Annotated in this window: 27 protein-coding genes and 2 pseudogenes (2 of these 29 cut by a window edge); 20 read left to right on the top strand and 9 right to left on the bottom strand. The window is 72.9% G+C overall.

Annotated features, from left to right (window positions below):
• The 4 genes from atpD to EIZ62_RS09645 form a co-directional block, all read left to right on the top strand.
• Positions 1–511: the 3' portion of a F0F1 ATP synthase subunit beta gene (atpD, locus tag EIZ62_RS09660; RefSeq protein WP_156692298.1), read on the top strand. It extends 944 nt beyond the left edge of the window; the window shows 511 of its 1,455 coding nt (coding positions 945–1,455); its start codon lies beyond the left edge, outside the window; the stop codon is at positions 509–511.
• A gap of 152 nt (positions 512–663) precedes the next feature.
• Complete coding sequence (locus EIZ62_RS09655; RefSeq protein WP_156692297.1) at positions 664–1,038, top strand: F0F1 ATP synthase subunit epsilon; 375 nt, start codon at positions 664–666, stop codon at positions 1,036–1,038.
• Positions 1,039–1,160: 122 nt separating this feature from the next.
• Positions 1,161–1,640 (top strand): DUF2550 domain-containing protein, encoded by a 480-nt coding sequence (locus EIZ62_RS09650; protein WP_156692296.1) that lies wholly within the window; start codon positions 1,161–1,163, stop codon positions 1,638–1,640.
• 62 nt (positions 1,641–1,702) lie between these two features.
• Positions 1,703–2,467 (top strand): 4'-phosphopantetheinyl transferase family protein, encoded by a 765-nt coding sequence (locus EIZ62_RS09645; protein ID WP_208827847.1) that lies wholly within the window; start codon positions 1,703–1,705, stop codon positions 2,465–2,467.
• Here the strand turns inward: EIZ62_RS09645 and EIZ62_RS09640 are convergent, their stop codons facing one another.
• From EIZ62_RS09640 to EIZ62_RS09630, 3 genes are all read right to left on the bottom strand, one after another.
• Complete coding sequence (locus tag EIZ62_RS09640; RefSeq protein ID WP_156692294.1) at positions 2,468–4,327, bottom strand: glycoside hydrolase family 18 chitinase; 1,860 nt, start codon at positions 4,325–4,327, stop codon at positions 2,468–2,470. It lies immediately after the preceding gene.
• A 134-nt stretch (positions 4,328–4,461) separates the two neighbouring features.
• Positions 4,462–5,127, bottom strand: a complete 666-nt coding sequence (locus EIZ62_RS09635) for a response regulator (protein WP_156692293.1) — start codon at positions 5,125–5,127, stop codon at positions 4,462–4,464.
• The gene (locus EIZ62_RS09630; RefSeq protein WP_156692292.1) at positions 5,124–6,335 is read right to left on the bottom strand and encodes a sensor histidine kinase; all 1,212 of its coding nucleotides are present in this window, start codon (positions 6,333–6,335) and stop codon (positions 5,124–5,126) included. Before EIZ62_RS09630 ends, EIZ62_RS09635 begins: the two co-directional genes overlap by 4 nt.
• Before the next feature lie 151 nt (positions 6,336–6,486).
• Here EIZ62_RS09630 and EIZ62_RS09625 point away from each other — a divergent pair, with 151 nt between their 5' ends.
• Positions 6,487–7,059 (top strand): hypothetical protein, encoded by a 573-nt coding sequence (locus EIZ62_RS09625; RefSeq protein ID WP_156692291.1) that lies wholly within the window; start codon positions 6,487–6,489, stop codon positions 7,057–7,059.
• A gap of 374 nt (positions 7,060–7,433) precedes the next feature.
• On the opposite strand, the gene EIZ62_RS09620 is transcribed toward EIZ62_RS09625, so the two are convergent.
• The 3 genes from EIZ62_RS09620 to EIZ62_RS09610 are packed head-to-tail and all read right to left on the bottom strand — an operon-like array spanning position 7,434 to position 9,560.
• Positions 7,434–8,006, bottom strand: a complete 573-nt coding sequence (locus EIZ62_RS09620) for a cob(I)yrinic acid a,c-diamide adenosyltransferase (RefSeq protein ID WP_156692290.1) — start codon at positions 8,004–8,006, stop codon at positions 7,434–7,436.
• Positions 8,007–8,019: 13 nt separating this feature from the next.
• On the bottom strand, positions 8,020–8,769 hold the full coding sequence (locus EIZ62_RS09615) for an ABC transporter permease (protein ID WP_156692289.1): 750 nt from the start codon (positions 8,767–8,769) through the stop codon (positions 8,020–8,022).
• Positions 8,770–8,777: 8 nt separating this feature from the next.
• Positions 8,778–9,560: an ABC transporter ATP-binding protein gene (locus EIZ62_RS09610; protein ID WP_156692288.1), complete on the bottom strand. Its 783-nt coding sequence runs from the start codon at positions 9,558–9,560 to the stop codon at positions 8,778–8,780.
• 84 nt (positions 9,561–9,644) lie between these two features.
• Between EIZ62_RS09610 and EIZ62_RS09605 the strand changes: the two genes are divergently transcribed.
• The 4 genes from EIZ62_RS09605 to EIZ62_RS09590 all read left to right on the top strand — a co-directional run bounded on the left by EIZ62_RS09605 (position 9,645) and on the right by EIZ62_RS09590 (position 14,817).
• Positions 9,645–10,286: a TetR/AcrR family transcriptional regulator gene (locus EIZ62_RS09605; RefSeq protein WP_156696303.1), complete on the top strand. Its 642-nt coding sequence runs from the start codon at positions 9,645–9,647 to the stop codon at positions 10,284–10,286.
• 155 nt (positions 10,287–10,441) lie between these two features.
• Entirely contained in the window at positions 10,442–11,290 is an 849-nt protein-coding gene (locus EIZ62_RS09600; protein ID WP_156692287.1) for a 3-hydroxyacyl-CoA dehydrogenase family protein, read from the top strand.
• 151 nt (positions 11,291–11,441) lie between these two features.
• The gene (locus EIZ62_RS09595; protein ID WP_031073773.1) at positions 11,442–11,765 is read left to right on the top strand and encodes an STAS domain-containing protein; all 324 of its coding nucleotides are present in this window, start codon (positions 11,442–11,444) and stop codon (positions 11,763–11,765) included.
• A gap of 229 nt (positions 11,766–11,994) precedes the next feature.
• Entirely contained in the window at positions 11,995–14,817 is a 2,823-nt protein-coding gene (locus EIZ62_RS09590; protein ID WP_156692286.1) for an ATP-binding protein, read from the top strand.
• A 61-nt stretch (positions 14,818–14,878) separates the two neighbouring features.
• On the opposite strand, the gene nucS is transcribed toward EIZ62_RS09590, so the two are convergent.
• On the bottom strand, positions 14,879–15,541 hold the full coding sequence (gene nucS, locus EIZ62_RS09585; RefSeq protein WP_208827845.1) for an endonuclease NucS: 663 nt from the start codon (positions 15,539–15,541) through the stop codon (positions 14,879–14,881).
• 221 nt (positions 15,542–15,762) lie between these two features.
• Here nucS and EIZ62_RS09580 point away from each other — a divergent pair, with 221 nt between their 5' ends.
• Positions 15,763–16,155 (top strand): SCO5389 family protein, encoded by a 393-nt coding sequence (locus tag EIZ62_RS09580; protein ID WP_156692284.1) that lies wholly within the window; start codon positions 15,763–15,765, stop codon positions 16,153–16,155.
• A 152-nt stretch (positions 16,156–16,307) separates the two neighbouring features.
• Here the strand turns inward: EIZ62_RS09580 and EIZ62_RS09575 are convergent, their stop codons facing one another.
• Positions 16,308–17,342, bottom strand: coding sequence for an LLM class flavin-dependent oxidoreductase (locus tag EIZ62_RS09575; protein WP_156692283.1), 1,035 nt, complete (start codon positions 17,340–17,342; stop codon positions 16,308–16,310).
• 207 nt (positions 17,343–17,549) lie between these two features.
• Here EIZ62_RS09575 and EIZ62_RS09570 point away from each other — a divergent pair, with 207 nt between their 5' ends.
• From EIZ62_RS09570 to EIZ62_RS09560, 3 genes are all read left to right on the top strand, one after another.
• Positions 17,550–17,879 carry an ATP/GTP-binding protein gene (locus EIZ62_RS09570; protein ID WP_156692282.1) on the top strand — a complete coding sequence of 110 codons (330 nt, stop codon included), beginning with the start codon at positions 17,550–17,552 and terminating at the stop codon, positions 17,877–17,879.
• Between the two features lie 184 nt (positions 17,880–18,063).
• Positions 18,064–19,323 carry a cysteine desulfurase-like protein gene (locus tag EIZ62_RS09565; protein ID WP_156692281.1) on the top strand — a complete coding sequence of 420 codons (1,260 nt, stop codon included), beginning with the start codon at positions 18,064–18,066 and terminating at the stop codon, positions 19,321–19,323.
• 55 nt (positions 19,324–19,378) lie between these two features.
• The gene (locus EIZ62_RS09560) at positions 19,379–20,134 is read left to right on the top strand and encodes a thioesterase II family protein (protein WP_156692280.1); all 756 of its coding nucleotides are present in this window, start codon (positions 19,379–19,381) and stop codon (positions 20,132–20,134) included.
• A 164-nt stretch (positions 20,135–20,298) separates the two neighbouring features.
• Here EIZ62_RS09560 and EIZ62_RS09555 read toward each other — a convergent pair whose 3' ends face one another.
• Positions 20,299–21,492: an aromatic ring-hydroxylating oxygenase subunit alpha gene (locus EIZ62_RS09555; RefSeq protein WP_156692279.1), complete on the bottom strand. Its 1,194-nt coding sequence runs from the start codon at positions 21,490–21,492 to the stop codon at positions 20,299–20,301.
• Positions 21,493–21,819: 327 nt separating this feature from the next.
• Between EIZ62_RS09555 and EIZ62_RS09550 the strand changes: the two genes are divergently transcribed.
• The 7 genes and pseudogenes from EIZ62_RS09550 to EIZ62_RS09520 form a co-directional block, all read left to right on the top strand.
• Positions 21,820–27,519, top strand: coding sequence for a type I polyketide synthase (locus EIZ62_RS09550; RefSeq protein WP_244375586.1), 5,700 nt, complete (start codon positions 21,820–21,822; stop codon positions 27,517–27,519).
• Between the two features lie 77 nt (positions 27,520–27,596).
• A pseudogene (locus EIZ62_RS09545) lies at positions 27,597–35,342 on the top strand (amino acid adenylation domain-containing protein); the annotation flags it as partial.
• A gap of 161 nt (positions 35,343–35,503) precedes the next feature.
• Positions 35,504–35,830, top strand: a complete 327-nt coding sequence (locus EIZ62_RS09540) for a helix-turn-helix domain-containing protein (RefSeq protein WP_208827843.1) — start codon at positions 35,504–35,506, stop codon at positions 35,828–35,830.
• Positions 35,831–36,036: 206 nt separating this feature from the next.
• The gene (locus EIZ62_RS09535; RefSeq protein ID WP_156692276.1) at positions 36,037–41,499 is read left to right on the top strand and encodes a type I polyketide synthase; all 5,463 of its coding nucleotides are present in this window, start codon (positions 36,037–36,039) and stop codon (positions 41,497–41,499) included.
• A gap of 71 nt (positions 41,500–41,570) precedes the next feature.
• Positions 41,571–43,769 carry an FkbO/Hyg5 family chorismatase gene (locus tag EIZ62_RS32400; protein ID WP_244375582.1) on the top strand — a complete coding sequence of 733 codons (2,199 nt, stop codon included), beginning with the start codon at positions 41,571–41,573 and terminating at the stop codon, positions 43,767–43,769.
• Between the two features lie 31 nt (positions 43,770–43,800).
• Positions 43,801–57,411 carry a type I polyketide synthase gene (locus EIZ62_RS09525; RefSeq protein ID WP_156692275.1) on the top strand — a complete coding sequence of 4,537 codons (13,611 nt, stop codon included), beginning with the start codon at positions 43,801–43,803 and terminating at the stop codon, positions 57,409–57,411.
• 26 nt (positions 57,412–57,437) lie between these two features.
• Positions 57,438–57,671: pseudogene (locus EIZ62_RS09520) on the top strand (type I polyketide synthase); its annotated part runs 5,325 nt beyond the window's last position; the annotation flags it as partial.

The following is a 57,671-nucleotide window of genomic DNA, read 5'->3' as shown; positions in this document are numbered from 1 at the left end:
GCAGGCGATCTACGTCCCCGCGGACGACCTGACCGACCCGGCCCCGGCCACCACCTTCGCCCACCTCGACGCGACGACGGTTCTCTCCCGTCCGATCTCCGAGAAGGGCATCTACCCGGCCGTGGACCCGCTGGACTCCACGTCCCGGATCCTGGACCCGCGCTACATCTCCGAGGACCACTACGCCGCGGCCACCCGCGTCAAGGGGATCCTGCAGAAGTACAAGGACCTCCAGGACATCATCGCGATCCTCGGTATCGACGAGCTGGGCGAGGAGGACAAGCTCGTTGTCCACCGTGCCCGTCGCGTCGAGCGCTTCCTGTCGCAGAACACCCACGCCGCCAAGCAGTTCACCGGCGTGGACGGTTCGGACGTGCCGCTCGACGAGTCGATCTCCGCGTTCAACGCGATCTGCGACGGTGAGTACGACCACTTCCCCGAGCAGGCCTTCTTCATGTGCGGTGGTCTCGAGGACCTCAAGAAGAACGCCAAGGAGCTCGGCGTCTCCTGAGTCCCGTGACTCGTGAAGGGGGGCGGGTCTCGTCCCGCCCCCCTTCGTACGCCCTGCTTGACCAAGGGGCCCGGCGTTCGTGCGCCGGGCGTCCTACTAGACTTATGACCCAACACCCGGCACACGCCGGGTGGTGACCCGAGGAGCCACCCTTGGCTGCTGAGCTGCACGTCGAGCTGGTCGCCGCGGACCGGAGTGTCTGGTCCGGCGGGGCCACCCTGGTCATCGCGCGCACCACGTCCGGCGACATCGGCGTCATGCCCGGCCACCAGCCGCTGCTGGGTGTGCTGGAGTCGGGCCCGGTGACCATCCGTACGAGTGAGGGCGGGACCGTCGTCGCCGCCGTGCACGGCGGTTTCATCACGTTCGCGGACGACAAGCTGTCGCTGCTCGCCGAGATCGCCGAGCTGGCGGACGAGATCGACCCCCAGCGCGCCGAGCGTGCGCTGGAGCGCGCCAAGGCCGAGTCGGACGCCGCCGCCGAGCGGCGCGCCGATGTCCGGCTGCGCGCGGTGGCGGTGCGATAGCACCGCCCCGACAGTTGTGCCCTCAGCCGCGGCCCGGTCTGGAATCATCCAGACCGTGCCGCGGCTGAGGTCGATGCAGGTGCAGGGTGTTATTTCGTTGAACGAACGATGCGAGGAGGTCGGTGGAGATGTTCCTCGCTCTGCTGGTGAGCGCCCTGGTCGTCGCCCTGGTGGTGATCGGGCTCTTCGTGTTCGGACTGCGCCGGCGGCTGATCCAGCGCTCCGGCGGCACCTTCGACTGCAGCCTGCGCTGGACCGTCCCCGAGGAGGGTGACGCCGCCTCCCGGACCACCGCCGGGGCCCCCTCGGGCAAGGGATGGGTGTACGGCGTCGCCCGCTACAGCGGCGACCGGGTCGCCTGGTTCCGCGTCTTCTCGTACGCGCCGCGGCCGCGCCGCATCCTGGAGCGCTCCGGCATCGAGGTGCTCGCCCGCCGGATGCCCGAGGGCGAGGAGGAGCTGGCGCTGCTGTCCGACTCGGTGGTGCTGGGCTGTCTGCACCACGGGCGCCGGGTGGAGCTCGCGATGAGCGAGGACGCGCTCACCGGCTTCCTCGCCTGGCTGGAGGCGGCGCCTCCCGGCCAGCGGGTCAATGTCGCATGAATAAAGGCGCCCCGCTGGATGGGGGTACCCCCGGGCGAAGCCTGGGGGAGGGTCAACGTGGCGTGAGCACCGGCATACCGCGCGTGGGAGCGGGGGAGTGCCACGTCTGGTTCGCCGAAGCGGTCGGCGCCGTCCGCGTACCCGGGCTGCTTGAGCTGCTCGACGACCGGGAGCTGGCCCGCCACGACGCCTTCGCCCGGGAACAGGACCGCGCCCTGTACCTGACCGCGCACGCGCTGGCCCGCGAGGTCGTCGCCGAGCAGCTGGGCATGGGTCCGCGCGAGGTGCGGTTCGTCCTGGAGTGCCGCCACTGCGACCGGCCCGAGCCGCACGGGAAGCCGGGGCTCGCCGGATCGCCGCTGGAACTGTCGCTGTCGCACTCGGGGAGCCGGGTGGCGGTCGCGCTGTCGCTCGCCGGCCCGGTCGGTGTGGACCTGGAGGAGATCGCCGCGGGCGACCGGGCGGCGGAGCTGGCGCCGGCGGTGCTGTCCACCGCGGAGCGCGCCGCGCTGGAGCGGCTGCCGGAGGCCGAGCGGGCGGCCGGGTTCACCCGCTACTGGGCGCGTAAGGAAGCCGTGCTCAAGGCGACCGGTGACGGGCTGATGGTGGAGCCGGCCCGGCTGACGGTGAGCGCCCCGGAGGAGCCCGCCGCGCTGCTGGCCTGGGACGACCGGAAGGAGCCGCACCTGCCGGTGCGGCTCCAGGACGTCGACCCGGGCACCGGCTACCGGGCGGCGGTCGCCGTCCTGGGAGCCGAGTGCACCGTGGTGCGCCACGATGCGGCGTACGGCGGGGACGGCACGCTGTACCGCCCCCGCCCTCAGTGACTACTTCAGGCCGTTGCTGATCGCGCCGACCAGTTCGCCGTTGGCGGTGTCACCGCTGAACTCCCAGAAGAACGCGCCGCCCAGGCCCTGGCTCTTCGCCCAGCCCATCTTGGACGTGACCGTCGCCGGGGTGTCGTAGCTCCACCAGTTGGTGCCGCAGTGCGCGTACGCGGTGCCCGCGACCGTCCCGTTGGCGGGGCAGGAGTTCTTGAGCACCTTGTAGTCCTCGATGCCCTGCTCGTAGGTGCCCTGCGCCGGACCCGTCGCGGTGCCGCCCGGCTCCTTCTGCGTGACCCCGGTCCAGCCCCGGCCGTAGAAGCCGATGCCGAGCAGCAGCTTGGCGGACGGCACGCCCTTGGCCTTGAACTTGGCGATCGCCTCGGCGGAGTTGAAGCCCGCCTGCGGGATGCCCGGGTAGGAGGTGAGCGGGGAGTGCGGGGCCGTCGGGCCCTTCGCCGCCCAGGCGCCGAAGAAGTCGTACGTCATCACGTTGTACCAGTCGATGTACTGTGCGGCGCCGCCGTAGTCGGCCGCGTCGATCTTGCCGCCGGGGGAGGCGTCGGCCGTGACGGCGGCGGTGACCAGGTTGTTGGCACCGAACTTGGCGCGCATGGCCTTCATCATGTTCGTGAAGGCCGCCGGGCCGCTGGTGTCACAGGACAGACCGCAGGCGTTGGGGTACTCCCAGTCCAGGTCGATGCCGTCGAAGACGTCGGCCCAGCGCGGGTCCTCGACCAGGTCGTAGCACGACTGGGCGAAGGCGGCCGGGTTCTGCACGGCCTGGCCGAAGCCGCCGGACCAGGTCCAGCCGCCGAACGACCACAGCACCTTGATGTGCGGGTACTGCGCCTTCAGCTTGCGCAGCTGGTTGAAGTTGCCGCGCAGCGGCTGGTCCCAGGTGTCGGCCTTGCCGTCGACGGACTGGTCGGCGGTGTACGCCTTGTCGTAGTCGGCGAACGCGTCACCGATGGTGCACTTGCCGTTCTGGACGTTGCCGAAGGCGTAGTTGATGTGGGTGATCTTCTGTGCCGACCCCGACGTCACCAGGTTCTTGACGTGGTAGTTGCGGCCGTAGACGCCCCAGTTGGTGAAGTAGCCCAGGTTCACCTTGCTGCCGGGGCCGGGGCCCGGGCCCGGGTCGGTGCCGCCGCCGGTGGTGCGCACCTTCACCGAGGCGCTGGCCGGGCCGGTCTGGTCGGCCGTGTCGCGGGCCTGCACGCTGTACGAGTAGTCGGTGCCGGCGGTCAGGGCGGTGTCGGTGTACGTCGTGCCGGTCACCGTGGCGACCTTGGCGCCGTCGCGCAGCACGTCGTAGTTCTTGATGCCCTTGTCGTCGGTGGCGGCGCTCCAGGTGAGCTTCACCGAGGTGTCGGTGATGCCGGACGCGACGGGGGCGCCGGGCGCGGAGGGCGCGTCGTCCCCGGGGACGCTGCCGCCGTCGCAGGAGCCGCCGTTGAGCTTGCAGTTGGCGGGGCTGCCGGGGCCGGAGCCGTTGAAGCCGAAGGAGACGGAGGCGCCGGGGGCGAGGGTGCCGTTCCAGCCGACGTTCTTCGCGGTCCAGTGGTCGCCGTTGTTGGTGACGGTGGCGTCCCAGGCGGAGGTGACCTTGGTCCCGGCGGGGAAGTCCCACTCGACCGTCCAGGAGGACAGCGCGGTGGTGCCGGTGTTCTTGACCGTCCAGGATCCGCCGAAGCCGGAGCCCCAGTCGGAGGTCTTGGTGTACGTGGCGGTCGCCGAGGAGGCGGCCTGGGCCGGGGAGGCGAGGCCGACCATGGCGGCCAGCGGGAGCAGAAGGGCGGTGAGTCCGGCCGTGGCTCTGGCGCGGACTCCCGTTCTGCGCGGTGGTGCTTGAGTGCTCAAGGGGTGCTCCTCAAGTAGCGGACGGACACGGTGGGGGTCGGGCGTCCGTGACTCCGTGAAAGGTGCGCGCGCCGTGAGCGTAGGAAGGTCTGGACCAATCGTCAATAGGTCCAGACCATAGGTGGGAGGTTCGTTCAGACGCCCAACTCCTGTGCCAGCACCGCCGCCTGCACCCTGCTGCGCAGCTCAAGCTTCCCCAGCAGCCGGCTCACATGGGTCTTCACCGTCGCCTCCGCCATCTCCAGACGCACCGCGATCTCCGCGTTCGACAATCCCTCACCCACGCACGACAACACCTCCCGCTCCCGCCGCGTCAGCACGTCCAGCACCGACGGATCCGGCGCGCCCGCCCCGCGCACCGGCCCCGGCGGCGCGGCGAACTCGGCGATCAGCCGGCGCGTCACCGCCGGGGCGATCAGCCCCTCACCGCGCGCCACCGTCCGCACCGCCTCGATCAGGTCCTTCGCCTCCGTGTTCTTCAGCAGGAACCCGGCCGCCCCGGCGCGCAGCGCCCCGAACACGTACTCGTCCAGGTCGAACGTCGTCAGCACCAGGACGTCCGCGAGCTGCTCGCCCACCACCAGCCGGGTCGCCGACACCCCGTCCAGCCGGGGCATCTGGATGTCCATCAGCACCACGTCCGGCCGCAGCTCCCGCGCCAGCCGCACCGCCTCCTCGCCGTCCCCGGCCTCGCCGACCACCTCGACGTCGGGCGCGCTGCCCAGGATCAGCACCAGCCCGGCGCGCACCGCGCCCTGGTCCTCTGCCACGAGTACGCGCACACGTGGGGTTCCGGTCATGCCGACGGCTCCTTGTCGTCCTCCGCCACGGGCAGCTCCGCCCGTACCCGCCAGATCTTCTCCGGCCCGCCCGGCGGCCCCGGCGCCGGACCCGCCTCGAACACGCCGCCCAGCAGCGCGATCCGCTCCCGCATCCCCACCAGACCCGCCCCCGACCCCGGCGCGCGGGGCCCCGGCCGGACACCGAAGGGGCTCGTCACCTCGACGGTCAGTCCGTGCCCGGCCGACCGCAGCGTCACCGTCACCCCGCCCGGGTCCGCGTGCTTGAGCGTGTTCGTCAGCGACTCCTGCACGATCCGGTACGCGGCCAGCTCCACGGGTGCGGGCAGCGAGGCGTCCGCCGCCCGCTCGTCGGCCAGCCGGAAGGTCAGACCGCTGGCCGAACCGTTCATCCCGGCCTGCCGCACCAGGGCGTCCAGACCGTCGAGCGTCGGCGCCGCGGCCGGTTCGTCGTGGCCGCTGCTGTCCCGCAGCAGGCCGATCAGCCGGCGCATCTCGGCCAGCCCGTCCACACTGTTCTCGCGGATCACGCCCAGCGCCTCGCGCGAGGTCTTCGCGTCGTCGAGGGAGAGCGCGGCGGTCGAGTGGATCGCGATCGCCGACAGGTGGTTGGCCACCATGTCGTGCAGCTCGCGCGCCATCCGCGACCGTTCCGCGATCACCGCCTGCCGGCGGTCCATCTCCGCCAGCAGCGCCGTCTGCTCCGCCCGCAGCCGGGCCGTGTCGGCGGCCTGACGGTGATTGCGGACCACCGCGCCCGTGATCGCGGGGAAGAACGTGATCAGTGCCGTCACCACACCGATCAGCAGCGCCTCCGGCTCCCGGAACCAGGCCAGGAACCCGAGCGTCACCGCGATCGTGATCAGCCCCGTCGTCACCGGGATCCGGCGGGCCGAGGCGGGCGGCCCGTACACCACGGCGGCGTACACGATGTCCGCGAACATCACCACCGTCATGATGTTGCCCCGGGTGAGCTGGTCCGCGACGACCGCGAGCGTGCCGACGACCAGCGCCGTGCGCGGCATCGTCCGGCGCACCAGCGCCAGCGCGGTCACCACGAACAGCGGTACGAGCACCACCGGTCCGTCCAGCGGCACCTCGCCGCCCGGCCCCCGCGCGTGGAGCCCGAACGACCACAGCAGCAGGCCGCAGGCCAGCCCGGCGGCGGCGATCAGCACGTCGTCGCGATACGTACGGGGAAGTCTCACCCGTCCATCCAACACGCTGGGTGCCGCCCCGACCTCCCCGTGCGGGCGGAACGCCGACTACATCGAAAGATGCAGTACGGATTCGTCAGCGGCGACGACGCACCGGCGCCCGGCGGCCGGGAGCCTGGAGGAGCAACGAAAGGAGAGTGCCGTGGTCGTCGCGCTCATCGTGATCTGCGAAGTGGGGTTCTGGGTGCTGCTGGCCGCCGGCCTCGCCACCCGCTACCTGCTGAGAATGCCCCGCACCGGCGCCGCGCTGCTGCTGTGCGAGCCGCTGCTGGAGGTCGTCCTGCTGGTCGTCACGGCGATCGACCTCAAGAACGGCGCCGACCCGAGCTGGAAGCACGGACTGGCCGCGCTGTACATCGGCTACACCGTCGGCCACGGGCACCGGACCGTGAAGTGGCTCGACGGCCACGCCGCGCACCGCTTCGGCGGCGCCCCCCGGCCGGTCCCGCCGCCCCGCTACGGCATGGCGCGCGCCCGGCACGAGGGCCGGATCTGGCTGGGCACGCTGCTGGGCGCGGGCGTCGCGACGCTCCTGCTGTGGCTCGCGATCCTGTACGTCGGCGACGCGGGCAGCACGGGCTCGCTGGAGAGCTGGATCGGCACGGCGTGGCGGGCGGCCGGCATCCACGGCGTGATCGCGGCGTCGTACGCGATCTGGCCCCGCAGGGCCCCGGCCCCGGACCCCCGCGAACCGGTCACGGCCGACCGCCACTGAGCACCGCCGTGCCCCCACCCACCGCCCCGCACCCGGCGACGTACCCGGGGTGGGGCCGTGCAGGGTCGCCCCCGCAGGGGTTGGCGGCGTTACCGGGGCTCCCTATCCCCGTAACCCGAGGCCGCCGGCCCCGAGGAGGCGAGCCCGGAGGGGCCACGCCCCACCCCCCACGCACCGCCCCGGAGCGAACCGAGAACAGGCACCCGCCCGGTCCCGTTGTGCCCACCCTCCCCCAAGCTCTCGGCTTCGCTCGAGCAGGGGGGACCCCCATCGCCCTGCGGGACGATTGCCCACAACGGGGGGTGGGAGTTCCGGGACGATTGCCCACAACGAGACCGGCGGGGGCGATTGCCCACAACACGACCAGCGTGGCGTCAGCGTTCGCCGCCCGGGACCCACAGGATGTCGCCGACTTCCTTGTTGGCCGTGCGGGCCAGGATGAAGAGCAGGTCGGACAGCCGGTTGAGGTACGTCGCCGTGAGGGCGTTCATCGTCTCGCCGTGCACTTCCAGCGCCGCCCACGTCGAGCGCTCGGCGCGCCGGACGACCGTGCACGCCTGGTGCAGCAGGGCCGCGCCCGGGGTGCCGCCCGGGAGGATGAAGGAGCGGAGCTTCTCCAGCTCCTCCAGGAACCTGTCGCAGTCCGCCTCCAGCTTGTCGACGTAACCCTGCTCCACCCGCAGCGGCGGGTACTTCGGGTCCTCGACCACCGGCGTCGACAGGTCCGCGCCCACGTCGAACAGGTCGTTCTGGACGCGGACGAGGACCTTGACGACCTCCGGGTGGAGGTCGCCCAGCGCGATCGCGGTGCCGATGACCGCGTTGGCCTCGTTGGCGTCGGCGTACGCCGCGATCCGCAGGTCCGTCTTGGCCGTGCGGCTCATGTCGCCGAGTGCCGTCGTGCCTTTGTCGCCGGTGCGGGTGTAGATGCGCGTCAGGTTGACCATGGGGTCAGCCTAGTTACGCCCCGGCCCTCCGGAACACTCGTGTGCCCACCGTCACGGCCAGTGCGGCGAAACCGGCGGAGACGAGCACTCCGTACAGCATCGTGGGGCCGGCGTACTCGCCCACGTACGCCGCGCGCACCGCGTCGACCATGTAGCGGAAGGGCATGAGGTGCGACAGCACGTCGAGCCAGAACGGCGCCAGGGCCATGGGCAGCATAAGGCCGGACAGGAGCATCGCCGGCATGCTCACGGCGTTGATGACCGGCCCGAACTCCTGCGGCTTGGAGATCTTCAGGGCTATCGCGTAGGACAGGGACGCCATCGCGACCGTGAGGGCGGCGGCGAACGCGAAACCGATCAGAATGCCGGCCAGCGGGGCGCGCAGCCCCATGACCACGGCGGCGAGCACGAGCAGCACGGCCTGGACGATGAAGACCGCGGTGTCGCGCAGGACCCGGCCGAGCAGCAGCGCGAGCCGGCTGACGGGGGTGACGCGCATCCGCTCGACGACCCCCATCTCGTTCTCGATGATGATCCCGAATCCGGCGAACGACGCGCTGAAGAGACCGAGCTGGAGGAGGAGGCCGGGAACGAGGATCTGCCAGGAGTCGCCTTCGGCGCCGAGCGGTAGGTCGGTCAGCAGCGGGCCGAAGAACACCAGGTAGAGCAGGGGCATCAGGAGGCCGAAGAGCCACTGCAGCTTGGAGCGGACGGTCTGGCGGGCGTACCGCCCGAAGACCAGCGCGGTGTCGTGGAACAGCACGGGAGCTCCTAGATGGCCACGGGGGCCGCGTCGACGGGCGCGGGTCCGCGTCCGGTGATGGCGAGGAAGGTGTCCTGGAGGGACGCGGCGGCCGATCCGGCGTACCGCTCCTTGAGCGCGGTCGGGGTGCCTTCGGCGACGACCGCGCCCTTGTCGACGACCACGAGCCGGTCCGACAGTTCGTCGGCCTCGTCGAGGTAGTGGGTGGTGAGGAAGACGGTCATGCCGTGGGTGTCGCGCAGCCGGCGCACCAGCTGCCACAGGTCGGCGCGGCTGCCGGGGTCCAGGCCGGTGGTGGGTTCGTCGAGGAAGAGGATCTCGGGGCGGTGCGTGAGTCCCATGGCGATGTCCAGGCGTCGCCGCTGGCCGCCGGAGAGCGCCGCACAGGGGCGGTCCAGCAGGGCGTGGAGGTCGAGTTCGCGGGCCAGCTCGTCGGCCCGGGCGGCCGCTTCGGCCTTGGACAGGCGGTAGAAGCGGCCCTGGGTGACCAGTTCCTCGCGTACGGAGATGCTGAAGTCGACGCCGCCGGACTGGGCGACGTATCCGATGCGCTGCCGGACGCCTACAGGGTCGGCGGCCAGGTCGCAGCCCGCTACGGTGGCGGTGCCGCCGGTCGGCGGGAGGAGGGTGGTGAGCATGCGCAGGGTGGTGGTCTTGCCCGCTCCGTTGGGGCCGAGGAAGCCGAGGATCTCGCCCGCTTCGACGGCCAGGTCGATGCCGCGGACGGCTTCGACGGGGCCGCCGCGGGTGCGGAAGGTGTGGGCCAGTCCGGCCGTTTCGATGATGGGCATGCCAGTAGGAAAACAGAGTCACTGAAACTTTGCAACGACTCCAAGTTTTAAGCGTCTCCAGAAAGCTAGGATGAAGGCATGGCGGTGACCGAAGGCCTGAGGGAGCGCAAGAAGCGGCAGACCAGGCAGCACATCTCCGACGTGGCCACGGGGCTGTTCCTGGAGCGCGGGTTCGACGCCGTGACGATCGCGGAGATCGCCAAGGCGGCCGACGTCTCCGTCAACACGGTGTACAACTACTTCCCCGCCAAGGAGGACCTCTTCCTCGACCGCGTCGAGGACGTCATCGACCGGCTCTCCCGGTATGTACGCGGCCGCCGGTCCGGTGAATCCGCCGCCGCCGCGGTCCTGCGTGAACTGCGTGCGGCCGTCGTGGGCCAGTCGCCCGCGATCGGCCTCTTCGCCGGCTGGGCCGACTTCATGCGGGTCATCACCGACGCCCACGCGCTGCGCTCCCGCCTCTGGGCGATCCAGCACGAGGTCCTCGCGGACCTCACCACCACGCTCGCGCAGGAGACCGGCGCCACGGACGGCGACCCGATGCCCACCCTCGTCGCCGGGCAGCTCTCCTGGATCCACGGCACGCTCATGGGCTGGATCGGCACCGAGATGGTCAAGCGGCGGGACGTCGCCGAGGTCGCCCGCGAAGCGCTCGGTCTGCTCGACGAGATGGAGGAGCTGATGGGGCGCAAGGTGCTGGAGTACGCCGTGAGGCCGGCCGAGTGACCCGGCTCACGGGCGGCCGGCTCACCCCGCGGCCCGTATCGATGTGATGTCCGTCATCTGAGACGTGACGCGCATCTCTTCGGCGCCACAGTGCCGTGCGCGCCCGCTAACCTCCGCGAAGAGCCGAATTGTAAACGGGTGTTAAGGGGAAGATCGTGGCCAGGAAGCTCGCCGTCATCGGGGCCGGACTCATGGGGTCCGGCATCGCGCAGGTCTCCGCCCAGGCGGGCTGGGAGGTCGTGCTGCGCGACGTCACCGACGCCGCCCTGACCCGCGGCACCGACGGCATCAAGGCCTCGTACGACAGGTTCGTCGCCAAGGGCAAGCTCGAAGCCGCGGACGCCGAGGCCGCCTTGGCCCGCATCACCACGACCACCGACATGGAGGCCGTCGCCGACGCCGACGTCGTGGTCGAGGCCGTCTTCGAGAAGCTCGAGGTCAAGCACGAGATCTTCCGTACGCTCGACAAGCTCGTACGCGACGACGCCGTCCTCGCCTCCAACACCTCCGCCATCCCGATCACCAAGATCGCCGCCGTGACGGAGCGCCCGGAGCGCGTGGTGGGCACCCACTTCTTCTCGCCCGTGCCGATGATGCAGCTGTGCGAGCTGGTACGCGGCTACAAGACCAGCGACGAAACCCTCGCCACCGCCCGCGAGTTCGCCGAGTCGGTCGGCAAGACCTGCATCGTCGTCAACCGCGACGTCGCCGGCTTCGTGACGACCCGTCTCATCAGCGCCCTGGTCGTCGAGGCCGCGAAGCTGTACGAATCGGGCGTCGCCTCCGCCGAGGACATCGACATCGCCTGCAAGCTGGGCTTCGGCCACGCCATGGGCCCGCTCGCGACCGCCGACCTCACCGGCGTGGACATCCTGCTCCACGCCACCGGCAACATCTACACCGAGTCCCAGGACGAGAAGTTCGCACCGCCGGAGCTGATGCGCCGGATGGTGGACGCGGGTGACATCGGTCGCAAGAGCGGGCAGGGCTTCTACAAGCACTGAGCCGTCTCGACCCCCTCACCATCACCCCTCGGGGTGAATTCGGTATCGGTTCGCTTACAAGGCGCAACTGGTCCGGCGGTGAGGCAGTCAGTTGTTGCATAGAAGTACGTGACGACGAAAGACGCAGACGACGCACTCTCGGGGAGCGCATATGCACATCAGGGGCGACCACGCCGAGCTGGTCGTCGGGGGCCGCCTCGACGTCCGCAGCGCGGCGGACGCCCGTACGGTCCTGCACTCGGCCGTCGACGACGGAGCCGGCGACCTGGTGCTCGACCTGACCGGCCTCGACTCCTGGGACGCCACGGGCCTCGGGGTCATCATGGGCGCCCACCGGCGAGCGGGCCGCTGCGGCCGCCGGCTGGTGCTGCGGGGCGTACCGCCCCAGATGCAGCGCCTGCTGGTGGCCACCCGGCTGCACCGCATCCTCGCCATCGAGGGCGGCATCGCCGCCGAAACGTTGCCCCGGGTGTAACGGAAAGAGCACGGCCCACCGCAGCATCAAGCGCGTAATCCTCACAAGAAGGTGACGTCTTGGGCGCCGTGCCACCCCGGCTCTTCATTCATACTGAGCGAACGTCTAGGGTTCGGTCGCCTGCCGAATGACGGACCCACCCGGCGGGCACCGGACCAGAAGCGACAGCGGGCGTGCGACAAGGCCGGGAGGGGCTTTTCCGCGCACCACGCTTTTGGGGGCTTTCACCATGGACCCGATCAACCGGGGACCGGAAGACTTCGGCCACGACGACGGCCGCCCGCGCACCCCGCGCGACGGCGGCCCCGCGCACGCGTTCGGGCAGGGCGGCACCCCGCCGGGCCCCGCCCGCACCACCCAACTCGTCTCCGGCGACCTCCTGCTCACCGTCAACCCGATAGACGGCAGCGAGATCGAACCGTGCCCGCCCGGACGCCTGCCCGAACCGCCCGGCCGCCGCACCCCCGAGGAGCGCGCCGAGCTGTCCCGCACGTCCGGCCCGCCCGTACCGCCCGGCCCCGCCGCTCCGCCACTGCCGCTCCTGGAGCGCCAGGAGGAACGCGAGCGGCTCGTCCGGCTGCTGTCCCGGGGCCGCTCCGTACGCCTCACCGGCCCGGCCGGCTCCGGGCGCACCGCGCTGCTCGACGCCGTCGCCGCCGACTGCGCCGACCTCGCCCCCGACGGTGTGGTCCGCCTCTCCGGCCACCACCGCACCCCCACCGAGCTGCTGTACGAACTGTTCGCCACCGTGCACCGCTCACCGGCCCACCGCCCCGACCGCGCCGGGCTCCAGGCCGCCGTCCGGGGCATCGGCGCCGTCGTCGTCCTGGACGACCTGGAGTTCGGCGGCGCCGCGCTGGACGAGCTGCTCGACGCCACCCCCGAGTGCGCGTTCCTGCTCGCCGCCACGCCCGACGTCGCCGCGCCCACCGCCGACTGCCCCCTCGAAGAGGTCTTCCTCCCCGGGCTGGAGCGCGGCTCCGCGCTGGAGCTGCTGGAGCGCGGTGTCGACCGCGCCCTGACCGACGACGAGGCGAACTGGGCCGGCGACCTCTGGTTCGAGTCCGAGGGCCTGCCGCTGCGCTTCGTCCAGGCCGGCGCCCTGCTGCGGCAGCGCGACGAACTGCGCGCCGGCCCGTCCGGCGACGACGACGAGGACAGCGTCTTCACCGACGTCCGCGAGGCACCGCTGCCGACCCTCGGCGACGGCGCGGCGCCCGCCCCGGTGCTGGCGTCCCGGCTCTCCGAGGCCGCCCGCGAGACCCTGCGCTTCGCGGTCGCGCTCGGCGGGGAGGTGCCGCACCAGGCGCACCTGCCGGCGCTCGTCAACGACACCCACGCGGACGCCGCGCTCGGCGAGCTGCTGCGCTGCGGGCTGCTGACCCCGGTCGGCACCCGCTACCGGCTCGCCCCGGGGGTCATGGCCCAGCTCGTGGCCAAGGGCTACGACGAGGGCGCCGCCGGCCGCGCCCACACTGCCGCCCACCACTACGCCTGGTGGGTCGGCCACCCGTCGGTCGGCACCGAGCGGGTGGCCGTCGAGGCGGACGCCGTACTGGCCGCGCTGACGGCGCTCGTGCAGGCCGCCGCGGACGCCGGCGGGCCGGGCCAGGGCGGGTCCGGTGCGGGAGCGGCCGGGGCGGCGGACGTCTTCGGCGGGCCGGCCGCCGACGCCGCGGACGACGAAGACCCCTCCCGCGGCGGGGGCGACGCGGAGGACGAGGAGGAGTACGCCGCCACCGCGGTCGCCCTCGCCCGCAGCGCGGCGCCCGCGTTCGCGGCCGGGTTGCAGTGGGGCGCCTGGGAGCGGGCGCTGCGGACCGGCGCGGAGGCCGCGCGGCACGCGGGCGAGGTGGCCGAGGAGGCCTACTTCCACCACGAGTTGGGTGTGCTCGCGCTGTGCGCCGGCAACCTGGACCGGGCCCGCGCCGAGCTGGAGGCGTCCATCGCCATGCGCGGTGCGCTCGCCGACAAGCGCGGCACGGTCGCCGGCCGGCGCGCCCTGGCGCTGGTCGCGGACCGGGAGCGCGGGGCGCTGCCGGGCGGCCGGACGGCGTCGGGCGAGGAGGTGCCCGCGGCGCGGTACGAGGAGTCGGCGTCCCCGCCCGGTGGTGTACCGGCGGGCGTGCCGCTCCAGAAGGCCGCGGGCCTGCCGGGGATCGGCGGCGGGGCGGCCGAGACGCTCGTCGCCCACCAGGAGCCGCCCGCCCCGGAGGCCCGGCCCGCGGCGCGGCGCACCATCCTGTCCGGCGCCCGGCGCAACCTGGTCGCCGCGGGCGCGGGCGCCGTACTCGCGGCGGTCCTGGGCACGATGGTGACCCTGGGAGCGACCTCCGGCGGCGGCGAGAACGGCAAGGACGGCACGGGCCGGGTCACGTCCGACCAGCCGGCCGGCGGGGACAGCGGGAGCGGTGGCGCCGACGCGGACGAGCCCGGGCAGGGCTCCACGCGGGACCCGGGCGACGGGGGTGGCGACAGCGGCGGCACGGGCGGCTCCGGTCCGGGTTCCGGCACCTCCGGCGCGCCCGGTTCGGCCGATCCCGGCGAGACGGGCACGGGCACCCCGTCCACCCCCTCGGGCGACCCCTCCGCCGCCACGGGCGGGACGACCACGGGCGGCGGTTCCCCGACCACGACGGGCGGCAGCTCGTCGCCGGCCACGGGCGGCAGCGGCTCGCCGACCACGGGCGGCAGTTCGTCCCCCACGACGGGCGGCAGCTCGTCCCCGACCACGGGTGGCAGCAGCTCGCCGACCACGGGCGGCAGCTCGTCGCCCACGACGGGCGGCAGCTCGTCGCCGACCACGGGCGGCACGGACCCGACGGGCGGTTCGACCACCGGTGACCCGAGCGGCGGGTCCACCACGGGCGACCCCACGGGCGGTTCGACCACGGGCGACACCACCGGTGGCTCCACCACGGGTGATCCCACGGGCGGCGGCGCCGGGGGCGGCACGAGCAGCGGCGGCACCGAGACCGGCGGGGCCGGCGGGGCCACCCAGAGCGCACCCGCCACGAGCAGCGGCCCGTCGCCGAGCGGGACGGACGCCTGACCCCTCGCACGGACGGCGGCCCCGGAGGAGACCGGGGCCGCCGTCCGCGGAGGAAAAAGGCTCAGAAGAGCCGCAGCTTGTCGTCCTCGATGCCGCGCATCGCGTCGTAGTCCAGCACCAGGCATCCGATGCCCCGGTCCGTCGCGAGCACGCGCGCCTGGGGCTTGATCTCCTGCGCGGCGAAGACGCCCTTCACCGGCGCCAGGTGGGGATCGCGGTTCAGCAGCTCCAGATAGCGGGTCAGCTGCTCCACGCCGTCGATCTCGCCGCGCCGCTTGATCTCCACGGCCACGGTCGTGCCGTCCGCGTCGCGGCAGAGGATGTCGACCGGCCCGATGGCGGTCGGGTACTCACGGCGGATCAGCGTGTACCCGTCGCCGAGTGTCTCGATCCGGTCGGCGAGCAGCTCCTGGAGGTGTGCTTCCACGCCGTCCTTGATGAGGCCGGGGTCGACGCCCAGCTCGTGCGACGAGTCATGGAGGATTTCCTCCATCGTGATGATCAGTTTCTCGCCCGCTTTGTTCACGACCGTCCAAACACGGTCGTCGCCCTCCTTGAGGGTGCACGGCGGCGACATCCAATTGAGCGGTTTGTACGCCCGGTCGTCGGCATGGATGGACACGCTGCCGTCAGCCTTGACCAGGATCAGACGGGGTGCGGAGGGCAGGTGGGCGGTGAGCCGGCCCGCGTAGTCCACGGAGCAGCGGGCGATGACGAGACGCATGGTCGGCAACGCTACAAGACGCACGCTCTTCCGCGCGATTCGGTCCTAAACTCCCCAACTCCCATGGCCGGTTGTACACCCAATCTCCTGGTGCGCTCCGGACAGCGCGCTTACCGTGGAAGCGGGAGGTTGTCGCTCGTGCACGCAGCGTGTCGTGCGGGGGGCGTCCTCCCTCCCTGCCCGTAAGGCCCCGGGGTCCCGGGGTCGCGAGAGGAGAACCCATGTCGCTCGACGTCTCACCGGCGCTGTTGGAACAGGCCGAGCGAGGCGAGGTCGACGAAGCCGACTTCGTCGACTGCGTCCGGACCTCCCTGCCCTACGCATGGGAGATGATCAGCTCTCTGGTGGCCCAGCTGAAGGTGGACGGTGGTGCGTTCGCCGACAACCAGACGCCGCCGCCGGACGAGCAGGCGCGCGGCCAGCTGCTGCGCGCACTGGCGAGTGACGCGATCCGGGGTGCGCTCCAGCGGCACTTCGGCGTCCGTCTGGCGTTCCAGAACTGCCACCGCGTGGCGGTGTTCCCGCTGGACTCCACGGTCGACGAGCGGCTCGCCCGCTTCACCTCCGTACGAGCCCAACTGCTGAACCAGTCGCCGACCCTGCGCGACTGCTGACGCCCGGGCGTGTCTTTTGGATCAGCCCGGCACGGTCCGAAAGACAGGCCCTGGGGGAGTGTCCGGAACCTCGCGCTTCGCGACACGACCTGGTGCTGCCGCTCCGTATCGCGGGAGGCGCGACCGGTGCAGGGGCGGCAGCATGGTGGCCGTCAGTCCAGCCGGGGGGCCACCTCCGCGCCCAGCCGCCGGACGTTCTCCTCCGTGGCCGCGACGTCCCCGGAGCCCTCGACGAGCAGAGCGAAGCGCGTGATGCCCGTACGCTCCGAGGTCGCCGCCAGCCGGTCCGCCGCCACCCGGGGCGAACCCACCGGGTGCAGCCGGCACAGCAGTTCGGTGTACGCGACGGGGTCACGCATCGTGCGGTGCCTGCCGTCGACGGTGACATGGGCGTCCAGCCCCTGTTTCAGCCAGCCCGGCATCGCCTTGAGCAGCGTCTCCGCCGCGTCCTCGGTGCGGTCGGCGATCTGCGCCACACCCGCCGACACGTGCCCCGCCGCGGCCGACGCGACCGCGTCCTGGGTGTGGCCGGCGGCCAGCGCCTCGCGCCGCCACAGGGCCACCACCTCGGCCTTCTCCTCGTCCCCGCAGTGCATCCCGAGCAGCATCGGCAGGCACCGCTCCGCCGCGAGCCGCACGCTCCGCGGGGAGGTGCAGGCCACCACCGTCTCCAGGGCGGCGTCCCCGTCGAGCAGCTCCTGCGGCCTGGGTACGACGGCGACCTCGCGGAACCGGTGGCGCGGCCCGTCCCCCGAGACGCGCGGCTCGCGCAGCCAGCGCAGCAGCAGGTCCAGCGATTCGGGGAAGCCCGACTCGTACGCCTCCAGGCCCGCGCCGAACACCTCCAGGTCCACCCACGGCCCGCCCCGGCCCACGCCCAGCGTGAACCGGCCGCCGGAGGTGACGTGCAGCAGCGCGGCCTGCTCGGCGAGCGCCACCGGATGGGCCGTCGGCAGCACGCTCACGGCCGTCCCCACCCGGATGCGGCGCGTCCGGCCCAGCAGCAGCGCGGCGAGCGTCACGGCGGACGGACACACGCCGTACGGCACGAAGTGGTGCTCGGCCAGCCATACCGAGTCCAGTCCGGCCTCCTCGGCCACCTCCGCCGACCGCACCGCCCGGTGCAGCGCCTCCCCCTGGCCCTGGCCGGGAAACTGGGCCGCCAGTACAAAAGTTCCCACACGCATCGCCTTATGCCTCCTTGACCGGCCGACGCGGCTCCCCTCACCGGCATCAACGTCTGGCAGGTGCCAAAGGCAACGGCCCGGCGGCAAGTTGTTGCGATTTTCCGGTAACTCGTACCGCTCACCCCCGCCGGACCGCACGACCACCCACCGTCGCGGGTCTTAGGCTGGACGGGCACATGTCCGCGCTCCGCCCCAGTGAGGTGTTCCGTGTCCCCGCGCCGCAACCGCCCCCGTGGCGGCGAGAAGCCGAACGAGAACAGCGGCGAGTCGGGCGACCGGTACGGGGGGTTCCAGCGCACCGAGTCCTGGCAGGGCGAGGAGTGGTCGGTCCGGCAGGTGGCGGGCGCCGCCGCCGGCGGCAAGCGGTACCGCTGCCCGGGCTGCGACCAGGAGATCCCGTCCGGCGTGCCGCACGTGGTGGCCTGGCCCGACTACGGCGGCGTGGACGACCGGCGGCACTGGCACAAGGCGTGCTGGAACGCGAAGGACCGCCGCACCACGAAGGTGCAGCGGTCCCGCAACGCGCCCCGCCACTGAGCGGCGGCGCGGGGCGCGTCCGGCTTGATTTCTCCATCTGTTCTGCCTGTACCGGACTCGAGGACCGGTGGATCATCGAGGTGAAACGGTCGGCGACAGGGACCGGCAGTGACGCCACCGGCGGGGGACGACGACGTCCGACTGGCGGGATGACGTCATCTTCCGCAGCGTAAACGGAGCGCCCGTGACGAACCTTCAGCCCTATGACATCGATGCCGTCCGCGCGCAGTTCCCCGCCCTCAAGGCCGGGTCCGCGCACTTCGACGGCCCGGGCGGCACCCAGATACCGCAGCCCGTGATCGACGCGATGGTGGACGCCCTCTCCGACCCGCTGTGCAACCGGGGGAGCAGTACCGCGGGCGAGCGCAACGCGGAGGCGATCGTCGTGTCGGCGCGCCGGGCGCTCGGGGACTTCCTCGGCGCCGACCCGGGCGGCATCGTCTTCGGGCGCAGCTCCACCCAGCTCCTCTACGACTTCTCCCGCACGCTGGCCAAGACCTGGCGGCCGGGCGACGAGGTGGTCGTCAGCCGCCTCGACCACGAGGCCAACATCCGGCCCTGGGAGCAGGCCGCCCAGGCCGCCGGGGTCACCGTCCGGTGGGCCGACTTCGATCCGGCGACCGGCGAACTCACCCCCGACCACCTGCGCCAGGTGCTCTCCGAGCGCACCCGTCTGGTCGCGGTCACCGCCGCGTCCAACCTGATCGGCACACGCCCCGACATCCGGGCGATCTCCGAGCTTGCCCACGGCGTGGGCGCCCTGCTGCACGTCGACGCGGCCCAGCTGAGCGCGCACGCCCGCGTCGACCTCGACGCGCTCGGCGCGGACTCCCTCAGCTGCTCCGCGTACAAGTTCCTCGGACCGCACCTCGGGGTCCTCGCGGCCCGTACGGCGCTGCTGGAGACGCTCAGCCCCGACAAGCTGCTCGCCTCGACCGACGCCGTTCCCGAGCGGTTCGAGCTCGGCATCCTGCCCTACGGCGTGCTCGCCGGCGTCCGTGCGACGGTGGACTTCTGGGCGGGGCTCAGCGGTCTGCGGCCCGCCGACGCCCCCCGGGCCGACCGTCTGACGGCGGCGCTGACGGCGGTGGAGGAGCACGAGGACCGGCTCCGAGTGCGGCTCGAAGGGGGCCTGGCCGCCCTCGGGGGCGTCACGGTGCACTCGCGGGCCGCCTTGCGGGCGCCCACCCTGCTGCTCACCTTCCCGGGCCACGACCCGCGCGAGGTGCACCGCCATCTGGCCGCCCGGGGTGTCGACACCGGGGTCGGGACCTTCTACTCGGCGGACGCCGCCCGGCGCCTCGGTCTGAACGAGGAGGGCGGGGTGCGGGTGGGCCTGGCGCCCTACACCTCCGAGGAGGACGTCGACCGGCTGCTGGAAGGGCTCGCCGCGCTGCCCGGGCTCGAGTCCGGCGCCGGCCGGCGGCTCGCCGGGCACCTGTGATCCCCGGCCGGCGAGGAAATTCCGCCGTGCCGATCCCCAAGGAACGGAAACCTCAATGAGCGAGATCGTGCTGGACGACGTCTGGATTCGTCAATTCGTGCCCGCGCCCACGGGTGCGACGCCGCTGGTGTGTTTTCCGCACGCCGGCGGATCGGCGAGTTATTTCCGTCCGCTTTCCCAGTCCCTGAAAAACAGGGCCCGGGTTCTCGCCGTGCAGTACCCCGGCCGGCAGGACAGGATCAGCCACCCTTTTCTGACGACGATCAGTGAATTCGCCGACGCCGCGTACACCGCGCTCGAACCACTGCTGAAAGAGCCCGTCGCCTTCTTCGGTCACAGCATGGGCGCGGCCATCGCCTTCGAAGTGACGAACAGGATGCGGGAGCGGCTCGGCACGGCGCCTTCGACGCTCTTCGTGTCCGGCCGGCGGGCGCCGTCCAGGGACCGGGAGAGCCGTATCCATCTGCTCGACGACCAGGGCCTGGTGGAGGTGCTGCGCAGTCAGAGCGGTACGGACGCGCGCATCCTGGAGGACCGGGACGTGCTGCGCATGATCCTGCCGCCGCTGCGCGCCGACTACACCGCCATTGAGACCTACCGGTACGACCCGGCGCGTCCGAAGCTGGACTGCCCCGTCGTCGCCCTGGCGGGTGTGGACGACGAGACCCTGACCGCCGAGGAGGCGGGGGCGTGGGCGGAGCACACGACCGGGCCGTTCACCCTGGAGACGTTCACCGGCGGGCACTTCTACCTGGCGGAGCACATCGACGAGGTCGCCGGCGTCGTGGACCGCGAGCTGCCGCGCCGGTAGCCGGGCGCGCACGCCACAGGGCGTACCGGAGGATTCGGTCCTCCGGTACGCCCGTGGTCGTGCTGCGCGTCGTGCGGGCCCGGCCCCCCACGGGCGGTCGCCCGTGGGGGGCCGGTGGCCGTCCCGCGCGGCGGGCGGGGACGGCCACCGGCCCCGGGGTCCGCTCAGCCGGTGGGCGCGTCCGCCCCGTCCTCGGCCGGAGCGGGCTCCAGGCCGAGGCCGTCGCCGCCGGCGAGCATGTCCTCGATGACGCGGTGGAAGTGCGCGATGATGCACTCCCGCTTGCTGAGGATGTTCGTCCGGTACGCGGAGGAGTGCGTGGTGGCGGCGACGTCGGTCCACTCGTCGATGTCCTGCTGGACGACCGCCTTGTAGATCTCCCAGAAGAAGTCGACCTGCCGCAGGTACTCGGGGTCGTCGTTCTCGTCCGTCTCGTAGCGCAGTTCCCACGCCTCGAACCGGGTCTTGGTGACGCCCAGCGGCACGGCCCGGAAGACCTGGGTGTGCAGGGCCTGGCAGTTGGCCACGGCGGTGGGGAAGAGCTGGTAGTTGCAGATCGCGTAGCGCGTGTGGTCCAGGGTCCGCAGGAGGTCCTCCAGCACGCCGAGGAAGGGGACGAAGTACATGCCGTTGCGGCCGTGCACGTGCATCGTCGAGTGGCGGGCGTCCTTGGCCTCCTTGCCGCCCATGCCGTGCAGCGCCTGTGCGTGGTAGTACTCGCTGAAGGCGTCGATGGCGACCTTCCAGTTGACGTCGACCTCCCACTCGACCTTCTCGACGAGCTTCATGTCCTCCATGCGGAAGGCCGCCAGGTCGTCCCGCACCTCGGGGGCTATCCAGTCCTTCAGCGGGCCGGCCACCCCGGGGCCGGCCAGGACCGCCCACACCCAGCCGCCCCACTCGTCGACGTCGACGGCCGGGGAGCAGAGGCCCGCCAGCATGGTGGCGTCGAAGTCGGGCCGGTCCGGGACGCCGGTGACCCTGCCCTCGGTGTCGTACGCCCAGTTGTGCCACTTGCAGGTGAAGCGGCGGGCTTTGGTGCCGCTCTCGGCGACGATCCGGGCACCCCGGTGCGCGCAGACGTTGTGGAAGCCGTCGAGGCCCCCGTCCTCGCGCCGGGTGATGACGATGCTCTCGCCGTGGCCCTCCCAGACGTGGTGGTCGCCCGGCTCGGCCACCTGCTCGGACCGGCAGATGATCTGCCAGCTGCGATTGAGGACCTTGATCCGCTCCTGCTCGTAGCGCTCGGGGTCGCGGTAGACCTCGGCGTCGAGAGTCGTGGGGCCGATGGCCGGAACGCCGGGGACGCCGGGGCCGAAGCGGGCGGGCAGGTTTCCTCGAGTGGGCTGGAATACCACGGTCGACCTCCGTCGGGTCAGTGCAATTTCCGGGTGTGTGTTCCGCGTCGGCGGGAAAGGACGGGAAGCAGGGCGGAGGTGCGCACAGAGCGATACGCGAATTTCCCCCGACGGGCAGGCTAGCCCTGGCTGTCAAGATAACTCAAGTGGCATCCGGATCGGTGGTCCCGAAGTGGTGGCGACGGGCTGACGGAACACAAATGGAATTCACTGTTCCGGATTTCTGTGGTTTCGCCGCCGGTTCTGCCTGTTCCGGCACTTCCCCGGCGTGGAGGCTTATGGACAAGGATTCCTTGCCATGCGGTCACCACGGGGGACGAGGTTTTGGTGAGCACAGAGGACAAACTCCGCGGCTATCTCAAGCGAGTCACCGCGGAGCTGCTGGAGACCCGCGAGCGTCTGGAGGCCGTCGAGAGCGGTGAACCCGTCGCGATCGTCGGGATGGCCTGCCGCTTCCCGGGCGGGATACGGACCCCCGAAGACCTCTGGCGGCTGCTGACCGCCGGCGGGAACGTGGTGTCCGGCACCCCGGACGACCGCAACTGGAACCTCGACGAACTCACGGTGCAGGGTCCGGACGGCACGGACACCCTGCGCACCTTCGGCGCCTTCCTCGACGACGCCACTGACTTCGACGCGGACTTCTTCGGGATCTCGCCACGCGAAGCGGTGGCCATGGACCCCCAGCACCGGCTCCTGCTGGAGACCGCCTGGGAGGCGCTGGAGCGGGCCGGAATCCCGGCCGACTCCCTGCACGGCAGCCGCACCGGCGCCTATATGGGGATCATCAGCGGCGACTACGCCGCCCACCTCACCGCCTCCGGCTCCGCCGGTCTGGACGGCTACTTCATCAACGGGGCGGGAGCCGCCTTCGCCTCCGGCCGCATCGCCTACACCCTCGGCCTCCAAGGCCCCGCCGTCACCATTGACACCGCGTGCTCGTCGGCGCTGGTCGCCCTGCACGACGCGTGCAGGGCGCTGCGCGGCGGCGAGTGCACCACCGCCCTGGTGGGCGGCGCGGCCGTCGTGTCGACCCCGGCGATGCTGGTCGAGTTCGGCCGCCAAGGAGGTCTCGCCCCGGACGGGCGGTGCAAGCCCTTCGCCGCCGGCGCGGACGGCACCGCCTTCTCCGAGGGTGTCGGCGTACTCGTCCTCGAACGGCTCTCCGACGCCCTGCGCGCCGGGCACGAAGTGCTGGCGGTTGTCCGGGGGACGGCGGTCAACCAGGACGGCGCCTCCAACGGCCTCACCGCCCCCAGCGGCGCTGCCCAGGAGCAGGTGATCCGCCAGGCCCTCGCAAACGCCCGGCTCACCCCCGACCAGGTCGACGCCGTCGAGGCCCACGGCACCGGAACCACCCTCGGTGACCCGATCGAGGGACAGGCACTGCTGGCCACCTACGGCGCTCAGCGCCGGGCCGGACGGCCCCTGCTGGTCGGTTCGGTGAAGTCGAACATCGGCCACACCCAGGCCGCGGCCGGTCTCGCGGGCGTCATCAAGACGGTGCTCTCCCTCCGCGCCGGTGTCCTGCCGGCCAGCATCGGCATCGACGAACCGACCCCGCACGTCGACTGGGACTCCGACGGCGTCGAACTGCTTCGGCGAAACACGCCGTGGCCCGATACCGGGGCGCCGCGCCGCGCCGGGGTCTCCTCGTTCAGCCTCAGCGGAACCAACGTTCACGCGCTGATCGAACAGGCGCCCCCGAGCACCCGCACCGACGTCGACCCCGCCGACCGCCCCGCGCCCGTCGCCACGCCCCTGCCCGCCGTCCCCTGGCTGCTGTCCGCCAGGTCCGCTCCCGCGCTGCGGGCCCAGGCCGCCCGGCTGCTCGACCACCTCGGGACCGAACCGGCCCTCGCGGACGCCGACATCGCCCTCACCCTCGCCACCGGCCGCTCCGCCCTGAAGCACCGCGCCGTCGTCGTCGGCGCCGACCGGCGGCAGCTCACCGCCGGGCTGACGGCGCTCGCGGCGGGGGAGACAGCACCGCAGCTGGTCCAGGGCGTGGCACCGGCGGCCGGCGGCCGGTCCGGCGCCGTCTTCGTCTTCCCCGGCCAGGGCCCCCAGTGGGCCGGCATGGGGAGGAGGCTGATGGACACGTCCCCCGTCTTCGCCGCCCGGGTGCGCGAGTGCCTCGACGAGTTCGACCGCCACCTCGACTGGTCGCTCGTCGACGTGCTGCGCGGAACGCCGGGAGCCCGCGCCCTGGACGAGGACGAGGTCGTCCAGCCCGCCCTGTTCACCATGATGGTCTCCCTCGCGGCGCTGTGGGAGTCCTGCGGCGTCCGGCCCACCGCGGTGGTCGGCCACAGCCAGGGCGAGATCGCCGCTGCCTGCGTGGCCGGGGCGCTGTCCCTGCCCGACGCCGTACGGATCGTCGCCCGGCGCAACCGGCCCATCAGGGCCGCGATCACGGGCCGCGGCGGTATGGCCTCGCTGCCCCGCGCGGTCGCCGACGTCGAGAAGCTGCTGGAGCGCTGGGACGGACGGCTCACCGTCGCGGCCGTCAACGGCCCGGCGGCCACCGCGGTCTCCGGTGACCTGGACGCCCTGGACGAACTGCTGGCCGTCTGCGAGGCCGAGGGGACGCCCGCGCGCCGCATCCCCATCGACTACGCCTCCCACTCCGCCCACATCGACGACGTACGGCGCGAACTCCTCGACACCATCGGCACGTTCCCGACGGGCGAGCTGAGAGTTCCCTTCTACTCGACCGTCACGGGCGGCCCCCTCGACGGCGCCGCGCTGACCGCCGAGTACTGGTTCGAGAACCTGCGCCGCCCCGTGGACTTCGCGGGCGCCGTGCGCGCCCTCCTCGCGGACGGGCACCGCACCTTCGTCGAGTGCGGCGCCCACCCGGTGCTGACCTACGGCCTGGAGGAACTCCTCCAGGAGGCGGGCGCCGAGGCGACCGTCGTCCCGAGCCTGCGGCGCGACGAGGGCGGACCGGACCGCTTCCTCACCTCGCTGGGCCTGCTGCACGCGGGTGGCGGCCCGGTCGACTGGCACGCCCTCCTCGCGGGCGGCGGAGCACGTCACGTACCTCTGCCCACCTACGCCTTCCAGCGGCGGAGGTTCTGGCTCGACGCCCCCGCCCCGTCCGCCGGGGACGTCCGGGCCGCCGGGCTGCACACCGTGGACCACCCGCTGCTGGGCGCCACCGTCGACCTGGCGGACGACGCGGGTGTGGACGGCGCGGCCGTCCACACCGGGCGGCTCGCGGCCGGGATGCACCCCTGGCTCGCCGACCACGCCGTCGCCGGCACACTCCTGCTCCCCGGCACCGCCACCGTCGAACTCGCCGCCCACCTGGCCGCCCGCACGGGCCCCGGCAGCGTCGAGGAGCTCATGCTGCACGCACCGGTCGTCCTGCCCGACGAGGGCGCCCTCACCCTCCAGGTGGCCGTCGGCTCCCCGGACGACTCCGGCCGCCGGGCGCTCACCCTGTACTCCCGCCCCGAGGACGGCCCCGCCGGTTCGCCGTGGACCCGGCACGCCCAGGGGACCCTGCGGCCCGAGGAGACCGCCCGCCCCGAAGGCGGCGCCTGGGACCAGCTGCGCGGCGTCTGGCCGCCGCCCGGGGCAATCCCGGTGGACGTCGACACCCTGTACGGACGGCTGGCCATCCTCGGGCTGTCGTACGGCCCCGCCTTCCGCGGACTGCGCGCCCTGTGGAGGCGCGGCGACGAGCTGTTCGCCGAGGTCGCCCCGGAGACGGCCGCGCTCACCGACGCGGCGGCCTTCGGCCCGCACCCCGCCCTGCTCGACGCCGCCCTCCACGCCGTGCTCGCCGACCGGCTCGACCGGGAGCCCGGCCCCGCGCCCCTGCGGCTGCCCTTCGCGTGGCGCGGCGTCACCGTGCACCGCACCGGCCCCACCGCCCTGCGGGTGGCCCTGCGCCATGAGGGCGACGAGCTCACGCTGCTGGCCGCCGACACCACCGGCACGCCGGTCGTGTCCGTCGAGGGGCTCACCGTACGGCCCGTCACCGCCGACCAGCTGCGGGCCACCGCGGACGCCCACCGGGACGCCCTCTTCCGGCTCGACTGGACGGCCGCCACACCGGCCGGCCCGGTGACCCGCCCCGAGCGGTGCGCGGTGATCGGCGGCGCCGGTGACCCGGCCCGCGCGTCCGGCCACCCCTACGCCGACCTCCCCGCGCTCCTCGCCGCGACCGGGGCCGGGACCCCGCCGCCGGAACTCGTGTTCGCCCCGGTGGCTCCCGTCACCGCCGCCGACGACGACGGGCAGGGCGGCGACGGTACGTCGCCGGACACGGCCGCGGCGGTCCGGTACACCACCGACCGGGTGCTCGGGCTCGTCCAGGAGTGGCTCCGGGACGACCTCCTGGCCGACTCGCGGCTGGTGGTCGTCACCCACGGCGCCGTGGCGCCGGCCGGCGACACGACCCCCACGGACCTCGCGGGCGCGGCGGTGTGGGGCCTGGTGCGCTCCGCCCAGGCCGAACACCCGGGGCGGATCGTCCTGGTGGACGCGGCCGGACCGGACCCGGTGGCCGCCGAGACGCTGACGGCGGCCGTGGCGACCGGTGAACCGGAGACGGCCGTCCGGGCCGGCACCGTCCTCGTGCCCCGGCTCGTACGCGTCCCGGCCGCACATGCCCCCGCCCCCGCCGAGGCGGACGGCCGGGGCACCACCCTGATCACCGGCGGCCTCGGCGTGCTCGGCGGCCTCGTCGCCCGGCACCTGGTGGCGGAGAAGGGCGTACGCGACCTGCTGCTCGTGGGCCGCAGGGGCACCGCCACGCCCGGCGCCGACGCCCTCGTCGCGGAACTCACCGCCCTGGGCGCGCACGTCACCGTGGCCCGCTGCGACGTGGCGGACCGCGACGCGCTCGCCGCGCTGCTCGCCTCCCTGCCCCCTGAGCGGCGGCTCACCTCGGTCGTCCACACGGCCGGTGTGGTCGACGACGGCATCGTCACCTCACTGACCCCCGAGCGCCTCGACCGCGTCCTGCGCCCCAAGGTGGACGCGGCGCTCAACCTGCACGAACTCACCCTCGGACACGACCTCACGGCGTTCGTGACGTTCTCCTCGCTGTCGGGCGTGCTCGGTCGCGCGGGCCAGGCCAACTACGCGGCGGCCAACGCCTTCCTGGACGCCCTCGCCCGGCACCGCCACCGGCTCGGCCTGCCCGCCACGTCGCTGGCGTGGGGCCTGTGGGACGAGAGCAGCGACATCACCGGGGACCTGGACGAAGCCGGCATGCGGAGGCTCGCGGCCCCCGGCATCGTCGCCATGCCGGCCGAGGAGGCCCTGGCGCTCCTCGACGCTGCGCTCGACGCCGCGCACGTCCACGACGCGCCCGAACTCGTCACCGCCCGCCTCGACCTCCCCGCGCTGCACGCCGCGGCCCAGGCCAGCGGTGTGCCGCCGGTGCTGCGCTCGCTCCTGCGGGTGCGGCCCGCCGCACCCGGCCGGGGCGGCGAGGGATCCGGCACCGGCGCGGACACCGACGGCCCCCTGCGTGACCGGCTCGCGGACCTGCCGGCCGCCGAACGGCTCGACGAACTCGTGGCGCTGGTCCGCGCCAAGGTGGCCGCCGTCCTCGGCCACGACGGGACCGGCGGTGAAACCGTCGACGAGGACCGCCCGTTCAAGGAACTGGGCTTCGACTCGCTCACCGCGGTCGAGCTGCGCAACCAGCTCGGCACGGTGACCGGCATCCGGCTCCCCGCCACCCTGGTCTTCGATTACCCGACCCCGGCGGCGCTCGCCACATTCCTGGACACCCACTTCCGGGACGGGAAGGCGGCGGCGAACGGGCCGGGCACGCCCGGCGCCCCGGCCGCCGAGGGTGCCGTCCACGAGGCCCTCGACAACCTGAGCGCGACCCTGTCGGCCACCACGCTGGACGACACCGCGCGCGAACACCTCGTGGCCCGGCTCAAGGAGCTGACGCGCACGTGGTCCGGAGCCCCCGGTTACCACGCCGCCCCCCTGGAGTCCGCCACACCGGAGGAACTCTTCAACCTGCTGGACGAACAGCTCGGGAACGCGTGACCGTGCCCCGACCCACCAGGCCGTACGACACATCATGTGGGAGTGAGACTGCATTGGACACCTCTTCCGACTCGCTGGTCGAGGCGCTTCGGGCTTCGCTGGTCGAGAACGAGCGGCTTCGCCGGCGACACGAGCAGTTGACCGACGAAGCCGGTGAACCGCTGGCCGTCGTCGGTATGGCCTGCCGGCTCCCCGGCGGCGTCAGCACCCCCGAGGGCCTGTGGCGCCTCGCCGCCGAGGGAAGGGACGGCGTCGGTCCGTTCCCCGACGACCGCGGCTGGGACACCGAGGCGCTCTACCACCCCGACCCGGCCCACCCCGGCACCTCGTACGTGCGTGAGGGCGGCTTCCTCCACGACGCGGGCGACTTCGACGCGGCCTTCTTCGGGATCTCGCCGCGCGAGGCGATGACCATGGATCCGCAGCAGCGGCTGCTGCTGGAGTGCTCCTGGGAGGCGCTGGAGCGCGCCGGGCTCGACCCGAAGACGCTCGCGGGCAGCGACTCCGGCGTGTTCGTCGGCCTCATGTACCACGACTACCTGGGCAACACGAGCTCCGGCAGCCTCGCCTCCGGACGGATCTCCTACACCCTCGGCCTGTCCGGCCCGGCCATGACCGTCGACACCGCCTGCTCGTCGTCGCTCGTGGCACTGCACCAGGCGGGCCGCGCTCTCCGCTCGGGCGAGTGCTCGCTGGCCCTCGTCGGCGGCGCCACCGTGATGGCGACGCCGCAGGCCTTCGTCGAGCTGTCGCGGCAGCAACTGCTCGCCCCCGACGGCCGGTGCAAGCCCTTCTCCGCCGCCGCCGACGGCGCCGGCTGGTCCGAGGGCGTCGGCGTCATCGCGCTGGAGCGGCTGTCCGACGCCCGGCGCCTGGGGCACCGCGTCCTGGCGGTCGTCCGCGGTTCCGCGCTCAACCAGGACGGCGCCAGCAGCGGCTTCAGCGCCCCCAACGGGCCGGCCCAGCAGCGCCTGATCCACCAGGCCCTGAACGAGGCCCGCCTGACGCCGGCCGACGTCGACGTCGTCGAGGCGCACGGCACCGGCACGACGCTGGGCGACCCGATCGAGGCGCAGGCCCTGCTCGCCACCTACGGGCAGCACCGCCCGGAGGACCGCCCGCTGCTCCTGGGCGCACTGAAGTCGAACGTCGGCCACACCCAGGCGGCGGCCGGTGTCCTCGGCGTGATGAAGATGGTCCTCGCCCTGCGCCACGGCCAGGTGCCCGGACTGGTGCACCTGGACGCCCCCACCCCGCAGGTGGACTGGTCACAGGGTGCCGTCGAACTGGTCGCCGAGACCCGCCCGTGGCCCGAGACCGGCGCCCCGCGCCGAGCCGCCGTGTCGTCGTTCGGCATCAGCGGCACCAACGCGCACGTGATCCTGGAGCAGGCGCCCGAGCCGGAGGCGCCTTCCGCCGACGCCCCCGCCGCACCCGCGGACGACCGCCCGCTGCCCTGGACGCTGTCGGCCCGTTCCGCCGCCGCCCTGCGCGACCAGGCCGCCCGCCTGCTGGAGTTCGCCGAGGCCGACGAGGACGCCGCACCCGCCGACGTCAGCCGTGCCCTCGCCGCCCGCACCGTCTTCGAGCACCGCGCCGTGCTCGTGGCCCGGCACCGCTCCGAGTTCCTCGACGGATTGCGCGAACTCGCCGCCGGCGGCCAGGACGCCGCCACCGTGACCGGCCGGGCCCGCACCACCGGCCGCACCGTGTTCGTCTTCCCCGGTCAGGGCTCGCAGTGGGCCCGCATGGGGGTCGAACTGCTGGAGACCGAACCGGTCTTCGCCCGTGAGCTCCAGGCGTGTGACGAGGCCCTGCGCCCCCACGTCGACTGGTCGCTGCTCGACGTCCTGCGCGAGGAGCCCGGCGCGCCCGGCCTCGACCGGGACGACGTCGTCCAGCCCGCCCTGTTCTCGGTCGCCGTGTCGCTGGCCGCGGTCTGGCGCGCCCGCGGGGTCCGGCCGGACGCCGTGATCGGCCACAGCCAGGGCGAGATCGCCGCCGCGTACGTGGCAGGCGCGCTCAGCCTCCAGGACGCGGCCCGTGTCGTCGCGCTGCGCAGCCAGGAGATCGTCCGGGTCATGGCCGGCGGTGGCGGCATGGCCGCCGTCGCACTGCCCGCCGGGGAACTGGCCGACCGGCTCGCGCCGTGGGCGGGCCGCCTGGCCGTGGCCGCCGTCAACAGCCCCACGTCCTCGGTCGTCGCCGGGGAGGCCGCCGCCTTGGACGAGCTGGTCGAGCAGTGCAAGGCCGACGGCGTGCGCGCCCGCCGGGTGCCGGTCACCTACGGGTCGCACACCCCGCAGGTCGACGCGTTGCGCGAGGTCCTGCTGAAGCGGCTCGCCCCGGTGCGCCCGCAGCGCTCCAAGGTGCCGTTCTTCTCGACCGTCACCGGCGACTGGCTGGACACCGTCGGCGCCGACGCCGACTACTGGTTCCGCAACCTGCGCCGACAGGTCCGGTTCGCCGACTCCGTCGCAGCCCTCGCCCGTCAGGGCTTCGACTCCTTCATCGAGGTCAGTCCGCACCCCGTGCTCGTCCCCGCAGTCGAGGAGACGCTCGCCGGCCAGGACACCCCGTTCTGCGCGCTGGGCACGCTGCGCAACAACCGGGGCGACCGCGCCCAGCTGCTCACCGCGATGGCCGAGGCGTACACCGGCGGTGTCGCCGTGGACTGGCCGTCGGTGCTGCCCGAGGGATCCGGTGCACCGGCCGAGCTGCCGACGTACCCGTTCCAGCGCAAGCGGTTCTGGATCAACACGGTCACCTCCGGCGACACGGCGGACGAGCCGGACGCCCTCGCCGCCCTGCCGGAGGAGGACGACCGGGACGAGACCCGCGCCGGGCTCCTGACCGGGACGGCGGAGGAGCGGCACGCCGCCGCACTCGACCTGGTCCTGCGGACCGTCGCGGCGGTCCTCAAGCACGGCTCGCCCGACGACATCGCGGTGGACGGCGCGTTCCTCGACCTCGGCTTCGACTCGCTGACGGCGCTGGAGGCCCGTAACCGCCTCAACCGGGCGACCGGGCTGAACCTGCCTGTGGGTATGGTGTTCGAGCAGCCCACACCGGCGCACCTGGCCCGGTACGTCGCGGAACAGGTGGCCGAGCGCGCCGACGGCGGCACGCCGGACGACGGCCTGCTGCGCGTCGCCGCCGAGCGGCGCCGGAACGGGGCCGCCGAACGCCTCCCGCTCTCGTTCGGCCAGCAGCGCCTGTGGGCCCTCGACCAGCTGGTGCCCGACAGCCCCGCCTACAACGTGGTGATGGCGCTGCCCCTGGCGGGTGCGCTGCGGCCCGAAGTGATGGAACGGGCCGTCAACGAGGTCGTCGGACGGCACGAGGTGCTGCGCACCACGTTCCCCAGCGCCGACGGCACGCCCTGGCAGGAGATCGCCCCCACCCTGACCCTGCCCGTCCCGGTCGTGGACGTCCCGGGGGCGACCGCCGAGGAGCGGGAGGCCGCCTACGAGCGGCTCGTCGCCGAGGAGGCGCGGCACGTGTTCGACCTCGCCCGGGGTCCGCTGACGCGCGTGACGCTGTTCCGGCTGGGCGACGACGACCACCGGATGGTCGTCAACCTGCACCACATCATCGCCGACGCGTGGTCGGGCGGTGTCTTCGGCCGCGAGATCGAGGCCGCCTACCGGGCCTTCGCGGAGGACCGGGCTCCGGCACTGCCCGCGCTCCCCGTCCAGTTCGCCGACTACGCTGTGTGGGAGCGCCGCTCCCTGGACGACGACCGGCTCGCCGCCCGACTCGCGAACCTCCGCGCGCTGCTGGGCGACGTCACCGCCGGCTCCAGGCTGCCGACGGACCGGCCGCGCCCGGCCGTCCAGCGCTTCCACGGCGGTGCGACCAGCTTCCGGGTGGAAGGGGAACTGGCCGCCGCGCTGCGCTCCTTCAGCGCCGAGCGCGGGGTGACGCTCTTCACCACACTGCTGTCCGCGCTCAAGGTCGTCCTGCACCGCTACGCGGGCGACACCGGTGACAACGGCGACGTCGTGGTCGGCAGCGCGATGGCGAACCGCCAGCACGAGGCCGTCCAGGACCTGATCGGCTTCTTCGTCAACACGGTCGTCCTCAAGACCGGGCTGGGCGACGACCCCACCGTGGCCGAGCTCCTCGGCCGGGTCGGCGACACGGTCAAGCACGGCTTCGAGTACCAGGATGTCCCCTACGACGCCCTCGTCGCCGAGCTGAGCCCGGAGCGCGGCGCTTCCGCCAACCCGCTGTTCCAGGTCGTCTTCGACATGAAGCGGCACAGCGGGAACTCCGGACCCGGCGGTGCGGCCTTCGCCGACGTGATGGAGGTCCACAACGGCACCGCCAAGTTCGACATCGAGATCTCGGTGACCGAGCTGCCCGACGCGCTGCTCGTGGACGCCGAGTACGACAGCGACCTCTTCGACGACGCCACCATCGAGCGGCTGCTCGGTGGCTACCGGGTCCTGCTGGAGGCGTTCACGGGATCACTCGAGCGACGGGTCTCCGAACTGCCGGTCCTGCCGCCGGAGATCGAGCACCGCATCCTCGTCGAGTGGAACGACACCGACCGCCGGTACCCGGACGAGCAGATCCGCTGCCTGCACACCCTGATCGAGGACCGGACGGACCGCACGCCGGACGCCGTCGCGGTGACCTTCGAGGGCGAGGACGTCACCTTCGCCGAACTCGACCGGCGCGCCAATCGGGTGGCCCACCGCCTGCGGGAGATGGGCGTCGGCCCCGACCAGCCGGTGGCCATCTCCGTGGAACGGTCGGTCGAGATGGTCGTGGGTCTGCTCGGCATCATGAAGGCCGGCGGCGCCTACCTGCCCATCGACCCGACCTACCCGCGCCAGCGGGTGGAGTTCATGCTCTCCGACACCGACCCGGGCATCCTGCTGACCCAGCGGCACCTGGCCGACCGGCTGCCCGAGCACCGGGCGCGGACCCTGCTGCTCGACCGGCCCGAGGAGTTCGCCGACCAGCCGGACACTCGCCCCGCGAACACCGCCGGCATGGACGACCTGGTGTACATGATCTACACCTCGGGCTCCACGGGCCGCCCCAAGGCGGCGATGATGACGCACCGCGGCGTGGTGAACCGGCTGCTGTGGAAGCAGGAGTACTACGGTCTGACGCCGGACGACCGGGTGCTGCAGAAGACCCCGTTCAGCTTCGACGTGTCGGTGTGGGAGTTCTTCTGGCCGCTCATGACGGGCGCGCGGATGGTCGTCGCCCGTCCCGAGGGCCATAAGGACCCGGAGTACCTCTCCACCCTCATCCAGGAGCACGGCGTCACCACCCTGCACTTCGTCCCGTCGATGCTGAGGGTCTTCCTCCAGCACCCGGGGATCGAACGGTGCACCTCGGTCACCCGGGTGATCGCCAGCGGTGAGGACCTGCCCGCCTCGTCGATCCGGGGCGTCCACGACCGGCTGCCCGCCGCGACCGTGTACAACCTGTGGGGTGCGACGGAGTGCTCCGTCGACAGCACCTGCTGGGAGTGCCCGCGCGACCTGGGCGACGGCCCGGTGTCCATCGGCACGCCCATCGCCAACACGCAGATCTACATCCTGGACCGCAACCTGCGGCCGGTCCCGATCGGCGCGGCTGGCGAGGCGTTCATCGGCGGTGTCGGCGTGGCCCGCGGCTACTACAACCGGCCCGAGCTGACCGAAGAGCGGTTCATCCCCGACCCGTTCTCCCACGAACCCGGGGCCACTCTCTACCGCACCGGCGACCTGGCGCGCTTCCTGCCCGACGGGTCGATGGTCTTCCTGGGCCGCACCGACTTCCAGGTGAAGGTGCGCGGCATGCGCATCGAGCTGGGGGAGATCGAGGCGGGGCTGCGCGAACACCCGGCCGTGCGCGACGTGGTCGTGATGGCCCGGGAGATCTCCGCCGACGCGCAGGACAAGCAGCTCGTCGCCTACGTCGTCCCCGAGGACGACGCGCCCGGCCTCCCCGTACCGGCCGGCGCCGGTGAGGAGGAGCGGCTGACCGAGCTGGGCCGGTGGCTGACCACCGAGGCGGGCACGTTCCTGCGCGACCGGGTGCCGGAGTTCATGGTCCCGTCGGCGATCGTCGCCCTGGCGGAGTTCCCGGTCACCGCCAACGGCAAGCTGGACCGCGGCGCGCTGCCGCTGCCGCAGCGCGGGGTGCGGCCGACCGAGAAGGTCGTCGCGCCGCGCACCAGGTACGAGGAGCAGCTGGCGGAAATCTGGGCGGAGGTCCTGGGCCTGGACGAGGTCACCGCCGACCGGGGCTTCTTCGCCCTGGGCGGTGACTCCCTGATCGGGATCCAGATGGTCAGCCGGGCCACGGCCAAGGGCATGGCCCTCACACCCCAGGACGTCTTCCAGAGCCCGACGATCCAGGAGCTCGCGGCGCTGGCCGAGTCGCGCGGTCCGGTCAGGGCGCGGGCGACGGTGGAGCGTGATGCGCGCCTGCTGGAGTGGGCGCGGTCCCTCTACCCGGACGCGGCGGACGCGTACCCGGCCACCGGGATGCAGTGCAACGCGCTGGAGTACGTGGACCAGGCGCCGGACTCGGGCGTCTACATCACTCACCAGCGATTCCAGTTCCAGGGGCAGAAGCTGGAGCCGGTCGCGCTGGAGAAGGCGTGGCAGTACACCATCGAGCAGTTCCCGTCCCTGCGGTCGAGCTACGTGCGGGACGAGGACGGCCGGTGGATCCAGGTGGTCCGCACCGGTGTGAAGATCGGTTTCGAGGTGTTCGACCTGCGGGCGGCCACGCCGGTGGAGCAGGAGCGCCGGATCGCGGCCTTCATCGAGGCGGAGCGGCGGCGCGGTTTCCACGGGCTGCTGCCCAAGACCCGGCTCGGCCTGTTCAAGCTGGCCGACGACCGGTGGGAGTACATCCACTTCTTCACGCTGCTCGCGCAGGACGGCTGGAGCGCCGCGATGATGGTCCGGACGCTCCTGGACACCTACGAGGCCCTGTCCTCGGGCCGTGATCCGCTGGTCATCCCGCCGTCGGCCGCCTACGGAGACTTCTGCCAGGAGCAGTCCGAGAGGGACATGAGCGAGGCGGAGGACTTCTGGCGCGGTCAGCTGGAAGATGTGTCGCTGCCGGGCGCCCCGATCACCCTGCCGGCCGGGGAGCGGCGCGCGGACGTCGCGATCCCGGTCCAGCAGGAGTTCGTGGCGGTGTCGGACGAGGACGCCGCGGCCATCACGGACCTCGCCCGCGGCAACGGACTGAGCGTCAACAGCGTGGTCTACGGAGCCTGGTCGCTACTGCTGGCCGCTATCACGGGGTCCGACCGGGTGGTCAGCGGTGCGCTCATGTCGGGGCGCAGCACCACGTCGGTCGACGTGGACCAGGCGGCGGGTCTGATGTTCAACATCCTGCCGGTGGTCACCACGGTGGATCCGGATGCTGCCCTGCTGCCCTGGCTGACCGGGATCCAGGACCGGATCAAGGCCATCAGCGACTACGAGTACGTGAGGCCGGCGGCGCTGAAGGAGCTGGGCCGGCTACCCGCGGGCGAGCCGCTGTTCGAGAGCTACGTCGTCAACGAGAACGTGCCGGGAATGATCGCGGGGCTGGGCCGGCTGATGTCGGTCCTGGGGGCGGCGACCCCGGTCCAGGTCCTGGCGCAGACCGAGCACCCGCTCAGGATCGAGATCCACTTCACCGACCAGTTCTCGGTGATCGCCGCGAACCACCGGTCCGGGTACTTCCCGGACGGTGCGGTGGCCCGTTGGCTTCAGGAGTACGTGCATCTGCTTTCGGCCATCGTGGCCAATCCTGAGCGTTCGGTCGGCGATTTCGTGGCGGAGTACACCAAGCGGATTGGGGCTGTCAAGTGAAGTCCCCGTAAAGGATGCGGGTTTGGCGAGTTCGGGCCCAAGAATCGGGTACCAAGATCCAGAGGTGCCGTGTTAGGGTCGATCTCGCCAACACAAATCACGTTGTTCCCCCTCGGTGGCTGGTTCAAGTGGCCCCGAGGGGGGCTCACGGGGAGAACTACGTGATATCTCGCATTGTCATGCATCATCGTCCTGCGGAAGAGCTCGCCTCACTGTTGCGTCTGCTTCGTGAGCAGGCCGGGATGACGCAGGAAGAACTGTCCTTCAGTTCCGGTCTGAGCATTCGGACGATTTCCGATCTGGAACGGGGCCGCACCACCACGCCGCAGCGGCGGTCGATCGCCCTGCTGGCCGACGCGCTGTGCATCGAAGGGGACTCGCTGGAGCACTTCCGGCAGGCGGCGAGGGGGCGTTCGGTCGCCCAGTGCCCGTCCTGCTCCGCTCGGCTCCAGTTGGACGAGCTGATCGGGCAGAAGCGTTCCGCTTGATCCTCCAGTCATGGTCCCGTGGTTCACCGGCCGCGTCCGGTGGCCGGTGAGCCGTTCATTCCGCTTCGGGTAAAAACCTTTCCATATCCACTTTCTTTTTCCTCACCCGCCGTCATGCGTCCCAGGCTGCCCGGGTGATTGGTTCGGTGTTCCGTGCGGCGTGCCGGAATGCGCTTTCGGGATGCGTCTGATTAACGGGGGAGACAATGGCTGACGAGCAGAAGTACGTCGACTATCTGAGGCGCGCGACGGCGGAGATACAGGACCTGCGGCAACGTCTGCACACGGCGGAAAACCGGCTCCCGGAGCCCGTGGCAATCGTAGGAATGGCATGCCGGTATCCGGGTGGAGTGGCTTCGCCGGACGACCTGTGGCGGCTGGTGACCGAGGGGCGCGACGCGGTGGCCGAATTCCCCGGTGACCGGGGCTGGGACGTCTCGGGCATCTACGATCCCGACCCCGACGCCGTCGGCAAGAGCTACGTCCGGGAGGGCGGTTTCCTCCAGGACGCCGCCTCCTTCGACGCCGGGTACTTCGACATCAGCCCCCGCGAGGCGCTGGCCATGGACCCCCAGCACCGACTGCTGCTGGAGTGCTCCGCCGAAGCCGTCGAACGCGCCGGCATCCGGCCGGACACCCTGCGGGGCGGCCGCGTCGGCGTATTCAGCGGCATCATGTCCTCCGGCCCGTCCACCGACACCGCCAGCATGGCCGCCGGACGCGTGGCCTACGCCTTCGGCCTCGAGGGCCCGGCCGTCGTGGTCGACACGGCATGCTCCTCGTCGCTGGTCGCCCTCCACGTCGCCTGCCAGGCACTCGCCGACGACGACTGCTCGCTCGCCCTGGTCGGCGGGGCCACCGTCATGACGACCCCCGACACCTTCGTCTACTTCAGCCGCCAGCGCGGACTGGCCACGGACGGCCGGTGCAAGTCCTACGGCGCGGGAGCCGACGGCACCGGATTCGCGGAAGGGGTCGGAGTGCTGCTCGTCGAGCGGCTCTCCGACGCCCGCCGCCTCGGCCACCCCGTCCTCGCGGTGATCCGCGGCTCGGCCGTCAACCAGGACGGCAGATCCAACGGCATCACCGCCCCCAACGGCCCCTCCCAGCAGCGGGTCATCCAAGGCGCCCTCGACCGGGCCGGCCTCGGCCCGGCCGACGTCGACGTCGTCGAGGGCCACGGCACCGGCACCCGCCTCGGCGACCCCATCGAGGCACAGGCCCTCCTGGCGACCTACGGCACCGGCAGGCCCGCCGGCCGCCCACTGCTGCTCGGGTCCGTCAAGTCCAACATCGGCCACACCCAGGCCGCCGCGGGCGTGGCCGGCATCATCAAAATGGTGCAGGCCATGCGCCACGGGACCGTCCCGCCCACCCTGCACGCCGACGAGCCCTCACCCCAGGTCGACTGGACCGTCGGCGACGTCCGGCTGGTCACCCTGAGCCCCGTGCCCTGGCCCGAGACCGGCCGGCCCCGCCGAGCGGCCGTGTCCTCCTTCGGACTGAGCGGCACCAATGCCCACGTCATCCTCGAACAGGCCCCCGAGAGTGCCGGGCCCACACCCACGCGGCCCCACATCGACACCGCCCCCTGGATCCTGTCCGCCCGCACCGAGGAGGCCCTGCGCGCCCAGGCCGCCCGGCTGCGCGCCTGGGCCGACGACCACGAGGACGCCCAACCCGCCGACGTCGCCATGGCCCTCGCGACCCGCCGGACGGCCATGCCGGTGCGCGCGGCCGTCCTCGGCACCGACCGGGCCGACCTGCTGCGCGGACTCGACGCTCTCGCGGCCGGCGAGGCCGACACCCACGTCGCCGGCGTCCGGGCACGCCGACAGGGCGGGCTCGCGGTGCTGTTCACCGGCCAGGGCGCCCAGCGGCCCCGCATGGGCCACGAGCTGTACACGGCGTACCCCGTCTTCGCCGAAGCCCTCGACGAGGTGTGCGCCGCGTTCGCCCCCCACTTCGAACGGCCTCTGAAGACCGTGCTGTTCGCCCGACCCGACACCGCCGACGCGCGTCTCCTCGACCGCACCGCCTACACCCAGGCGGCGACGTTCGCCCTCGAAGTGGCCCTGCACCGGCTCACCGCGAGCTGGGGTCTGCGCCCGACCCTCCTGGCGGGGCACTCGATCGGTGAACTGACCGCGGCCCACATCGCCGGCGTCTGGTCCCTGCCCGACGCGGCGAAGGTGGTCGCCGAACGCGGACGCCTGATGGACGCCCTGCCCGCCGGCGGCGCCATGGTCGCCGTCGCCGCCCCCGAACAGTGGGTGCGCGACCTCATGGCCGCCCTGGGCGCCGACGTGAGCATCGCCGCCGTCAACGGGCCCTCCGCCGTGGTCGTGTCGGGCGAGGACGCGCTCGTCGACAAGGTCGCCGCCGCCTGCCGCGCCGAAGGCGTACGGACCAGGCCCCTGCGCACCTCGCACGCCTTCCACTCCGCGCTGATGGAGCCCGCCCTGGAGGCGTTCTCCGCCGTCCTGTCCTCCGTCAGCTCCCACGCGCCCCGCCTGCCCGTCGTGTCCAACGTCACCGGCGAACTCCTCACCGCCGAACAGGCCCGCTCACCCGAGTACTGGGCCGCCCACGTCCGCGGCACCGTGCGCTTCGCCGACGGCGTCCGCACCCTGCGCGCACAAGGCGCCGCCCGGTTCCTGGAGATCGGCCCGGACACCGCGCTCACCCCGGCCGCCCAGGACACCCTCGCCGGGGTGGACGACACCGGTGACGCGGTGTTCGCCGCCCTCCTGCGGCGCGGCCGCGGCGAGACCGGCACCGTGCTCGCCGCCCTGGCGCGCTTGCACACCGACGGCGTCACCGTCGACTGGGACGCCGTCTTCGACGGCCACCCCGACCCCGGGCTGGAACTGCCCACGTACGCCTTCCAGGGCAGCCGCTACTGGACCGCCCCGCACCAGGACACCGTCGACGCGGCGGGACTCGGCCTCACCGCCGTCCGCCACCCCTTCCTCCGGGCCGCCGCCGAACTCCCGGCATCCGAGGGCATGCTGCTCACCGGCAGGATCTCCGCCGAGACCCAGCCCTGGCTCGCCGACCACGCCATGTGGGGCACCGCCCTGCTGCCCGGCACCGGACTCGTCGAACTGGCGGCACGCGCCGGCGAGGCCGCGGACTGCCCCGCCGTCCGGGACATCACCCTGCACGCCCCGCTGCTCGTGCCCGCCGACACGGCCGTCCACCTTCGCGTAGCCCTGTCGGCCCCGGACGGGGAGGGCGCCCGCGCGCTCACCGTCCACTCCCGCCGCGAGGACGCCCTCCCCGACGACCCCTTCGAGCTCCACGCCTCCGGGACGGTCACCCCCGAACCGGACACCGTCCCCGACACGGCCGGGCTCACCGGCGCATGGCCGCCGGCAGACGCCACCGCCGTCGACATCGACGGCGTGTACGAACGGCTCGCCGCACGCGGCTACGACTACGGGCCCGCGTTTCAGGGCGTCCGTGCCCTGTGGCACCGGGACGCCGAGGTGTTCGCGGAGGTGTCCCTGCCCGAGGCCCGGCACGAGGAGACCGGCGGCTTCGTCCTCCACCCGGCCCTCTGGGACGCCGCCCTGCAGTCCCTCGCCCTGGTCGGTTACGACGAGGCCGACGGCGAGACACGACTGCCGTACGCCTGGCAGGACGTGGCAGTTCACGCCCGGGGCGCCGTCGCCCTGCGGGTCCGGATCGTCGCCGCCGACGAGGAGACCCTGTCCCTGACCGCCGTCGACCACGCGGGCCTCCCCGTGGTGACCGTCGACAGGATCCGGCTGCGCGAGGTGGCGCCCGACCAACTGGTCGCTTGCGACACGACGGACGACGCCCTCTTCCACGTGCAGTGGGCCCCCGCCGACCCGCCGCCGCCCCGTGAGGGCTCCGCCCGCCCGGCGGGCCCCTGGGCGGCACTCGGCGCCGACGACGTACGCCTCTCCGGAGCGCTGCGCGCCCAGTGGGGCGACGGCTCCTGGCACCCCGACCTCAGCGCCCTGCGCCGGTCGCTCGACGCGGGCGCCACCCCGCCCGCCCTGGTCGTGCTCACCCACACCGCCCCGGACGGCACCCCGGCCGACCTGCCCGCCGCCGTCCGGCACGCCGCACTCGCCACGCTCACCACCCTCAAGGACTGGCTGGCCGACGAACGGCTCGCCGCCGCACGGCTCGTGGTGGTCACCCGGGGCGCCGTGGGCGACGCCCCCGCCGACCTCACCGGCGCCGCGGTGTGGGGCCTGCTGCGCACCGCCCAGACCGAGCACCCCGACCGGTTCGTCCTCGTCGACACCGACGGCACCGAGGCGTCGGCCCGCGCCCTGCCCGGCCTCCTCGCTCTCGAAGAACCCCAGGCGGCGCTCCGCGACGGCGAGCCCCTCGTGCCCCGCCTGGCCCGCCCCGCGCCCACCGGAGCCCCGGCGGCGCCGGCACCCGACCCGGCCGGCACCGTCCTGGTCACCGGAGCCCTCGGGGCCCTGGGCGCCGCCCTCGCCGAGCACCTGGTCGTCCGGCACGGCGCCCGCAGGCTCCTGCTCCTCAGCCGCCGCGGCCCCGCCACCGAGGGTGCCGCCGAACTGGCCGCAAAGCTGCGGGACCTGGGAGCCGAGGTCGAGATCGCCGCGTGCGACGTGTCCGACCGCGCCGCGCTGGCCGCCGTCCTCGACGCCGTACCGCAGGACCGGCCGCTCACCGGAGTCGTCCACGCCGCCGGTGTCCTCGCCGACGGCATGCTCGAGACGCTCACCGAGCGCGAGCTGCAGGACGTCCTGCGCCCCAAGGTCGACGCCGCCTGGAACCTGCACGAACTGACCCGCGGCACGAACCTGCGGTTCTTCTCGTTGTTCTCGTCGCTGTCCGGCACCCTGGGCGGTGCCGGACAGGCCAACTACGCCGCCGCGAACGCCTTCCTCGACGCCCTCGCCGCCCACCGCCGGCAACACGGACTGCCCGCCCAGGCCCTGGCCTGGGGAGCCTGGGAGGCCGACGGGGGCATGGTCGACCGGCTAGCCGAGGCCGACCGCGCCCGTGCCGCCCGCGTCGGGCTCACCGCGCTGACGACCGACGAGGGCCTCGCCCTTTTCGACCTGGCCACCGGCACCGGCGAAGCCGCCCTCGTGCCCGCCCGCCTCGACGTCAGGGCGCTGCGCCGGCTGTTCTCCCGCGCCGAGCAGGTGCCGCCGCTGCTGCGGGGCCTCGTCCGGCTCCCCAGGGCCAGGACCGCCGAGCGGTCCGACCAGTCCGCCGCGCTCCGCGCCCGGCTGGCCGACCTGCCGGAGCAGGACCGGGCCCGCGAGGTCCTCGCCGTCGTACGGGAACACGTCGCCGCCGTCCTCGGGCACGCCGGCCCGGCGACCGTGGTGGTGGACCGCGGGTTCCTCGACCTCGGGCTGGACTCGCTCACCGGCATCGAGCTGCGCAACCGGCTCGACGCGGTCAGCGGACTGCGCCTGCCCTCGACTCTGATCTTCGACTATCCGACACCGCAGGCCGTGGCGGACTGGCTGGCCGGGCGCATTATGCCCGCGCCCGCCACGGACACCGCCGAAGCTGACAAGCCCGGGGGCGCCGCCCCCGCGGACCGCCGCACCTCCGAGGCCGCCGAGGCAGCGGAGCACGCCATCAAGAACATGGACGCCGAGGAACTGGTGCGGCTGGCGCTCGGTCGCAACGGCTCGTGACCGGCGCAGGAGCAATGTTCCCAAGACCGGGACTGTAGCCAGCCCGGCACGAGGCCACGGGGGATAAGGCAATGACGAGCAGTACGTACGCACCGACGGTCACCTTCCAGAGTCTGAAGACCGCCGACCGGGTGGCGCCGGGCCGGCACGTCCTGGGCAGGGTCGACTTCACGCACGAACCGTCGGACCCCGGCACGGACGCCGGGCACCCGGTGGTCGGCATCCAGATCGCCAGATCCGTGGAGGAGGGGTTCGCCGAAGTGTGGACCTCGCCCCGGCCGGTCCGGGCGGGCCGGTCGGGCACGCTGTCCTACGCCGTGGACGGCGAGTTCCTGTTCTGCGCCGCGCGCATACCGGAGAGCGACGACTACGTCGACGCCACCGAAACCGCCTACACCGAAGCGGTCGAACTGACGCGCACCCTCGGCTACGGCCGGCTCTACCGCGTGTGGCACTACATCAGCCGCGTCAACGAGGAGAACGCGGCGGGCCTGGAGGTCTACCGGGAGTTCTGCGTCGGCCGGGCCCGCGCCCTCGAACGGTACGGAATGACCGACGACATGCCCGCCGCGACCGTCATCGGCGCGCACGGCGGAGGCATCGTCCTCTACTTCCTCGCCTGCCGCGCCGGCACCCAGGTCAACATCGACAACCCGCGCCAGGTGCCGCCTTACCACTATCCGAGCCGGTACGGCCCCAAGGCCCCCAACTTCGCCCGCGCCACCTATCTCGCCCAGGACGGCGGCGGCGAACAGCTCTACGTGTCCGGCACCGCCGGCATCCTCGGCCACCGCACCATGCACCCCGGCGACGTGGAGGCGCAGTGCCGGCTGGCCCTGGACAACATCGCCCACGTCATCGGCGGCAGGAACCTTTCCGTGCACGGCATCGGACGGGGCTGCACCCTCGACGACCTGCGCGCCGTGAAGGTCTACGTCCGCCACCAGTCGGACATCGCCCGCGTCGAGAGGATCTGCCGAGAGGCCCTCTCGCCGGCCGTCGACATGGTGTTCCTCAACGCCGACATCTGCCGCGCGGACCTGCTCGTCGAGCTGGAGGGCATCGTTGTCCGCGACCACGTCTCGAACCTCCGGCACACGCCCGAGTGGGAGCACCTGCCCGCCGGACAGCAGCCGCAGTGGGGCGACCACCCCGCCTACGAGCGGGTGAAGGCCACCCTCACGGCCGCCCCGCCCCTCGTCCTTCCCGGCGAGGTCCGCGAACTGCGCGACCGGCTCGCCGAGGTCGCCGCCGGCGAGGCCCACGTGCTTCAGATCGGGGACTGCGCGGAAAGCTTCTACGAGAGCACTCCCGACCACACCCGGGCGAAGATCGAAGCCCTGGACGCACTGGCCGGACGGCTCGGCCACCACACCGGGCGCGGCGTCGTCAGGATCGGCCGCATCGGCGGCCAGTACGCCAAGCCCCGCTCCACCCCCTTCGAAGTGGTCGACGGCGTCGAACTGCCCGCCTTCCGCGGCCACATGGTCAACGCCGAGGGCCGGTCCCCCGAGGCCAGGAAGCACGACCCCGTCCGCATGCTGTGGGCCTACCACTTCAGCGACGAGGTCCAGCGGACCCTGCGCGGCCACCGCGGGGCGACCCTGCACGGTGTCCACCCAGGCCCCTGGTCCAGCCACGACGCGCTCGTCATGGACTACACCGGCGCACTGGTACGCGTCGACGAGGCCACCGGCGACCGATTCCTCGGCTCCACCCACTACCCGTGGGTCGGTGAACGCACCGGCGACCCCGGCCACGCCCACGTCGCCCTGCTCGGCTCGGTGATCAACCCCGTCGCCTGCAAGATCGGACCCCGCTCCACACCCGACGGTGTCCTCGCCCTGTGCCGGGCGCTCGACCCGCACCGGGAACCCGGACGGCTCACCTTCATCGTCCGCATGGGCAGCGCCGACATCGGCACCCTCCTGCCCCCGGTGGTCCGCGCCGTCCGCGACGCCGGCCACCCCGTGGTCTGGCTCAGCGACCCCATGCACGGCAACACCGTCAAGCTGCCCTCCGGCATCAAGGTGCGCCACCTCGACCACCTCGTCGACGAGGCCCTCCGCTTCCGCGACATCCTCCGCGCCCACGGCCAACACCCGGGTGGGCTGCACCTGGAGACCGCCGCCGAGGACGTCACCGAGTGCATCGGCGGGCCGGTCCACGGCCCGGACGACGTCGAACGCCACTACACGACGCTGTGCGACCCCCGGCTCAACAGCGAGCAGGCCGCCCACCTCGTCGACCGCGTCTTCGGACCGGCCTGACGCCACCCGCCCCGGCGGGCGAACCACCTGAATGACCGAGAACGACACCGAGGGAAGTGCTGAAGTGCTGCGCAGCGATCTGATCCGGCCGTTGCACGAACTGCTGCGGGACCAAGCCGAGCGGCTCGGCGGCAAGACCGCCTTCTCCGACGCCCGGCGCAGCGTGGACTACGCCGAGCTGGAACGCCGCACCGCGTGGCTGGCCGGACACTTCCGCACGCTCGGCCTGGACCGCGGCGACCGCGCCGCCATCCACCTCGACAACGGCGTCGACATGGTGGAGAGCTACCACGCGATCGCCAGGGCCTCCGGCATCGGCATTCCAGTCAACCCCCGCACCAGCGGCGACGAACTCGACCACATCCTCACCGACGCCGGCGTACGCCTCCTCGTCACCGACCCCGCCCGCCTCGACGACATCCGCGCGCTGCTGCCCCGCCACCCCGGCCTGATCGTCGTCGTCACAGGCGACACCCTGCCCGCGGGCTCACCCTCCGGCACGGTCTCGTTCACCACCCTGGCCACCACCGAACCCACGCGGCCCGCCCGGGACGACCTCGGCCTCGACGACCCGGCCTTCATGCTGTACACGTCCGGGACGACCGGCCGCCCCAAGGGCGTGCTGTCCACCACGCGCAACTCCCTGTGGACCGTCGCTGCCTGCTACGCGCCGACGCTCGGCCTCTCGGGTGACGACCACGTCCTGTGGCCGCTGCCCCTGTCGCACTGCCTCGGCCACCACCTCGGCGTGCTCGGCGTCACCGCCGTCGGCGCGACCGCCCACATCATGACCGCCTTCTCGGCGGGCGAGGCACTCGAACTGCTCACGACCCGCGACTTCACCTTCCTCGCCGCCGTCCCGGCCATGTACCACCAGCTGGTGGAGGCGGCCCGGGAACGCGGCACCGGTGTGTCCGACACGCTGCGCGTCTGCCTCACCGCCGGCTCCGTCGCCTCCGAGCCCCTGCGCGCCCTGGTGCGGGAACGGTTCGGCGTCGACCTGCTCGACAGCTACGGCACCACCGAGACCTGCGGCCCCATCACCGCCAACGCACCCGACGGCCCGCGCGTGCACGGCTCCTGCGGACGCCCGCTGCCGGGACTGGAACTCCGGCTCGTCGACCCGCGGACCGGCGAGGACGTCCCCACCGGCCAGGAGGGCGAGGTGTGGGTACAGGGACCGAACGTCATGCTCGGCTACTACGACGGTGCCACCGGCACCGCCACGCCCCCCGCGGACGGCTGGCACCGCACGGGCGACCTGGCGTGCCGCGACGCGGACGGCTTCCTCACCGTCACCGGCCGGATCAAGGAGCTGATCATCCGCGGCGGCCAGAACATCCACCCCGGCGAGGTCGAGGAGGTGCTGCGCCAGGTCCCCGGCGTCGTCGACGCCGCCGTCGTCGCGGTGCCCCACGACGTCCTCGGGCAGGTCCCGGTGGCTCTCGTCGTACCGGGCCCCGACGGCGTCGACGCGCCGCGCCTGTTCGCCGAGTGCCGCACCCGGCTGTCGTACTACAAGGTCCCCGAGGAACTCCACACCGTCGCTCGCATCCTGCGGACTCCCTCAGGCAAGATCGTCCGGGACGCCCTGCTCGACCAGCCGCGCCGGCTCCTCGCCACCGGTACGGGCACCGTCGACGGCCTATTCCGCCTGGACTGGGTACCGCTGCCGGACAGCGGAAGCGCCGACACCCGCGCCTGGGAACTGCACGGCGGGAGCCCGGAGACCGCCGAGGGCGACCCGGCCGTCGTCCGGCCGCTCGGCGACCCCGCCGACCTGGCGGACGGTGTCGCCGCCCGCCTCGCGGACCTCGCCGACGAGACGGGCCGCACGGACGAGGGGAACCCCCCGGCGCCGTCACGGCTCGTCGTCGTGACCCGGGGCGCCGTGGACGCGGCGTTCCAGACCGGCCCGGTGGCCGGAGAAGCATGGTCCCGGCTGAGGTCCCTCCAGACCGCGCACCCCGGACGGCTCGTCCTCGTCGACCTCGACGAGGACGCCATCACCCCCGACGCCCTGCGCCGGCTCGTCGAATCGGGCGAGCCTCGGATCGCCGTCCGCGCGGGCGACGCCCTCGTCCCACGGCTCGCCCCGGCGGCCGCACCCCACACGGCCGTCCCCCGCCTCGACCCCGACGGCCTCACCGTCGTCACCGGCGCACGGGGGACCGTGGGCGCCGCCGTCGCCGAGCAGCTCGTCACCGGTCACGGCGTACGCCGCCTGCTGCTCACCGACCGGGACAGCGAGGGCCTCGCCGCGCTCACCGCCGAACTGACCGCCCTCGGTGCCGACGTCCGCACCACCACCGACGCGGTGGCCGACTTGGACGGCCCGGTGACCGCGCTCGTGCACGCCGCGCCCATGGCCGACGGCCCGGACCCGGACGACACGCACGCCCTGCACGCCTTGTACGAGGCCGCCGGCGGCAGCGGCCTGCCCGCCCTCGTGGTGATCGCCCCACTGACCACGGCCCTCGGCGCCGACGGTCAGGACGCCGGCGCGTCCACCGCCTCCGCCGCCGCCCTCGTCCGCGCCCACCGCGCCCATGGCGGCACCGGCGCCCTGCTCGCCACGGCCGCCTGGGCCGACGGTGACGAAACGGCGATCCCCGTCCGGGACGGACTGGCCCTGTTCGACACCGCCCTGACCGGCCCGGACACAGGCCTCCTGGCCCCCGGCCCGGCCCGGCCCGCGGCCCACCTCCTCCTGCCACCGCGCGCGGCCGACACCGCGGACGACTGGACGGCGCCCGACGCCTCCGTACGCGCCCGGCTCGCCCACGAGCTGGAGCCGCTCACCGACGCCGCGCGTCGGGCGGCACTCGTCGAGCGCGTCGTGGCCGCGGTCGTCGCCGTCCTCGGCGACAACGCGCCCACGACCGTCGCCGCGGACCGGGCCTTCAAGGAACTCGGCCTGACGTCCCTGACCGCGGTCCGGCTGCGCAACCGGCTCGTCGAGGCCACCGGTCTCGCCCTTTCCGCCGCCGTCGCCTTCGACCACCCCACCCCCGAAGCGCTGGCCCGCCACCTCGCCGCCGAACTGACGGGTACGCCCGCCGACACCGCCACCCCCGCGTCGCGTCGCCCCCGGCCGGCCGACGACGAGCCGATCGCGATCGTGGCCATGGGCTGCCGCTACCCGGGCGGCATCACCTCCCCGGAGGACCTGTGGAGCCTCGTCGTCGAAGGCCGTGAGGGCATCGGCGAGTTCCCCGCGAACCGCGGCTGGGACCTCGCCGCGCTGTTCGACACGGACCCGGACGCACCCGGTACCTGCTACACCCGCCACGGCGGATTCCTGCACGACGTCGGCGACTTCGACCCCGGCTTCTTCGGCATCGCCCCCGGCGAGGCCCTCGTGATGGACCCGCAGCAGCGGCTGCTGCTGGAGGTGTCGTGGGAGGCGTTCGAGCGGGCCGGCATCGACCCGGTCTCGCTGCGCGGCAGCCGCACCGGCGTCTGGGCCGGTCTCATGCACCACGACTACGCGGAGCGTTACGAAGGCGTTCCCGAGGAGCTGGAGGGCTACCTCGGCACCGCGGCGGCCGGCAGTGTCGCCTCCGGCCGCATCGCCTACACCCTGGGCCTGGAGGGCCCGGCCGTCACCGTGGACACGGCGTGCTCGTCGTCGCTGGTCGCCCTGCACCAGGCGGCACAGGCGCTGCGGCAGGGCGAGTGCGACCTCGCCCTGGCCGGCGGCGTGGCGGTCATGGCCTCGCCGCAGGTGTTCCTCGACTTCTCCCGCCAGCGGGCGCTGTCACCCGACGGCCGGTGCCGTGCCTTCGCCGCCGGTGCCAACGGCACCGGCTGGTCCGAAGGCGCCGGCATGCTCCTCCTGGAGCGGCTCTCGGACGCGGTCCGCAACGACCACCCCGTGCTCGCGATCGTCCGGGGATCGGCCCTGAACCAGGACGGTGCGTCGAATGGTTTGACGGCGCCGAATGGTCCGTCGCAGCAGCGGGTGATCCGTGAGGCGTTGGCGGGTGCGGGGTTGTCGGTGGTGGATGTGGATGTGGTGGAGGCTCATGGGACGGGGACGTCTTTGGGTGATCCGATTGAGGCGGAGGCGTTGCTGGCGACGTATGGGCGTGGTGATCGTGGGCGTCCGGTGTTGTTGGGGTCGTTGAAGTCGAACATCGGGCATGCGCAGGCGGCTGCGGGTGTGGGTGGTGTGATCAAGATGGTGATGGCGATGCGTGCGGGTGTGGTGCCTCGGACGTTGCATGTGGATGCGCCGTCGCCGCATGTGGACTGGTCGTCGGGTGCGGTGGAGTTGGTGACGGAGAACGTCGCGTGGCCGGGGTCTGTTGGGGGTGTGCGTCGGTCTGCGGTGTCGTCGTTCGGGATCAGTGGGACGAACGCGCATGTGATTTTGGAGTCGGCGCCGGGGGTGGAGTCGGTGCCTGGCGCTGCGGAGTCGGTGTCTGGTGGCGGGGAGTCGGTGCCCGGTTCGGTGCCGGGTGTGGTGCCGTGGGTGGTGTCGGGGAAGTCGGCGGGGGCGCTGGATGCGCGGCTGGTGGCCCTGGGTTCGGTGGGTTCGCCGGTGGGTGCGCGGGGCCGGGTGGATGTGGGTTGGTCGTTGTTGGGTCGGTCGGTGTTTGGTCATCGGGCGGTGGTGTTGGCTTCTGCTGAGGGTGTGGTGGAGGCGGCGCGTGGTGTGGTTGATGGTGTGGGTCGGGTGGGGGTGTTGTTCTCGGGTCAGGGTGCTCAGCGTTTGGGTATGGGCCGGGAGTTGTATGGGCGTTTCCCGGTGTTTGCGGGGGTGTTTGATGAGGTGGTGGGGCGGTTTGATGGTTTGCGTGAGGTGGTGTGGGGGTCGGATGCGGGGTTGTTGAGTCGGACGGGTTGGGCTCAGCCGGCGTTGTTTGCGGTTGAGGTGGCGTTGTTCCGGTTGGTGGAGTCGTTGGGTGTGGTGCCGGAGTTTGTGTCGGGTCATTCGATTGGTGAGGTGGCTGCGGCGCATGTGGCGGGGGTGTTGTCGCTTGAGGATGCGTGTGTGCTGGTGGGGGCGCGTGCGCGGTTGATGGAGGCTCTGCCGGAGGGTGGGGCGATGGTGGCGTTGGGTGTGTCTGAGGCGGAGGTGTTGCCGCTGTTGGGTGAGGGGGTGTCGATCGCTGCGGTCAATGGTCCTGAGGCTGTGGTGGTCGCGGGTGATGTGGGTGCGGTGGAGGGGGTGGTTGCTGCGTTGCCGGGGCGGAAGTCGTCGCGGTTGCGGGTGTCGCATGCGTTTCATTCGCCGTTGATGGAGCCGATGTTGGCGGAGTTCCGTGCGGTGGTGGAGGGGTTGTCGTTCTCCGAGCCGCGTATGCCGTTGGTGTCGAATGTGACGGGTGGTGTGGCTGGTCCTGGGTTGGTGTCGTCGCCGGAGTACTGGGTGCGGCATGTTCGGGAGGCGGTGCGTTTCGGTGATGGGGTGCGGGCGCTTGCCGATGCCGGGGTGTCGGTGTTTTTGGAGCTGGGTCCTGATGGTGTGTTGTCGGGGATGGCGGCGGGTGTGGTGCCGGGTGTGGTGACGGTGCCGGTGTTGCGGAAGGACCGGTCGGAGGAGCAGGCGTTCCTGTCGGCGCTGGGGCGGTTGTTCACGTCGGGTGTCGCGGTGGACTGGGGGGTGTTGTTCGAGGGGACCGCCGCCACCCGGGTCGACCTGCCCACCTATCCCTTCCAACGCCAACGCTACTGGCTCGAAGCACACGGCACCGGATCCGGCGATGTGCGCGCGACGGGCATGTCCGCCGCCGGGCACCCCCTGCTCGCGGCGGCCGTCGAACTGGCCGACGACGGACGCGTACTGTTCACCTCCCGCCTGTCCCGGGCGACCCACCCGTGGCTGGCCGAGCACACTGTCGGCGGCCGGGCGATCGTGCCCGGAGCCGCCTTCGTCGAGATGGCGGTGCGGGCCGGCGACGAGGTCGGTTGCGCCACCGTGGCGGAGCTGACCCTCAGCTCACCGCTGACGCTCGCCGAGACCGGCGCCGTACGGATCCAGCTGACGGTCGACGCGCCGGACGACTCCGGCCACCGACGGTTCGGCGTGTTCGCGCAGGAGGAGGGCCAGGACGACACCTGGACCCGGCACGCCGAGGGCGTCCTCGGGCCGGAGCCCGCGGACGACACGTTCACACTGGCGGGCCAGTGGCCCCCGCAGGGCGCCGAACCCGTCGAGCTGACCGGACTGTACGAACGCCTCGACGCCCAGGGGTACGGCTACGGTCCGCTGTTCCAGGGCCTCAAGGCCGCCTGGCGCGGGCGGGACGGCGAGGTGTTCGCCGAGGTCGCCCTGCCCGACGGGGCCGACGTGTCCGAGTACGGCATCCACCCGGCACTCCTCGACGCCGCCCTGCACACCACCCACACCCGAGAGCCGGGGACGGAACTGCGCCTCCCGTTCTCCTGGACCGGGGTCAGCCTCGCCGCCGCGGGCGCGTCCCGCCTGCGGGTCGCCCTCACCCCGGTCGGCGACGGCGACACCGTGTCGCTCCGGCTCGCCGACCCGGCCGGCCAGCCCGTCGCCTCCGTGACGTCGCTGACCCTGCGCGCCGGCACCACCCCGCAGGCAGGCGGTGCCGGGGCCACCGCGCCCCTGTACGCGATCGAGTGGACGTCCGCGCCGACGGCCGGCACCGGGGGCGCACCCGCCACCTGGGGCGAGGCCACGGACACGGCCGGGCTCGACGCGCTCGCCGCGGCCGGACCCGTACCGGACGCCGTCCTGGTACCGTGCCCGCCCCTCGGCGGTCCCCTCGCCGAGGCCGCCCGTACCGCCGCCCACCGTGCGCTGGCGCTGATGCGGCACTGGCTGGCCGACGACCGGTTCGCCGCGTCCCGCCTGGTGTTCGTCACCCGCGGGGCCATGGCCGCCGCCTCCGGCGAAGAGGCGGGCGACCCGCCCAACGCCGCACTCTGGGGCCTGGTCCGCTCGGCGCAGACCGAGCACCCGGACCGCTTCGTCCTGGTCGACGGCGAACCCGGCACGGAACCCGAACGCCCGCTCCTGGCGGCCGCGCTCGCCACCGGTGAGCCGCAGCTCGCCTTGCGCGACACCTCCGTCCGCGTACCCCGTCTGACGCGCACACCGCGCGCGGAGACCGGGCGTACCCACCTCGACCCCGAGGGAACCGTCCTCGTCACCGGGGCTACCGGGGCGCTCGGCCGGGTCATCACCCGCCACCTCGTCACCGCGTACGGCGCCCGGCACCTGCTGCTGGCCGGCCGCCGGGGCTCCGACGCCCCCGGCGCGGCCGGTCTCGTCTCCGAACTGGAGGACCTCGGCGCCCGCGTCACCCTGGCGGCGTGCGACACCGGCGACCGGGACGCGGTCGCCGCCCTCCTGGCCGGGATACCCGCGGCACACCCGCTGACCGCTGTCGTGCACAGCGCGGGAGTCCTCGACGACGGCGTACTCGCCGCCCTGACCCCCGACCGCATCGACGCCGTCATGCGCCCCAAGGTGGACGCCGCCGTCAATCTGCACGAACTGACCGACGGCACGCCCCTCGACGCGTTCGTCGTGTTCTCCTCGGTGTCGGGCGCCCTCGGCGGGGCGGGCCAGGCCAACTACGCCGCGGCCAACGTCTTCCTCGACGCCCTCGCCGAGCACCGACGCGCCATCGGACTGCCCGCGACCTCCATCGCCTGGGGGCTGTGGGCTGAGCACGGCGGCATGGCCGGCGCCCTCGCCGAGGCGGACGTCAAGCGGCTGAAGCGTTCCGGGATCACCCCGCTGACCACGGACGAGGGACTCGCGCTCTTCGACGCCGCGCTCCACGGGGACCGCGCCGCGGTGGTCGCGGCGCGCATCGACACCGCCGCACTGCGCGCCCAGGCCACCGGCCCGGTGCCCGCCGTACTGCGCGGCCTGGCGCCCGCACCCGCCCGCCGCACCGCGAGCGGCGGCGACACGACACTGACGCAGCGCCTCCTCGGCCTGCCCGAGCAGGCACGGACCGAGACGGTCCGGGAACTCGTCGCCACGGAGGTCGCGACGGTACTCGGCAGGGCCGCGCTCACCGCGGCGGACGCCGACCGGTCCTTCGGGGACCTCGGCTTCGACTCGCTGACCGTGGTCGAGCTGCGCCACCGGCTCGCCGCCGCCACCGGGCTGCGGCTTCCCGCGGCGGTCGCCTTCGACTACCCGACGGTCGCCGCGCTCGCCGCACACATCCGCGACGAATTGACCGGCACGGCCCTCCCGGCCACCGCGCCCGCCGCACGGCCCGCCCGGGCCGCCGACGACGAGGCGATCGCGATCGTGGCCATGGGCTGCCGCTACCCGGGCGGGATCGAGTCCCCCGACGACCTGTGGAACCTGGTCCACGAAGGTGTCGACGCGATCGGCGAGTTCCCGACCGACCGCGGCTGGGACCTCGGCCGTCTCTTCGACGACGACCCGGACACACCCGGGACCTCCTACGCCCGCCACGGCGGCTTCCTGACCGGCCCCGGTGACTTCGACGCGGAGTTCTTCGGGATGAGCCCGAGGGAGGCACTGGCCACCGACCCGCAGCAGCGGCTGCTGCTGGAGGTGTCGTGGGAGGCGTTCGAGCGGGCCGGCATCGACCCGGTCTCGCTGCGCGGCAGCCGCACCGGCGTGTTCGCCGGCGTGATGCACCACGACTATGTGTCGCGGCTCGGTGGGGTGCCCGAGGAGCTGGAGGGATACGTGAGCACGGGGACCGCGGGCAGTGTCGCCTCCGGCCGCGTCTCCTACACCTTCGGCTTCGAGGGTCCGACCCTGACCGTGGACACGGCGTGTTCGTCGTCGCTGGTCGCCCTGCACCTGGCGGCGCAGGCGCTGCGGCAGGGCGAGTGCGACCTCGCCCTGGCCGGCGGCGTGACCGTCCTCGCGTCACCCGAGACCTTCGTCGAGTTCTCCCGCCAGCGCGGCCTGTCCCCGGACGGCCGGTGCCGTGCCTTCGCGGCGGCCGCCAACGGCGTCGGCTGGTCCGAGGGTGCTGGTGTTCTCCTGCTGGAGCGGCTGTCCGACGCCGTGCGCAACGGGCGCCGGATCCTTGGCGTGGTGCGCGGCAGCGCGGTCAACTCCGATGGTGCGTCGAATGGTTTGACGGCGCCGAATGGTCCGTCGCAGCAGCGGGTGATCCGTGAGGCGTTGGCGGGTGCGGGGTTGTCGGTGGTGGATGTGGATGTGGTGGAGGCTCATGGGACGGGGACGTCTTTGGGTGATCCGATTGAGGCGGAGGCGTTGCTGGCGACGTATGGGCGTGGTGATCGTGGGCGTCCGGTGTTGTTGGGGTCGTTGAAGTCGAACATCGGGCATGCGCAGGCGGCTGCGGGTGTGGGTGGTGTGATCAAGATGGTGATGGCGATGCGTGCGGGTGTGGTGCCTCGGACGTTGCATGTGGATGCGCCGTCGCCGCATGTGGACTGGTCGTCGGGTGCGGTGGAGTTGGTGACGGAGAACGTCGCGTGGCCGGGGTCTGTTGGGGGTGTGCGTCGGTCTGCGGTGTCGTCGTTCGGGATCAGTGGGACGAACGCGCATGTGATTTTGGAGTCGGCGCCGGGGGTGGAGTCGGTGCCTGGCGCTGCGGAGTCGGTGTCTGGTGGCGGGGAGTCGGTGCCCGGTTCGGTGCCCGGTTCGGTGCCGGGTGTGGTGCCGTGGGTGGTGTCGGGGAAGTCGGCGGGGGCGCTGGATGCGCGGCTGGTGGCCCTGGGTTCGGTGGGTTCGCCGGTGGGTGCGCGGGGCCGGGTGGATGTGGGTTGGTCGTTGTTGGGTCGGTCGGTGTTTGGTCATCGGGCGGTGGTGTTGGCTTCTGCTGAGGGTGTGGTGGAGGCGGCGCGTGGTGTGGTTGATGGTGTGGGTCGGGTGGGGGTGTTGTTCTCGGGTCAGGGTGCTCAGCGTTTGGGTATGGGCCGGGAGTTGTATGGGCGTTTCCCGGTGTTTGCGGGGGTGTTTGATGAGGTGGTGGGGCGGTTTGATGGTTTGCGTGAGGTGGTGTGGGGGTCGGATGCGGGGTTGTTGAGTCGGACGGGTTGGGCTCAGCCGGCGTTGTTTGCGGTTGAGGTGGCGTTGTTCCGGTTGGTGGAGTCGTTGGGTGTGGTGCCGGAGTTTGTGTCGGGTCATTCGATTGGTGAGGTGGCTGCGGCGCATGTGGCGGGGGTGTTGTCGCTTGAGGATGCGTGTGTGCTGGTGGGGGCGCGTGCGCGGTTGATGGAGGCTCTGCCGGAGGGTGGGGCGATGGTGGCGTTGGGTGTGTCTGAGGCGGAGGTGTTGCCGCTGTTGGGTGAGGGGGTGTCGATCGCTGCGGTCAATGGTCCTGAGGCTGTGGTGGTCGCGGGTGATGTGGGTGCGGTGGAGGGGGTGGTTGCTGCGTTGCCGGGGCGGAAGTCGTCGCGGTTGCGGGTGTCGCATGCGTTTCATTCGCCGTTGATGGAGCCGATGTTGGCGGAGTTCCGTGCGGTGGTGGAGGGGTTGTCGTTCTCCGAGCCGCGTATGCCGTTGGTGTCGAATGTGACGGGTGGTGTGGCTGGTCCTGGGTTGGTGTCGTCGCCGGAGTACTGGGTGCGGCATGTTCGGGAGGCGGTGCGTTTCGGTGATGGGGTGCGGGCGCTTGCCGATGCCGGGGTGTCGGTGTTTTTGGAGCTGGGTCCTGATGGTGTGTTGTCGGGGATGGCGGCGGGTGTGGTGCCGGGTGCGGTGACGGTGCCGGTGTTGCGGAAGGACCGGTCGGAGGAGCAGGCGTTCCTGTCGGCCTTGGGGCGGTTGTTCACGTCGGGTGTCGCGGTGGACTGGGGGGTGTTGTTCGAGGGGACCGCCGCCACCCGGGTCGACCTGCCCACCTATCCCTTCCAACGCCAACGCTACTGGCTCGAAGCGTCCCGCTCCCAGCGGAGCGACGTGCACTCGGCCGGTCTGGAAAGCACCGGACACGCCCTGCTCGGCGCGGCGGTCGCGCTCGCCGGCTCGGGCGGGCACGTGTTCACCGCCCGGCTCTCGATCCGTGAACACCCCTGGCTCGCCGAGCACCGCGTCGGCGGCGTGGTTCCGTTGCCCGGCGCGGCGCTCGTCGAGTGCCTGGTCCGGGCGGGGGACGAGGTGGGTTGTGGCACGCTCGAGGAGCTGGTGATCGTCTCGCCGGTCCTCCTGCCGGAGGACGGGGAGGTCCAGCTCCAGGTGTCGGTGGGCGCGGCCGCGGACGACGGACGGCGCGCCGTCACCGTCCACGGGCGCGGCGGCGCGCTGGAGGAGTGGACCACGCACGCCACGGGCACCCTGGGCGCCGAGCCGCGGGAGCCGGCCGAGGACGGGCGGCTGCTGTCGTGGCCGCCCGCCGGGAGCGAGCCGGTCGACGTGGCGGGACTGTACGAGGAGCTGGCGGCGACCGGTCTCGAGTACGGGCCGGCGTTCCGCGGCATCCGCGCCGCCTGGCGGTGCGGCGACGAGGTGTTCACCGAGATCGAGCCGCAGACCGCTCCCGACACGGCCGGCTTCACCCTCCATCCCGCGCTGATCGACGCGGCCGTCCACTCGGCCGCGCTGGTCGGGCCGGTGGCGGAGGCGAAGCTGCCGTTCTCCTGGAACGGTGTCACCGTGCACGCCGGGAAGGCGTCCGCCCTGCGGGTACGAGTCACCCCCACCGGCACGGACACCTTCGCCGTGCTCGCCACCGACGGTGGCGGCCGGCCGGTGCTGACGGTCGACTCCCTCCTCGTACGGCCCCCAGCCGCCGGGAGCGCGACGCGCACACCGGAGCACCTGTACCGCCCCGAGTGGGTGGAGGTCGCCCCGAGCGGCGGAGCGGTCCCGGTGGACGGCGGTGGCTGGGCCGTGGTCGGCGAGGACCTGTTCGGCGTGGCCGAGGGGCTCGGGACCGAGGTGGCGCGTTTCGCGGACCTCTACGGGCTGGGCACGGCGATGGACGAGGGCCGGCCGGCTCCCGCCGTGGTCTTCGTCCCCGTCCCGGCGTCCACCGGTGCGCTGGAGGCGACCGTCGGCACGCTCGGGACGATCCAGGCCTGGCTCGCCGACGCGCGGTTCAGCGAATCGAAGCTGGTGTTCCTCGGTCACGCCGCGACAACCGGCGCCCCCGGTGACACGGTCGCCCCCGGTCTCCCGGAGGGGCAGGGCGGGTCCGACGCCCTGGCGGCCGCCGCCGCCTACGGCCTCGTACGGACGGCCCAGACGGAGCACCCGGGCCGGTTCCTGCTGCTGGAACTCGACCCCGCCGAAACGCCGTCCGCGCCCCTGCTCGCCGGTGCCGTCACCCTCGACGAGCCGCAACTCGCCCTGCGCGGGGAGGCCGTGCTGGCACGGCGCGTGGTCCGCGCCCGCACGACCGACGCAGCGGCGCCGGACTGGGGCGACAGCGTGCTGATCACCGGCGGCACCGGGACACTGGGCCGCCTGGTCGCCCGGCACCTGGTCACCGCGTACGGGGTCCGCCGCCTGGTGCTGGCCGGCCGCCGGGGCCCGGACGCGCCCGGCGCCGCGGAACTCGTGACTGAACTGACCGCGCTGGGGGCCGACGTCACCGCTGTCGCTGTGGACCTCACCGACCGGGAGGGCGTCGCGGCCCTGCTCGCCGCCCATCCGCCGACCGCCGTCGTGCACGCGGCCGGGGTCGTCGCGGACGGCACCGTCGAGTCGCTCACCGCGGACGACGTCGCCACCGTCTTCCGGCCGAAGGTCGACGTGGCCGCGCACCTGGACGAGCTGACCCGGGACCGCGGGCTGAGCGCCTTCGTGCTGTTCTCGTCGATCGCGGGTGTCCTCGGCGCTCCCGGCCAGGGCAACTACGCGGCGGCCAACGCCTACCTGGACGCGCTGGCCGAACGGCGGCGCGCCGCCGGCCTGCCGGCCACCTCGATCGCCTGGGGCCTGTGGGAGGAGTCCAGCGGGATGACGGAGGGGCTGGCCGATCAGGACCGGCGCCGGATGTCCTCCGCCGGTGTCCTGCCGATCCCCAGCGGCCAGGGACTCGCCCTGCTGGACGACGCGCACGCGGCGGGCGCGCCGGTACTCGCGGCGATGCGCCTGGACCTGAACACGCTGCGGTCCCGCGCCCTGGAAGGCACGCTCCCCGCCCAGCTGCGCGATCTCGTGCCGGTCCGCAACCGCCGTACCGCGGCGGCCGGGTCCGGGGACGGGCCCGCCCTCGCCCGCCGCTTGCGCGGCCTGCCCCCGGCGCAGCGCACCCAGGCGATGGTGGCGGCCGTGGTCGCCGAGACGGCGGCCGTGCTGGGGCACACCGGGACGGGCACCGTGAAGGCGGGGCGCGACTTCAAGGAGCTGGGCTTCGACTCGCTCACCGCGGTCGAGCTGCGCAACCGGCTCGCCGCGGCGACCGGGCTGCGGCTCCCCGCCAGCATCGTGTTCGACCACCCCAACCCGCGGGCGGTCGCCGAGTTCCTGCTCACCGAGCTCGAACCGGCCGCCGGCAGCGGCACGGCGACGGAGCCCGAGGTCCGTGAGGTACTCGCCGGGATCCCGCTGGAACTGCTGCGTCAGGCCGGACTGCTGGACAAGCTCCTGGAGTTGGCGGACGGTCCCGCGACCGGCGCCCTGGAGGTCCAGGACGACGTCGGCGCCGGCCCCGACACCCCCGACCCCCGCCGTACCGAAGACCGGATCGACTCGATGGACGCCGACGACCTGGTGGCCATGGCCCTCGGGCACGACGCCTGACGCCCCGTCGCTGAAGAGGATGGAACATGACGAACTCCGACAGCCGGATCGTGGAAGCGCTGCGGGCGTCGCTCAAGGAGACCGAGCGGCTCCGTGAGCAGAACCGCGAGCTCGTCGCGGCCGCCACCGAACCGATCGCGATCGTTGGCATGAGCTGCCGCTACCCGGGTGGCGTGTCCTCGCCCGAGGACCTGTGGCGGCTCGCCGAGAGCGGTGCCGACGCCATCGGCCCCTTCCCCGACGACCGCGGCTGGGACCTG

This window comes from Streptomyces ficellus (assembly GCF_009739905.1).
GTDB classification, from domain to species: domain Bacteria; phylum Actinomycetota; class Actinomycetes; order Streptomycetales; family Streptomycetaceae; genus Streptomyces; species Streptomyces ficellus_A.
The sequence above is the reverse complement of the archived record's forward strand: the minus strand, read 5'-3'. Positions and strand labels throughout refer to the sequence as shown.

Excerpts from the sequence above, each read along its gene's own strand:
- EIZ62_RS09535 (WP_156692276.1), top strand. The coding sequence starts at position 36,037 with ATGGCTGACGAGCAGAAGTACGTCGACTATCTGAGGCGCGCGACGGCG.
- EIZ62_RS09610 (WP_156692288.1), bottom strand. The coding sequence starts at position 9,560 with ATGCCCATCATCGAAACGGCCGGACTGGCCCACACCTTCCGCACCCGC.
- EIZ62_RS09580 (WP_156692284.1), top strand. The coding sequence starts at position 15,763 with ATGTCGCTCGACGTCTCACCGGCGCTGTTGGAACAGGCCGAGCGAGGC.
- nucS (WP_208827845.1), bottom strand. The coding sequence starts at position 15,541 with ATGCGTCTCGTCATCGCCCGCTGCTCCGTGGACTACGCGGGCCGGCTC.
- EIZ62_RS09590 (WP_156692286.1), top strand. The coding sequence starts at position 11,995 with ATGGACCCGATCAACCGGGGACCGGAAGACTTCGGCCACGACGACGGC.
- EIZ62_RS09575 (WP_156692283.1), bottom strand. The coding sequence starts at position 17,342 with ATGCGTGTGGGAACTTTTGTACTGGCGGCCCAGTTTCCCGGCCAGGGC.
- EIZ62_RS09595 (WP_031073773.1), top strand. The coding sequence starts at position 11,442 with ATGCACATCAGGGGCGACCACGCCGAGCTGGTCGTCGGGGGCCGCCTC.
- EIZ62_RS32400 (WP_244375582.1), top strand. The coding sequence starts at position 41,571 with ATGACGAGCAGTACGTACGCACCGACGGTCACCTTCCAGAGTCTGAAG.
- EIZ62_RS09560 (WP_156692280.1), top strand. The coding sequence starts at position 19,379 with ATGAGCGAGATCGTGCTGGACGACGTCTGGATTCGTCAATTCGTGCCC.
- EIZ62_RS09525 (WP_156692275.1), top strand. The coding sequence starts at position 43,801 with ATGACCGAGAACGACACCGAGGGAAGTGCTGAAGTGCTGCGCAGCGAT.
- EIZ62_RS09620 (WP_156692290.1), bottom strand. The coding sequence starts at position 8,006 with ATGGTCAACCTGACGCGCATCTACACCCGCACCGGCGACAAAGGCACG.
- EIZ62_RS09635 (WP_156692293.1), bottom strand. The coding sequence starts at position 5,127 with ATGACCGGAACCCCACGTGTGCGCGTACTCGTGGCAGAGGACCAGGGC.